General features: G+C 65.1%; 48 protein-coding genes and 1 pseudogene (1 of these 49 only partly in view). 28 read left to right on the plus strand and 21 right to left on the minus strand.

Going from position 1 to position 57,321, the window contains the following annotated elements:
• From ABQJ48_RS01510 to ABQJ48_RS01525, 4 genes are all read left to right on the plus strand, one after another.
• A protein-coding gene (locus ABQJ48_RS01510; protein ID WP_367835491.1) for an ABC transporter ATP-binding protein crosses the window boundary here: on the plus strand, nt 1-1,475 show its 3' portion. It extends 127 nt beyond the left edge of the window; 1,475 of the gene's 1,602 nt are visible here — the last part of the coding sequence; its start codon lies off the left edge, out of view; its stop codon occupies nt 1,473-1,475.
• Between the two features lie 49 nt (nt 1,476-1,524).
• A complete protein-coding gene (locus tag ABQJ48_RS01515) occupies nt 1,525-2,631 on the plus strand; it encodes an ABC transporter permease (protein ID WP_367835493.1) in 1,107 nt (368 codons plus the stop codon).
• A gap of 53 nt (nt 2,632-2,684) precedes the next feature.
• Nucleotides 2,685-3,614: an ABC transporter permease gene (locus ABQJ48_RS01520; protein WP_367835495.1), complete on the plus strand. Its 930-nt coding sequence runs from the start codon at nt 2,685-2,687 to the stop codon at nt 3,612-3,614.
• Nucleotides 3,615-3,680: 66 nt separating this feature from the next.
• Entirely contained in the window at nt 3,681-4,787 is a 1,107-nt protein-coding gene (locus ABQJ48_RS01525; RefSeq protein WP_367835496.1) for a BMP family ABC transporter substrate-binding protein, read from the plus strand.
• A 159-nt stretch (nt 4,788-4,946) separates the two neighbouring features.
• Here ABQJ48_RS01525 and ABQJ48_RS01530 read toward each other — a convergent pair whose 3' ends face one another.
• On the minus strand, nt 4,947-5,153 hold the full coding sequence (locus ABQJ48_RS01530; RefSeq protein ID WP_367835497.1) for a dodecin: 207 nt from the start codon (nt 5,151-5,153) through the stop codon (nt 4,947-4,949).
• A gap of 357 nt (nt 5,154-5,510) precedes the next feature.
• On the opposite strand from ABQJ48_RS01530, the gene ABQJ48_RS01535 reads away from it, so the two are divergent.
• On the plus strand, nt 5,511-7,103 hold the full coding sequence (locus tag ABQJ48_RS01535) for an ABC-F family ATPase (RefSeq protein WP_367835499.1): 1,593 nt from the start codon (nt 5,511-5,513) through the stop codon (nt 7,101-7,103).
• Nucleotides 7,104-7,235: 132 nt separating this feature from the next.
• Here ABQJ48_RS01535 and ABQJ48_RS01540 read toward each other — a convergent pair whose 3' ends face one another.
• Together ABQJ48_RS01540 and ABQJ48_RS01545 are read right to left on the minus strand one after the other, a co-directional pair.
• A complete protein-coding gene (locus tag ABQJ48_RS01540) occupies nt 7,236-7,439 on the minus strand; it encodes a DUF1289 domain-containing protein (protein ID WP_367835500.1) in 204 nt (67 codons plus the stop codon).
• 178 nt (nt 7,440-7,617) lie between these two features.
• On the minus strand, nt 7,618-8,922 hold the full coding sequence (locus ABQJ48_RS01545; RefSeq protein WP_367835502.1) for an Nramp family divalent metal transporter: 1,305 nt from the start codon (nt 8,920-8,922) through the stop codon (nt 7,618-7,620).
• Nucleotides 8,923-9,460: 538 nt separating this feature from the next.
• Here ABQJ48_RS01545 and ABQJ48_RS01550 point away from each other — a divergent pair.
• From ABQJ48_RS01550 to ABQJ48_RS01565, 4 genes are all read left to right on the plus strand, one after another.
• The gene (locus tag ABQJ48_RS01550) at nt 9,461-10,561 is read left to right on the plus strand and encodes a polyamine ABC transporter substrate-binding protein (RefSeq protein ID WP_367835503.1); all 1,101 of its coding nucleotides are present in this window, start codon (nt 9,461-9,463) and stop codon (nt 10,559-10,561) included.
• Nucleotides 10,562-10,651: 90 nt separating this feature from the next.
• Nucleotides 10,652-11,821, plus strand: a complete 1,170-nt coding sequence (locus ABQJ48_RS01555; protein WP_367835504.1) for an ABC transporter ATP-binding protein — start codon at nt 10,652-10,654, stop codon at nt 11,819-11,821.
• A complete protein-coding gene (locus tag ABQJ48_RS01560; protein WP_367835506.1) occupies nt 11,818-12,750 on the plus strand; it encodes an ABC transporter permease subunit in 933 nt (310 codons plus the stop codon). The genes ABQJ48_RS01555 and ABQJ48_RS01560 overlap by 4 nt, the downstream gene beginning before the upstream one ends.
• A complete protein-coding gene (locus tag ABQJ48_RS01565; RefSeq protein WP_367835508.1) occupies nt 12,747-13,565 on the plus strand; it encodes an ABC transporter permease subunit in 819 nt (272 codons plus the stop codon). Before ABQJ48_RS01560 ends, ABQJ48_RS01565 begins: the two co-directional genes overlap by 4 nt.
• A 73-nt stretch (nt 13,566-13,638) precedes the next feature.
• On the opposite strand, the pseudogene ABQJ48_RS01570 reads toward ABQJ48_RS01565, so the two are convergent.
• From ABQJ48_RS01570 to ABQJ48_RS01585, 4 genes and pseudogenes are all read right to left on the minus strand, one after another.
• Nucleotides 13,639-13,974 (minus strand): annotated as a pseudogene (locus tag ABQJ48_RS01570) (methyl-accepting chemotaxis protein); the annotation flags it as partial.
• Nucleotides 13,975-14,561: 587 nt separating this feature from the next.
• Nucleotides 14,562-15,761 carry a tetratricopeptide repeat protein gene (locus ABQJ48_RS01575; protein ID WP_367835509.1) on the minus strand — a complete coding sequence of 400 codons (1,200 nt, stop codon included), beginning with the start codon at nt 15,759-15,761 and terminating at the stop codon, nt 14,562-14,564.
• 118 nt (nt 15,762-15,879) lie between these two features.
• The gene (locus ABQJ48_RS01580) at nt 15,880-16,560 is read right to left on the minus strand and encodes a PspA/IM30 family protein (protein ID WP_367835510.1); all 681 of its coding nucleotides are present in this window, start codon (nt 16,558-16,560) and stop codon (nt 15,880-15,882) included.
• A 516-nt stretch (nt 16,561-17,076) separates the two neighbouring features.
• Entirely contained in the window at nt 17,077-17,727 is a 651-nt protein-coding gene (locus tag ABQJ48_RS01585) for a hypothetical protein (RefSeq protein ID WP_367835512.1), read from the minus strand.
• 562 nt (nt 17,728-18,289) lie between these two features.
• On the opposite strand from ABQJ48_RS01585, the gene ABQJ48_RS01590 reads away from it, so the two are divergent.
• Both ABQJ48_RS01590 and ABQJ48_RS01595 read left to right on the plus strand, forming a co-directional pair.
• Nucleotides 18,290-20,791: a penicillin-binding protein 1A gene (locus ABQJ48_RS01590; RefSeq protein WP_367835513.1), complete on the plus strand. Its 2,502-nt coding sequence runs from the start codon at nt 18,290-18,292 to the stop codon at nt 20,789-20,791.
• 371 nt (nt 20,792-21,162) lie between these two features.
• Entirely contained in the window at nt 21,163-22,041 is an 879-nt protein-coding gene (locus ABQJ48_RS01595; RefSeq protein ID WP_367835514.1) for a lipid A biosynthesis lauroyl acyltransferase, read from the plus strand.
• A gap of 376 nt (nt 22,042-22,417) precedes the next feature.
• Here ABQJ48_RS01595 and ABQJ48_RS01600 read toward each other — a convergent pair whose 3' ends face one another.
• Genes ABQJ48_RS01600 through ABQJ48_RS01610 form a run of 3 tightly spaced genes read right to left on the minus strand, consistent with a single transcriptional unit; the run spans nt 22,418 to nt 28,241 of the window.
• Nucleotides 22,418-24,025 (minus strand): efflux transporter outer membrane subunit, encoded by a 1,608-nt coding sequence (locus ABQJ48_RS01600; RefSeq protein ID WP_473094092.1) that lies wholly within the window; start codon nt 24,023-24,025, stop codon nt 22,418-22,420.
• Between the two features lie 5 nt (nt 24,026-24,030).
• Nucleotides 24,031-27,159, minus strand: a complete 3,129-nt coding sequence (locus ABQJ48_RS01605; protein WP_367835517.1) for an efflux RND transporter permease subunit — start codon at nt 27,157-27,159, stop codon at nt 24,031-24,033.
• Entirely contained in the window at nt 27,156-28,241 is a 1,086-nt protein-coding gene (locus ABQJ48_RS01610; protein ID WP_367835969.1) for an efflux RND transporter periplasmic adaptor subunit, read from the minus strand. The genes ABQJ48_RS01605 and ABQJ48_RS01610 overlap by 4 nt, the downstream gene beginning before the upstream one ends.
• 279 nt (nt 28,242-28,520) lie before the next feature.
• Here ABQJ48_RS01610 and ABQJ48_RS01615 point away from each other — a divergent pair, with 279 nt between their 5' ends.
• On the plus strand, nt 28,521-29,138 hold the full coding sequence (locus tag ABQJ48_RS01615; protein ID WP_367835519.1) for a TetR/AcrR family transcriptional regulator: 618 nt from the start codon (nt 28,521-28,523) through the stop codon (nt 29,136-29,138).
• A gap of 131 nt (nt 29,139-29,269) precedes the next feature.
• Here the strand turns inward: ABQJ48_RS01615 and ABQJ48_RS01620 are convergent, their stop codons facing one another.
• Nucleotides 29,270-29,482: a hypothetical protein gene (locus ABQJ48_RS01620; protein ID WP_367835520.1), complete on the minus strand. Its 213-nt coding sequence runs from the start codon at nt 29,480-29,482 to the stop codon at nt 29,270-29,272.
• A 254-nt stretch (nt 29,483-29,736) separates the two neighbouring features.
• Between ABQJ48_RS01620 and ABQJ48_RS01625 the strand changes: the two genes are divergently transcribed.
• Complete coding sequence (locus ABQJ48_RS01625) at nt 29,737-30,786, plus strand: LysR family transcriptional regulator (protein WP_367835522.1); 1,050 nt, start codon at nt 29,737-29,739, stop codon at nt 30,784-30,786.
• Nucleotides 30,787-31,045: 259 nt separating this feature from the next.
• On the opposite strand, the gene ABQJ48_RS01630 is transcribed toward ABQJ48_RS01625, so the two are convergent.
• The 6 genes from ABQJ48_RS01630 to ABQJ48_RS01655 all read right to left on the minus strand — a co-directional run bounded on the left by ABQJ48_RS01630 (nt 31,046) and on the right by ABQJ48_RS01655 (nt 37,303).
• Entirely contained in the window at nt 31,046-31,276 is a 231-nt protein-coding gene (locus ABQJ48_RS01630; RefSeq protein ID WP_367835524.1) for a DUF2795 domain-containing protein, read from the minus strand.
• Nucleotides 31,277-31,525: 249 nt separating this feature from the next.
• Entirely contained in the window at nt 31,526-31,780 is a 255-nt protein-coding gene (locus ABQJ48_RS01635; protein WP_367835525.1) for a hypothetical protein, read from the minus strand.
• 215 nt (nt 31,781-31,995) lie between these two features.
• Nucleotides 31,996-33,333: a C45 family autoproteolytic acyltransferase/hydrolase gene (locus ABQJ48_RS01640; protein WP_367835526.1), complete on the minus strand. Its 1,338-nt coding sequence runs from the start codon at nt 33,331-33,333 to the stop codon at nt 31,996-31,998.
• 148 nt (nt 33,334-33,481) lie between these two features.
• Nucleotides 33,482-35,215, minus strand: a complete 1,734-nt coding sequence (locus ABQJ48_RS01645; RefSeq protein ID WP_367835528.1) for a ClcB-like voltage-gated chloride channel protein — start codon at nt 35,213-35,215, stop codon at nt 33,482-33,484.
• A gap of 109 nt (nt 35,216-35,324) precedes the next feature.
• On the minus strand, nt 35,325-36,062 hold the full coding sequence (locus ABQJ48_RS01650; protein ID WP_367835530.1) for a glutathione S-transferase: 738 nt from the start codon (nt 36,060-36,062) through the stop codon (nt 35,325-35,327).
• A 152-nt stretch (nt 36,063-36,214) separates the two neighbouring features.
• Nucleotides 36,215-37,303: a YeiH family protein gene (locus tag ABQJ48_RS01655; RefSeq protein WP_367835531.1), complete on the minus strand. Its 1,089-nt coding sequence runs from the start codon at nt 37,301-37,303 to the stop codon at nt 36,215-36,217.
• 114 nt (nt 37,304-37,417) lie between these two features.
• Between ABQJ48_RS01655 and ABQJ48_RS01660 the strand changes: the two genes are divergently transcribed.
• The 8 genes from ABQJ48_RS01660 (at nt 37,418) to ABQJ48_RS01695 (ending at nt 45,501) form a co-directional block, all read left to right on the plus strand.
• Nucleotides 37,418-38,308, plus strand: a complete 891-nt coding sequence (locus tag ABQJ48_RS01660; RefSeq protein WP_367835532.1) for a LysR family transcriptional regulator — start codon at nt 37,418-37,420, stop codon at nt 38,306-38,308.
• 161 nt (nt 38,309-38,469) lie between these two features.
• A complete protein-coding gene (locus tag ABQJ48_RS01665) occupies nt 38,470-39,243 on the plus strand; it encodes a sugar phosphate isomerase/epimerase family protein (protein ID WP_367835533.1) in 774 nt (257 codons plus the stop codon).
• Between the two features lie 276 nt (nt 39,244-39,519).
• Nucleotides 39,520-40,542 carry a sugar kinase gene (locus ABQJ48_RS01670; protein ID WP_367835534.1) on the plus strand — a complete coding sequence of 341 codons (1,023 nt, stop codon included), beginning with the start codon at nt 39,520-39,522 and terminating at the stop codon, nt 40,540-40,542.
• A gap of 166 nt (nt 40,543-40,708) precedes the next feature.
• The gene (locus ABQJ48_RS01675) at nt 40,709-41,992 is read left to right on the plus strand and encodes an MFS transporter (RefSeq protein ID WP_367835535.1); all 1,284 of its coding nucleotides are present in this window, start codon (nt 40,709-40,711) and stop codon (nt 41,990-41,992) included.
• A 3-nt stretch (nt 41,993-41,995) separates the two neighbouring features.
• Nucleotides 41,996-42,961, plus strand: coding sequence for a 2-hydroxyacid dehydrogenase (locus ABQJ48_RS01680; RefSeq protein WP_367835536.1), 966 nt, complete (start codon nt 41,996-41,998; stop codon nt 42,959-42,961).
• A gap of 46 nt (nt 42,962-43,007) precedes the next feature.
• Complete coding sequence (locus ABQJ48_RS01685; protein ID WP_367835538.1) at nt 43,008-44,156, plus strand: LacI family DNA-binding transcriptional regulator; 1,149 nt, start codon at nt 43,008-43,010, stop codon at nt 44,154-44,156.
• Nucleotides 44,157-44,216: 60 nt separating this feature from the next.
• A complete protein-coding gene (locus ABQJ48_RS01690; RefSeq protein WP_367835539.1) occupies nt 44,217-45,017 on the plus strand; it encodes a YhfC family intramembrane metalloprotease in 801 nt (266 codons plus the stop codon).
• 118 nt (nt 45,018-45,135) lie between these two features.
• Nucleotides 45,136-45,501, plus strand: a complete 366-nt coding sequence (locus tag ABQJ48_RS01695; RefSeq protein WP_367835540.1) for a DUF3022 domain-containing protein — start codon at nt 45,136-45,138, stop codon at nt 45,499-45,501.
• 6 nt (nt 45,502-45,507) lie between these two features.
• Here ABQJ48_RS01695 and ABQJ48_RS01700 read toward each other — a convergent pair whose 3' ends face one another.
• Entirely contained in the window at nt 45,508-45,945 is a 438-nt protein-coding gene (locus tag ABQJ48_RS01700; RefSeq protein ID WP_367835970.1) for a PGDYG domain-containing protein, read from the minus strand.
• Nucleotides 45,946-46,223: 278 nt separating this feature from the next.
• Nucleotides 46,224-46,727, minus strand: coding sequence for a Spy/CpxP family protein refolding chaperone (locus ABQJ48_RS01705; RefSeq protein WP_367835971.1), 504 nt, complete (start codon nt 46,725-46,727; stop codon nt 46,224-46,226).
• 492 nt (nt 46,728-47,219) lie between these two features.
• Here ABQJ48_RS01705 and ABQJ48_RS01710 point away from each other — a divergent pair, with 492 nt between their 5' ends.
• Nucleotides 47,220-47,678, plus strand: coding sequence for an Lrp/AsnC family transcriptional regulator (locus ABQJ48_RS01710; protein WP_367835541.1), 459 nt, complete (start codon nt 47,220-47,222; stop codon nt 47,676-47,678).
• 264 nt (nt 47,679-47,942) lie between these two features.
• Nucleotides 47,943-49,040: a saccharopine dehydrogenase family protein gene (locus ABQJ48_RS01715; RefSeq protein WP_367835542.1), complete on the plus strand. Its 1,098-nt coding sequence runs from the start codon at nt 47,943-47,945 to the stop codon at nt 49,038-49,040.
• A 253-nt stretch (nt 49,041-49,293) separates the two neighbouring features.
• Here the strand turns inward: ABQJ48_RS01715 and ABQJ48_RS01720 are convergent, their stop codons facing one another.
• Entirely contained in the window at nt 49,294-49,914 is a 621-nt protein-coding gene (locus ABQJ48_RS01720) for a P-loop nucleotide/nucleoside kinase family protein (RefSeq protein WP_367835543.1), read from the minus strand.
• On the minus strand, nt 49,911-50,060 hold the full coding sequence (locus ABQJ48_RS01725) for a cytochrome bd oxidase small subunit, CydX/CbdX family (RefSeq protein ID WP_367835545.1): 150 nt from the start codon (nt 50,058-50,060) through the stop codon (nt 49,911-49,913). Before ABQJ48_RS01725 ends, ABQJ48_RS01720 begins: the two co-directional genes overlap by 4 nt.
• Before the next feature lie 373 nt (nt 50,061-50,433).
• Between ABQJ48_RS01725 and corA the strand changes: the two genes are divergently transcribed.
• From corA to ABQJ48_RS01750, 5 genes are all read left to right on the plus strand, one after another.
• Nucleotides 50,434-51,411, plus strand: coding sequence for a magnesium/cobalt transporter CorA (corA, locus tag ABQJ48_RS01730; RefSeq protein ID WP_367835546.1), 978 nt, complete (start codon nt 50,434-50,436; stop codon nt 51,409-51,411).
• 467 nt (nt 51,412-51,878) lie between these two features.
• Nucleotides 51,879-52,841: a sugar ABC transporter substrate-binding protein gene (locus ABQJ48_RS01735; RefSeq protein ID WP_367835547.1), complete on the plus strand. Its 963-nt coding sequence runs from the start codon at nt 51,879-51,881 to the stop codon at nt 52,839-52,841.
• Between the two features lie 396 nt (nt 52,842-53,237).
• Nucleotides 53,238-54,833 (plus strand): sugar ABC transporter ATP-binding protein, encoded by a 1,596-nt coding sequence (locus tag ABQJ48_RS01740; RefSeq protein WP_367835549.1) that lies wholly within the window; start codon nt 53,238-53,240, stop codon nt 54,831-54,833.
• The gene (locus ABQJ48_RS01745; RefSeq protein WP_367835550.1) at nt 54,830-55,921 is read left to right on the plus strand and encodes an ABC transporter permease; all 1,092 of its coding nucleotides are present in this window, start codon (nt 54,830-54,832) and stop codon (nt 55,919-55,921) included. The genes ABQJ48_RS01740 and ABQJ48_RS01745 overlap by 4 nt, the downstream gene beginning before the upstream one ends.
• A 148-nt stretch (nt 55,922-56,069) precedes the next feature.
• Nucleotides 56,070-57,110 (plus strand): LacI family DNA-binding transcriptional regulator, encoded by a 1,041-nt coding sequence (locus ABQJ48_RS01750; RefSeq protein ID WP_367835551.1) that lies wholly within the window; start codon nt 56,070-56,072, stop codon nt 57,108-57,110.
• Nucleotides 57,111-57,321: the final 211 nt, after the last annotated feature.

Here is a 57,321-nt window from a genome sequence, read left to right on the forward strand (position 1 = left end):
TCACGTTGATCGTCGCACCCGGCGAAATCCATGCGGTACTCGGCGAAAACGGCGCGGGCAAAAGCACGCTGATGAAGATCATCTACGGCGCAGTGCGGCCCGACGCCGGCGAGATCCGCTGGGAAGGCGAGGCGGTGGAAATCGCGAGCCCGGCGGCCGCGCGCAAGCTCGGCATCGGCATGGTGTTCCAGCATTTTTCGCTGTTCGAGACGCTCACGGTCGGCGAAAACATCGCGCTCGCTCTCGACGAGCCGTTCGATCTGAAGACGTTGTCCAAACGGATTCGCGTAGTGTCGGCCGACTATGGTCTGGACATCGATCCGCAACGTCACGTGCATAGCCTCACGGTGGGCGAGCGGCAGCGCGTGGAGATCGTGCGCTGCCTGTTGCAGAACCCGCGCCTGTTGATCATGGACGAGCCGACCTCGGTGCTGACGCCGCAGGCCGTGCGCAAGCTGTTCGAGACGCTGCGCCGGCTGGCGGCCGAAGGCTGCAGCATTCTCTACATCAGCCACAAGCTCGACGAAATCCAGGAGCTGTGCGATACCGCCACGGTCATGCGCGGCGGCCGCGTGACCGGTCACGTGAAGCCGAAGGCAGAGACGCAGGCCTCGCTTGCGCAGTTGATGGTCGGCCATTCGCTGCCCGATTACACGCGGCGCGAGCACAACCCGGGCGCCGTGCTGCTGGACGTGAAGCAGTTATCGGTGCAAAGCGACGATCCGTTCGGCACGTCGCTACGCGATGTGTCGTTCGGCGTGCATGCCGGCGAGATTTTCGGCATCGCGGGAGTCTCGGGCAACGGTCAGGCGGAACTGCTGTCGGCGCTGTCGGGCGAAAAACGCGGCGCGCGGGCCGACGCCGTGACGATTTGCGGCAAGCCGGCCGGGCGCCTGGGCGCGGGCGGGCGGCGCGCACTGGGCTTTGGCTTCGTGCCGGAGGAGCGCCTCGGCCGTGGCGCGGTGCCGGCGATGTCGCTGTCGGAAAACGCGCTGCTCACCGCGCACCGTCAGCAGATGGTGCGCTCGGGCTGGATCAGGGCGGGCGCCATGCGCGGCTTCGCCAGGCGCTGCATCGACGCCTTCGACGTGCGTTGCGGCGGCCCCGAAGCGCTCGCGCAGAGTCTGTCCGGCGGCAATTTGCAGAAATACATCATGGGCCGCGAGATTTTGCAGGCGCCCAAGGTGCTGGTGGTTGCGCAGCCTACTTGGGGCGTCGACGTCGGCGCATCGGCATTCATCCGCCAACAGTTGCTCGATCTGGCCGCGCGCGGCGTCGCGATTCTGGTGATCTCCGAGGAACTGGAGGAGCTCTTCGACATCTGCGACCGCATCGCGGTGCTCGCCGGCGGCCGGCTCTCACCGGTGCGCGCGACCGGGGCGACCAATGCCGAGGAAATCGGCCGCTGGATGGCGGGCCTCTTCGGCGGCCGGGAGGATGCGGCGCCTTCGGCGGAACAGCCCGCGCATGCCTGAATCGTCGCGTTGGATAACAGACACAGAACCAGACAAATCACCCGCTTCCATGATGCTTCCCTATCGACTCGAAGCACGCACGACGCCCTCGCGCACGATGCAGTTCGCCGTGCCGCTGATCGCCGCGCTGCTCACGCTCGCCATCGGCTTTCTGATTTTCGGCCTGGTGGGCCGCGACCCGCTGCAGGCGATGCACGCGTTTTTCATCGAGCCGCTGTCCAGCGTGAACGGCTGGTCGGAACTGCTGCTGAAGGCGTCGCCGTTATGCCTGATTGGCCTCGGCCTCGCGATCGGCTATCGCGCCAACGTCTGGAACATCGGCGCCGAAGGGCAGATGCTGCTCGGTGGCATCGCCGCGAGCGGCGTCGCGATCTACTTCGATCAGGCCACCGGCTGGTGGATCCTGCCGACCATGATGATTGCCGGCGTGCTCGGCGGGATGGCGTGGGCCGCGATTCCCGCGCTGCTGAAGAGCCGCTTCAACACCAACGAGATTCTCGTGAGCCTGATGCTCACCTATGTGGCCACGCAGTTGCTGATCTATCTGGTGAGCGGCCCGTGGCGCGATCCGCAAGGGATGAACTTCCCGCTCTCCGAGATGTTCAGCGGCGACGCGCTCTATCCGACGCTCTACGGCGACTGGCACTGGAAATGGCTGCGCGGCACGCGCCTGAACGCGTCGGTGTTCATCACGCTGATCGCGATTCCGCTCGTGTGGCTTTTCATGCGCAAGAGCTTCGCGGGCTACCGGATGAACGTCGGCGGACTCGCACCGCTCGCCGCCCGCTATGCCGGTTTCTCGGACAAAAAGACCATCTGGACGTCGCTGCTCATCAGCGGCGGCCTCGCGGGCCTCGCCGGCATGGGCGAGATCGCCGGGCCGATCGGTCAGTTGCAGGCGACGTGGTCGCCGGGCTACGGCTTCACCGCGATCATCGTCGTGTTCGTCGGGCGCCTGCATCCGGTCGGCATCGTGCTCGCCAGTCTGCTGATGGCGTTGCTCTATCTCGGCGGCGAAGCGGTGCAGACCTCGATGCAATTGCCGCAGGCGCTCTCAGGGGTGTTCCAGGGGCTGCTGCTGTTCTGCCTGCTGGGTGCCGACCTGTTCGTGAACTACCGGGTGCGCCGCCGAACGCTCGCCGCCGCCGGTCACTGACCGCGACCGAGCACTTCGCCGACCTTCGATTACTGATTTCCCGCCGGAGCTCCATGGACATTCAACAAGCCAGCGCGCTGACATCGAGCGCCGTCACCGCCGCGATCCCGCTCATGTTTGCGGGCGCGGGCGAACTCGTCACCGAAAAGTCGGGCGTGCTCAACCTCGGGGTCGAAGGCATGATGCTGATGGGCGCGGTGACCGGCTACGCGGTCACCGCGATCAGCGGCAGCCCGTGGCTCGGCGTGCTCGCAGCGATTGCAGCCGGCCTCGCGATGGCGCTGCTGTTCGCCTTCCTCACGTTGACGATGCTCGCCAATCAGGTCGCCACCGGCCTCTCGCTGACCATCTTCGGCATCGGTCTGTCCGCGTATGTCGGCAAGCCGTATACGTCGGCGGCAGCGCGCGCGAGCATCGACGCGTGGGCCATTCCCGGCCTCTCGAAGATCCCCGTGCTCGGGCCGGCGCTCTTCAGTCTCACGCCGCTCGACTACCTGGCGTTCGTGATGTTCGCGGTGATCGGCTGGTTCCTGTACCGCACGCGCGCGGGACTGGTGCTGCGTTCGGTCGGCGAATCGCCGCAGGTCGCGCACTCGGTGGGCTTTCCGGTGGTGGGCGTGCGCTACGGCTCGGTCGCCTTCGGCGGCGGCATGGCCGGGCTTGCCGGCGGCTATTACTCGATCGTGAATTTGCACCTGTGGCAGGAAAATCTCACGTCGGGCCGCGGCTGGATCGCGCTCGCGCTGGTCGTGTTCGCGACGTGGCGCCCGGGGCGCCTGCTGATCGGCGCGCTGCTTTTCGGTGCGGTGACCGGCCTGCAGTTTTACGCGCAGGCGATCGGCGTGCCGGTGCCCACCCAGTTCCTCGCGATGCTGCCGTACGTCGCGACGGTCGTCGTACTGGTGCTGATCTCGCATAATCCGAACACCATCCGTCTGAACGCGCCTGCCTCCTTGGGCAAGCCGTTTTTCTCGGCGGGCTAGTCGATCGACGATCGATCGCCCATCGACCCCACGTTCCCATCGTTCGCCAATAACACAGGACCCAACATGAAGAGAAGAAATCTGCTGAGCGCTTCCACGTGGGGCGCGGCTTCGCTCGCGCTCACTGCGGCGCTGACTGTGCCGCTCGGGCAAACCGCGCGGGCCGCCGACGCGCCGGGCGTCGCGTTCGTCTACCTCGGCAATCCGGGAGACGCCGGCTGGACGTTCGCGCACGACCAGGGCTCGAAGGAAGCGCAAGCGCAGTTCGGCAACAAGATCAGGATCACGCGTATTGAAAACGTGCCCGAATCGGCCGACTCGGAGCGCGTGTTCCGCGATCTGGCGAGCAAGGGCAACAAGATCATCTTTGGCACGAGCTTCGGCTACCAGGACTTCGAACTGAAGGTCGCGAAGGATTTCCCGGACACCGTGTTCCTGCACGCGACCGGCTACAAGAAGGCGCCGAATTTCGGCACCTACGACGTGCGCATGTACCAGGGCGCGTATCTGGCCGGCGTCGCAGCGGGCTATGTGACCAAGACCAACACGCTCGGCTTCGTCGCGTCCGTGCCGATTCCGGAAGTGGTGCGCAACATCAACGCCTATACGCTCGGCGCGCGCTTGGTGAATCCGAAGGTGCACACAAAGGTCATCTGGATCAACAGCTGGTTCGATCCGGGCAAGGAAAAGCAGGCGGCTGAAACGCTGATCGGCCAGGGCGCCGACGTGCTGCTGCAAAACACCGATTCCAGCGCGACGCTCGCCACCGCGTCGGAAAAGCACGTTCACGCATTCGGCTGGGATTCGGACATGAAGAAATTCGGTCCCGACGCGCATCTTGGGTCGGTGGTCGCGCATTGGGGGGTCTACTACACTGCGGTGATCCAGCAGGTGCTCGACGGCAAGTGGAAGAACGACCCGGTGTGGTGGGGCATTCCGCAGAAAGCCGTCAACCTGGAAGACCTGAACACGTCGGCGATTTCGGCTGACGCGCAGAAACAGGTCGCGGCAAAACGCGAGCTGCTGGCGAGCGGCAAGTGGGACGTGTTCGCCGGCCCGCTGAAGGACCAGTCCGGCGCGGTGAAGGTGCCGGCCGGCAAGACGCTGACCGACCCGGAACTGCAACGTCTGAACTGGTACGTGGAAGGCGTGGACGGATCGCTGCCGAAGTAAGCGTCAGTGAGGCCGACGAGCCCACCTTGAACGGTTCATGATCACGAGGCGGCGCTCTCGTGGATCGCTGCATTGACGAGCTGCGTCCATCCAGTACGGACGCAGCTTTTTTTGCGGCGAACGGGATGCTGGCATGTCGCCAGGCCCCGACACCGCCCGTCATTCGATCCGCAAGCCTACCTTGATCGTCACCTGCCAGTAGGTCACCTTGTCGTCTTCGATCTGGCCCCGCGTTTCCATGACTTCGAACCAGTGCAGGTTACGCAGCGTCTGCGAGGCTTTGGCGATCGCGGTTTTGACGGCGTCGTCGCTGGATACGGTCGACGACCCGGTCAATTCGATCTGTTTGTAGACGTGGTCTGACATGAACTTCCTCCTTTGGTCTTCGTTGAGGTTCACTGAGTATAGGCAACGGGCGACGCGGCGCCTGCCTGTTGTGCCTGCGGCGGCGGCTGGACAGCGGTGCGCGGTACGGCGTGAGCGTGACGGCGCAACTTGATCGGATTGCCGATGCAGTCAGAAATTGGCCATCCCGGCTGATGAACATGCCCCTCGTCACCTAGGCGACGACTCTCCGAGGCCGACCTGTCGGCCCTCGTCGACGTCCCGCGATCGCCGCGCGGCGCCGCTGCTGGCGCCGCGCAGGCAGCGCATGGGTCGACATCGCGATAACCTGCTAAAATATGCGGTTTTTCGCCGATATCACATTCAAAGGGACGCGCCGTGCTGTCTACCGCCAATATCACCATGCAATTCGGGCCGAAGCCTCTCTTCGAGAACATTTCGGTCAAGTTCGGGGAAGGGAACCGCTATGGCCTTATCGGTGCGAACGGCTGCGGTAAATCCACCTTCATGAAAATCCTGGGCAGCGACCTGGAGCCCAGCTCCGGCAACGTGATGCTCGAGCCGAATGTGCGCCTCGGTAAGCTGCGTCAGGATCAGTTCGCGTACGAAGACGTGCGCGTGCTCGACGTCGTGATGATGGGCCACACGGAAATGTGGGCCGCGATGACCGAGCGCGACGCGATCTACGCGAACCCCGACGCGACCGACGACGACTACATGCACGCCGCCGAACTCGAAGCGAAGTTCGCCGAGTTCGACGGCTACACGGCCGAAGCGCGCGCGGGCGAACTGCTGCTCGGCATCGGCATCGCGATCGAGGACCACAACGGCCCGATGAGCAACGTCGCGCCGGGCTGGAAGCTGCGCGTGCTGCTCGCGCAGGCGCTGTTCTCGAAGCCGGACGTGCTGCTGCTGGATGAGCCCACCAACAACCTGGACATCAACTCGATCCGTTGGCTGGAAGACGTGCTCAACCAGTACAACTCGACCATGATCATCATCTCGCACGACCGGCACTTCCTGAACCAGGTCTGCACGCACATGGCCGACATGGACTACGGCACGCTGAAGGTCTATCCGGGCAACTACGACGACTACATGCTCGCGAGCACCCAGGCGCGCGAGCGTCAGCAGAACGCGAATGCGAAGGCGAAGGAGCGTGTCGCCGACCTGCAGGACTTCGTGCGCCGCTTCTCGGCGAACAAGTCCAAGGCGCGTCAGGCCACCAGCCGTCTGAAGATGATCGACAAGATCAAGATCGAGGAATTCAAGCCGTCGTCGCGGCAGAACCCGTTCATCCGCTTCGAGTACGAGAAGAAGCTGCACAACATTGCAGTGGTGGCCGAAAAAATCACGAAGAAGTACGAGCGCACCATTTTCAACGACTTCAGCATCAGCGTGCAGCCGGGCGAGCGCATTGCGATCATCGGCGAGAACGGCGCGGGCAAGACCACGCTGCTGCGCTCGCTGCTCGGCAAGCTCGAACTCGACCACGGCACGGTGAAGTGGGCCGAAAATGCGAACGTCGGCTACATGCCGCAGGATACGTACGAAGAGTTTCCGGACGACGTCACGCTAATGGACTGGATCGACGCCTACCGCAAGGAAGGCGACGACGAGCAGATGGTGCGGGGCACGCTCGGCCGCCTGCTGTTCAATGCCGACGACATCCGCAAGTCGGTCAAGGTGCTCTCCGGTGGCGAGAAGGGCCGCATGATCTGGGGCAAGCTGATGCTCGGCCGCCACAACGTGCTGATGATGGACGAGCCGACCAACCACATGGACATGGAGTCGATCGAGTCGCTGCAGATCGCGCTCGACAAGTTCGAAGGCACGCTGATTTTCGTGTCGCACGACCGCGAGTTCGTGAGCGGCCTCGCCAATCGCATTATCGAAGTGAAGACCGACGGCACGCTGAACGACTTCGGCGGCAACTATGAAGATTTCCTGTTGAGCCAAGGGGTGCAGTAAGCACCCTCGGCGCACGCGCTGCAGCGCGTGCGCAGCCAGCACGTTCAAACCTGAAGCCCGCTTCGTCGAAGCGGGCTTTTCCATTGAGCGGAGCGTTCAAATGCGCACCGACGGCAGGCGCAGCGCGAAAACCTACAGCCTCTCGTTCTGAAAGCGCATGGCGGTGCCTTCCTGCTCGATGCGCACCCACACGGCACGCTTTTCCTCGTCGCTCAGAAATACCCAGTTGGACACTTCGACGGCGGTGCGTCCGCAGCCTTTGCACACCTCGTCGAATAGCGTGGAGCACACGCCGATGCACGGACTGTCAGGAAGATCGTGGAGATTGGATGCCATCGGAAACCTTGAAGCGCAAAAGCGAAGTCCCGCTATGTTAGCCGATGCGCGGCGCGCCCCTCGCTGTGCTCAACAGCAGGGCCGCGATTCGAGCGCGTGTCGTTCGTGGCCGCTCAGTGACGAGCAGCCGTTTCGCATGAAAGCCATGCGCTCTCAAAGCCGCGCCACGCACCCAGCGCTATGCGCCAAACGCCAGTTGCCACAGCAACGCCCCGTTCAGCGCGACGATGAACCCCGCGCACAGCCAGGCCACCGCGAGCGGCACGCCGCGCACGCACCAGCCGTGCATCAGTTCGGCGTTCGACGTGTAGCGGATCAAGGGCACCACCGCAAGCGGCAGTTGCAGGCTCAACACCACCTGGCTTGCCACCAGCAACTGGTTCGAGCCGTGCTGGCCGAATAGCGCGACTGCGAATAGCGCCGGCCCGATCGCGAGCGCGCGGGTGAGCAGCGCGCGCTTCCAGCGCGGTAGCTGGATCTGAAGAAAGCCTTCCATCACCGCCTGACCGGCCAGTGTGCCGGTGACCGTGGCGCTCAGCCCGCACGCGAGCAGCGCCGCCGCGAACAGGATGCCGGCCCAGCGGGTGCCGACGAGCGGTGCGATCAGCCGGTGGGCGTCGGCGAGATCGGTCACGTCGCGATGCCCGCTCGCGTAGAACACCGCGGCGGACACGATCAGCAGCGCGGCGTTGATCACGAACGCAAACGAAAGCGACACGAAGGTATCGATGTTGACCACCTGCAACGCAGCCTTGATCTGCGCGTCGCTGCGCTCGGGCGCGTGATGCCTGACGAGTGCCGAGTGAAGATAGAGGTTGTGCGGCATGACCGTCGCGCCGACGATGCCCGCCGCCAGCCACAGCATGCCCGCGTTACGCAGCAACTCGACGCTCGGCGCCGTGCCCGCCAGCGCGGCGTGCCAGTCGGGCCGCGCGAGCGCGAGCTGAACCACGAAGCACAGGCCGACGAAGCCGATCAGCGCCGCGATCACCGCTTCGAGCTTGCGGCCGCGTTTTTGCTGGAGCGCGAGCAGCGCGAACGTGCAGACCGCCGACATGAGCACGCCGACGGTCAGCGACACGCCGAGCAGCAATTGCAGCGCGACGGCGCTGCCGACCACCTCGGCGACGTCGCACGCGATGATCGCGACTTCGCTGGTCAGCCAGAGGAACAGCGTGCCGCGCCGGCTGGTGCGCTCACGACAGAGCTGCGCGAGATCGCGGCCGGTCACCACGCCCAGGCGTGAGGACAGCCATTGGAGCAGCATCGCCATCAGGCTCGACAGCAGCACCATGCCGAGCAGGCGGTAGCCGTAGCTCGCCCCGGCGCCGAGCGCGGTGGCCCAGTTGCCGGGGTCGATATAGCCGACCGCGATCAACGCGCCCGCGCCCACGAACGAAAACCAGTGCGCAGGGCGCGCCGGCTCGCCGTCAGGCAGACGCCGACGGCGGTTGGGTCGCAGGGCGAACGGGTTGGTGTTCATCTGGGCCTTGGTTGGGTGACCGCGTCTTGCCGCAAGCGATGTGCCCAACGGCTGCACAACCGCTGCCGCCCGGCCGGCGCGGGCGGGCCGAGCCGGGGCGGCGGCGTGTCGGCAGTCCTTGCGTGATGGCTATTGTGCACCGTCGAACGGCTGACGGCTCGTGCTCGCGCAAGTCGAGGAGGGGAGCGAGGCGGTCGGCTCCTGCAGTGAGAAGCCCACGCCGATCCGTGGGCCGGCACAAACAGGAGCACGAGCGCGGACATTCCACCGACCCCCGCAGCCGCCAGCCGTTGACAACCAGATAACGACACGAGCGCAGCCCGCGTTTTTTTCGGCTGGACACGCGCCGATAACCCGCTAAAATTGCGCCCATTTTGCAAGGGTGCGGCTTGCGCTGTACCGTTTGCGCGACAGTGCGGCGTTTTTTTTGGACCGCGCAATAATTGATGGTAGTTTTCGGGTTTTTCAGGGGAGCCGGGCGCAACGCCGCGGGCTAGTGACCACGGTCGGCGCGAGCCGGTCACGATCGGAGAACGGGATGAAAAGACGGGTAGTGGGACAAGTGGCCGCGCTGGTGCTCTGTGCGATGCCATGGTTGACGGCCGCGGCGAAAGACACGCAGCTGAACGTGTATAACTGGTCCGATTACATCGCCAAGGACACCATTCCCAACTTCACGAAGCAGACCGGCGTCCAGGTCAAATACGACAACTACGACAGCGACGACACGCTGCAAGCCAAGCTCCTCACCGGCAATTCCGGCTACGACATCGTCGTGCCGACCAGCAACTACGCCGGCAAGCAGATCGCCGCGGGCATCTTCGAGCCGCTCGACAAGTCGAAGCTGCCGAACCTGAAGTACCTCGACCCGTCGCTGATGGCGCTCGTGGCCGGCGCCGATCCGGGCAACAAATACGTGGTGCCCTGGGCTTGGGGCACGACCGGTCTTGGATACAACGTCACCAAAGTTCAGCAGATTCTGGGCAAGAATGCGCCGCTCGACAGCTGGGACATCCTCTTCAAGCCGGAAAACATTTCGAAGCTGAAAGCCTGCGGCGTGTCCGTGCTCGACGCGCCGGACCAGATGTTCGCCGCCGCGCTGCATTACATCGGCAAGGATCCGATGAGCAACAACCCGGCCGATTACCGCGCCGCGCTCGAGATGATGAAGAAGATCCGCCCGTACATCACGCAGTTCAACTCGTCGGGCTACATCAACGACCTGGTCGGCGGCGACGTGTGCTTCGCGTACGGTTGGTCGGGCGACGTCGTGATCGCCAAGCATCGCGCGGCCGAAGCGAAGAAGCCGTACAAGATCGAATACTTCATTCCGAAGGGCGGCGCGCCGGTCTGGTTCGACGTGATGGCGATTCCGAAAGACGCGAAGCACAAGCAAGCCGCGCTCGAGTGGATCAATTACATCGAAACGCCCCAGGTGCACGCCGCGATCACCAACGCCGTCTACTACCCGAGCGCGAACGTCGAAGCGCGCAAGTACGTGGACAAGGACGTGGCGAACGACCCGGCCGTGTATCCGCCGCCCGAAGTCATCAAGACCCTGTTCCTGCTCAAGCCACTGCCTCAGGAAATCCAGCGGCTGCAAACGCGGCTGTGGACTGAGTTCAAGTCCGGCCGCTGATACGCGGCAGCACAACGGGTCCGCATTATCATGAAGCCCTCGGTGTTTACCGGGGGCTTTGTTCGTCAAACGCCGGAGTGAAGCAGCATCATGACAAGTAGTGAGCAGTCGGGGGCACTGGCCGGGACGGGCGCGCCGTCCGCGGGACTTAAGGCCGTTACGGGCAATGCACAGGACCAATACGTCCAGATCGTCGACGTCGTGAAGAAGTTCGGCGAAACCGTGGCGGTCAAAGGCGTCAACCTGTCGGTGAAGAAGGGCGAGCTGTTCGCGCTGCTCGGCAGTTCGGGCTGCGGCAAGTCGACCTTGCTGCGCATGATGGCGGGGCTCGAGAGCGTGAGCTCGGGCAAGATCCTGATCGACGGCGAAGACCTGGCGCAATTGCCGCCGTATCGCCGGCCGGTGAACATGATGTTCCAGTCGTATGCATTGTTTCCGCACATGACGGCAGAGGCGAACGTCGCGTTCGGTCTGAAGCAGGAAGGCGTGCCGAAAGCCGAACTGAACGAGCGCGTGCAGACGGCGCTCGAACTCGTGCAGATGAGCCGCTTCGCGAAGCGCAAGCCGCATCAGCTCTCGGGCGGCCAGCAGCAGCGCGTGGCGCTGGCGCGCTCGCTCGTGAAGCGTCCCAAGCTGCTGCTGCTCGACGAGCCGATGTCCGCGCTCGACAAGCAGATCCGCCAGCGCACCCAGATCGAACTGGTGAACATTCTCGACAAGGTCGGCGTGACCTGCATGATGGTGACACACGACCAGGAAGAGGCGATGACGATGGCGGACCGCCTCGCCGTGATGAGCGAAGGCGAGATCGTCCAGCTGGGTACGCCGCACGAAGTGTACGAGTATCCGAACAGCCGCTTTTCGGCGGAGTTCATCGGCTCCACCAATCTGTTCGAAGGCCATACGGTCGAGGACGAACCCGACTACGTGTTCATCGAAACGCCCGACCTGCCGTGCCGCCTGTACGTGAGCCACGGCATCACCGGGCCGCTCGGCATGCCGGTGACGATTTCGGTGCGCCCCGAGCGCATCGCGCTCACGCGCAAGCCGCCCGAAGGCGCATACAACTGGGGCAAAGGCGTCGTCACGAACGTCGCTTACATGGGCGGCTATTCGCTGTATCACGTGAAGCTGGACAGCGGCAAGACGGTGATCGCGAACGTGACGAGCCTCGCGCTCACCGAGATCGATCCGCCGTCATGGGGCGACGAAGTGTACGTGCGCTGGAGCGCGTCGGCCGGTGTGGTGCTGACGTCATGAGGCGCGCGCTCAATGCCCTCGTCAGCTGGCCGGTGCGGCGTTTCAATCTGACCGGCCGCAGCGCGGTAGTGGCCGGGCCGTTCATCTGGCTGCTGCTGTTTTTTCTCGTGCCGTTCCTGCTGGTCGTGAAGATCAGTTTCGCCGATTCGCAGCTCGGCATTCCGCCCTATACCCAACTCGTGAACCTGGCGGAAGGCGCGATTCACATCACGCTGGATCTCTCGCATTACGCGTTTCTGCTCACCGACAGTCTCTATTTCGCGACCTATGTGAACTCGGTGGTGGTCGCCGCGATCTCGACCGTGCTGTGTCTGCTGATCGGTTATCCGATGGCGTATTACATCGCACGATCGAGCCCGGCCAGGCGCAACGTGCTGATGATGGCGGTGATGCTGCCGTTCTGGACGTCGTTCCTGATCCGGGTGTACGCATGGATCGGCATCCTGAAGAACAACGGCTTGCTGAACAACTTCCTGATGTCGATCGGGCTGATTCATTCGCCCATCGAGCTGTATCACACCAACACCGCGGTCTATATAGGCATGGTGTACTCGTACCTGCCGTTTCTCGTGATGCCGCTCTACGCGCATCTGGTGAAGATGGACCTGACCCTGCTCGAAGCCGCATACGACCTCGGCGCGAAACCGTGGAAGGCGTTCTGGCAAATCACGCTGCCCTTGTCGAAGAACGGCATTGTCGCCGGTTGCCTGCTGGTGTTCATCCCGGCGGTGGGCGAGTACGTGATTCCCGAGCTGCTCGGCGGCGCCAACACGCTGATGATCGGCCGCGTGATGTGGAATGAGTTCTTCGACAACGCCGACTGGCCGATGGCCTCCGCGGTGACCTGCGCGATGGTGCTGCTGCTGCTGGTGCCGATGGCCTTGTTCCAGCACGCTCAGGCGAAGGCGATGGAGGAAAGGCGCTCATGAAGCCCAACCGGATTTTGCAGTGGATTGCCCTCGGGATCGGGTTTCTTTTCCTCTACGTGCCCATCGTGAGCCTGGTGGTGTATTCGTTCAACGAATCGCAACTGGTTACCGTGTGGACCCACTTTTCCACGCGCTGGTACGCAGCGCTGCTGCGCGACGACGAGCTGATCACGGCCGCCTGGCTGTCGTTGCGCATCGGGTTGCTGACGGCGTTCGCGTCGGTGATCATCGGTACGTGGGCCGGTTTCGTGCTCGCCCGCATGGGGCGGTTTCGGGGCTTCACGCTGTACACCGGCATGATCAACGCACCGCTCGTGATTCCCGAAGTGATTCAGGGCATCTCGCTGCTGCTGCTGTTCATCGAAATGGCGAAGTGGTTGGGTTGGCCGGCGGGGCGCGGCATCTTCACGATCTGGATCGGACACGTGATGCTGTGCATTTCGTATGTTGCGATCATCGTGCAATCGCGCGTGAAGGAGTTGCATCCGTCGCTGGAAGAAGCCGCGCTCGACCTGGGCGCCACGCCGCTGCGCGTGTTCTTCTTCATCACACTGCCGCTGATTTCGCAGGCGCTCGTGTCCGGCTGGCTGCTGTCGTTCACGTTGTCGATCGACGACCTGGTGCTGTCGGCGTTCCTGTCCGGCCCCGGTTCGACGACGCTGCCGCTGGTGGTCTTTTCGCGCGTGCGCCTCGGACTCAACCCGGAAATGAATGCGCTCGCGACGCTGTTCATCGCCGTGGTGACAGTCGGCGTGGTGGCGACGAATCACTTCATGCAGCGCGCCGAGCGCAGGCGCGCGGTAATGGCAGTCTGAACCGGCGCATTTCACGCGCACTGCGCCTCGAGTGCGCCGCGCAACGCACGCGTGCGTTCACACTTTGTAGCCGATCCGCACGGCACCCCAATGCGACACGCGCATCGAGCTCGAGCGGAGGCTCCTGGATCGCCGGCAGTACGCGGTCGGTGAACGTGGTAAAGCGTGTCAGCAGTTGCGGCGGGTTGGTCCCCGCCACTGGCACGTAGTGCTGGTCGAACAGATCTTCGAGCGCGATGTCGCCGCGCGCCACTGCCGCTTCGAACAGCTTGCTCACTGCCGCGGCGGCCTGCTGCACCGCTTCGATGAAGCGCGTGTCGTCGGTCTCGACGCCGGTCGCCGCGGTCAGCTCGATCAGCGTCTCCGACACGCCGATCAGATGGCCCAGACGGTCCTTCGCCTGCACGAAGACTTGATACGGGGTATCCCGCGGTCGTTATCATGTGCGCTCGTCCCGAACCGCGGTTCGCTGCCTTTTCCTTTTTTGCCGGCAATTCATGATCGACTCCTTCGCACGCGCTTCGGGCTGGGAACAGCTCTACTACCTGTGGGAGCTGATCGTGCTGCTCTGCAAGTTTCTGTGGGGGCTGCTGCGGTTGCTGGGGGGCGGGTAAGCGGTGGGCGAGGGCGGATTCAGGAGCGGCCGATTCGCGATGGGACGGTGCGCGCGAATCATGTCATTGCCCGTTGGGGAATCGGCGTTCGTCGATGCGGACGCCGTGCGCCGCGCCGCCCGCGTCGGCCGCGTCGGCCGCGCCAGTGCGATAACGCCTAACGTCTCGTCGTTAGGCTGTTAGCTGAGTGGCCGCCTCCCATACCGCGAAGCGGAGAGGTTGGCGGCGTCGGCACGGCGTTGCTTGAAGTCTCGCAAGCTGCGATCTCATGAAGCGAGCCGGAGTCGGCAAAAAAAGGCTCCGTGAGGAGCCCGTGTTTCAGTTAACGTGCAGCTGATCTGCGCCGACTGCCGCATGCATGGCGTGGCGCAAGATCGCACCTTCAGGTATCGGTCCAGCCGCCGGAATCGTCATTGCTGCCCATATCGACGCCGCCGCCGTTATCTGTCCAGTCGTTCGAGCCCTGGCCAAAGTCGAGGCCGCCGCCATTGTCGCCATTACCACCATCGTTGCCGCGGCGGCGCGCTTCGTCGTCGACGATCACGTCGCGCTCGACCACGCGCTCACGTCCGGAATTCAGCGCTTCGCCCAGCAGCACGCCCGTGAGCAGACCACCCATGCCACCGCCGAAACCGCCGCCGCCTTGCTGCACGATCACCGGCGGCTGCTGTTGATACGGACCTTGCTGCGGATACGGCGCTTGCGGCGGATTGCCGAAACGCTCGGCTTCTTGCGCATACGGCGATTGCTGACTGCCGGCGGCAGGCGTGGCAGTCGGATCGGGCCGGCCGTCGGCGCGCGCCCGCAGGCTGCCGATGCGCTGCTCGAGTTCGTCGAGCTGATACGGCGGCAGCGGATTCTTGCCGTTCGACAAGCTCTCGACGACACCGCGCAACTGGTCTTCAACCGCTTCGGCTTCCTTTTCCAGCGTCTCATGACCAGGCGCCGTGGAGAGCTTCACGTCGAGCTTCAACGAACGTACGGCGTTGAGCATGTCGGTCGCGCGCTTCAGTTGCACCCGACGATCGTCGTCGGCGCGCGAGTCGCCTTGCGTGCGGGCGCGGCGCAGCGACCAACGCAGCACCAGCGCGATTACGCCAATCAGAATGATGATACCGATCCACATACCGACCCCCGGACCATGCCGTTGTTGCGCAGGAGAGACCATCGCCGACTGCTGCTGCACAGCAGGCGCAGTCTGCTGTACGAACGGATTCGCGGCGCGGCCCGCGTTGTTGCCGCGCGCGTCGCCGGCGCGCTGCGCATCTCTGCGCAGGCGTGCTTCGGTTTGCGCGAAACGGCCAGGATCGGTGAAACGGATTTGCGGGTCGAGCGTTTTTGCCTGTTGCAACTGGGCGAGCGCGTCGCCATAGCGGCCTTCGCGATCGAGCACCTGGCTGTACAGATAATGCGCGTGGGCATTGTTCGGATGCGCTTGCAGCACCTCGCTCAGACCGGCATCGGCTTGCTGCCAGTTGCCTTGCGACATGGCGGATTCGATCTGCTGAGCCGTCGGCACGGCGAACGCCGCCGCCGACACTAACAGCAGCGAAGCGAACCCGGTTGCGAGAAATTTTTTCATTTGCGGACCGGGCGCGGGGCGCCCGTCTCCTTCAGTCGTTTGCAGTGGGCCCGCATTCGCGTGGCCGGCATGCCGGGCTGGCGCACGCGGCCGCCCAGGATGCACTGCGGGGTCGCAATTACTGGGCCGGCGTGTTGATCTGTTTCTTCAATGCTTCCAGACGTTCTTCGACGGACGGGCCGCGATTCAGGTCCGCGAGCTTGTCGTCGAGCGCCTTGCCGCTCGCCGCGTCGGCCGAATTCAGACGCGCATCCGAGCGCGCATTCGACAGCGCGACTTTGTCTTCGAGCTTCTGGAAATCTTCCGAAAGATTCTTGCCGCCGATGCCGCCCAACGCGGTTGCCGCGACGTCTTTGGCTTGCGCGATCTGCTGTTTGGCTTGCAGGATGTTCGAACGCGAATTCAGGTCGTTGCGGCGGCTACGCATGTCTTCGATCTGGCTCTTGAGCTGCGCGACCGATGGTTCGAGCGTCGTCAGTTCCTTGGTCAGCGCATCGCGTTCGGCCTCGGCGGTGGCTTGCGCGCTGAGCGCTTCGCGGGCGAGCGCTTCGTCGCCGGACTGCAGCGCGCGCTTGGCGCCGTCTTCGTATTTCTTCGCCTTGTCTGCGGCAACATCACGCTTGCTTTGCTGGGTGGCCACCTGCGCCTGAATCTCGATCAGCGAGTTCTCGGCTTTACCGATGCTTTCGTCGAGTTCGCGCACGATCTGACGCGAGTCGCGCGACGGATCCTGGACGGAATCGGCTGCATCGTTCAGAAGACCTTTGAGCGTGCGCGAAATGCTGTCAAAAAGCGACATGAAAACCTCCAGAGAAATGATGTTGGCGCTGCATGGTTCTGCGCGCGTGGCTGCTTTGAACCGCCTTGAACCGTTTGTTTACTTTACGCCGCTGTGCGCGAAGCTGCGCAACCGTTCGGACCGGAGTTCGGGGCACGCTTGCCAATTGCAATAGCGAGCCCATAAATAGTTGCCGGAATTCAGGGGCGGTTTCAAAAAATTCAACGCGCGGGTCCGTAGCAGCTGGCGGATATTACACCACGGACCCTCTTAAAAACGGCCTGAACGATGCGGGCGCGCAATGCTCGCCCCTCAGCGCTGCAGCGCAGAAGTGAAGGAAAAACGTGAAGTGCTTTCTTGTTGCGCAACGCGAATAGCGCGCCCGAATGGCTTTATCTTGTGGGACGGGCTGCTGTTCAAGTAGTTAAGCTTGCAATATCGAAAGCTGTTTCTTTTGAATCGCTTTCGATGGAGCGAAATGCGTCACGACATGCAAGCGGTGACTCGCTTCGTGCGCGGATCGCCTCTCATCGGGCCTCACGCGAAGCGGCCCCCTTCGGTAGTGGGATCGTTGCGGATATCGCCGTCCTCGCCAGGCGTGTCGATGCGCGGGCGCTTGAGCACACGGTGCACTTGCGCGTCCGTATCCAGTTCGTGCGGCGCCGAATCCTGGTGGCTCGCCGCGTGTGCGGCTGCGACGCGCGCGACCGCTTCGGCGGTCGCGGCCGCTTCCAGATCGATTTCGACGGCAAGGGCGGCTGCCAAACCGGCGGGCAGCAAAGGAGCAGGCGGGGCGGGCGCTGCCGCGGGTGCGCGCGGCAGCGCACTGGCATCGGCTGCCGACGCGCAACCTTCGCGGGGCGTTGGAGCCGTTGACAGCGCGTCGTCCGCGGGCTCGCCAGCGGAGCCGGTGCGCGCCTGCAACGCCGGCGGCACGGCGGCACGCGCGTGCCGCGTGCCGCGTGCGACCCGCTGCAGCGCCGCGTTCAGCGCATCCGGTGCGCGCGGCGCGTGCAGCCGGTCGACGATGCTCGCCGCCTTCACCTGCTCACTGGTCGCGCCGAAGCTCAGCACGGCGCGCCGCATCAGCTCGCTCACGCTAATGCCCAGACTCGCGGCGGTGGTGGTGATCGCGCGTTTCTGCGCGGTCGTCACGAATACGACGATGCGCTCGCTCGGCTTGGTCATGATTGGCTCGCAGTCTTGTTGGCATGGGCGGGTCAGCGCCCGTTTCCCGGGTGCACGGCGCGTGCATCGGTCTGCGCACGGGGTTCGAACGCGTGCCCGAATGTTCGTCCAGTGTGCGTTCGAGTGTGCGTCGAGTGTACGTTGTTACGCGCGCCGGGACCATCATATGACGAGTTGCAATGATGCGAAACGGTCGCGACGTGAAAATCCCGCGACATCAACGGGTTGGGGCGCTTGCACGCCGTTTTTCCATAGGCCATTGCCCACCTTCAGTCGATAACCGGAGGCGAACCGCGGAGCGAACTGGCAATTGCACGAAACGACAGGCGCCCGCGGCGCGAAGGGAATTCTTACAAAAAAACTGCGTTGGGGCCGCCTTGAATTCTTTTAAAATACGCTGTTGCGTTGCGCCGGACAGGGTCCGAGGCGTGCCGTGCGGCCGGCCGGGGGCAAGCGGTGGCACGGTGCATTCCGCCTCGGGCTGCGATGCTCGATCACCATCCCTGCGTGCGCCACCTGCGCGGGCAGAACGGCGTTCAGTCATGCGCCCACTATTCCAGTCATGCCAATCATCAAACGACCGCACTCCTCCCATTCTCCAGCCGGTGGAAACCGGGACTCCTACCAACGCACTCCAGGACGCAATGCCGCTTCGCGCGAGGTCGAGGCGGGCCGCCGCTCGTTCGGCGCGACACTCGTCATCTGGTTCGTCGGGTTACTGGCGACGGTCGCGGTGGTGGGCGCGCTGATCCTCGGCTATGCGGTGGTGGTGATGGGGCCGCAACTGCCGTCGCTCGACGCGCTGACCGACTATCGTCCGAAAGTGCCGCTGCGGGTCTATACCGCTGATCACGTGCTGATCGGCGAATTCGGCGAAGAGCGGCGCAGCCTCGTGCGCTTCCAGGACATTCCCGACCAGATGAAAAAAGCGGTGCTCGCGATCGAGGACTACCGGTTCTACGAACACGGCGGCGTCGATTTCCTGGGCATTCTGCGCGCCGGTTTTGCCGACCTCGCGCACGGCGGCGCGTCGCAGGGGGCGAGCACGATCACGATGCAGGTGGCGCGCAACTTCTTTTTGTCGAGCGAAAAGACCTATACCCGCAAGATCTACGAGATGCTGCTCGCGTACAAGATCGAGCGCGCGCTGACCAAAGACCAGATTCTCGAGCTGTACATGAACCAGATCTATCTGGGCGAGCGCGCCTACGGCTTTGCCGCGGCCGCGCGCGTGTACTTCGGCCGGGACCTGAAGGACATCACGCTCGCGCAGGCGGCGATGCTGGCCGGCCTGCCGAAAGCGCCGTCCGCGTACAACCCGGTGGTCAATCCGAAACGCGCGAAGATCCGTCAGGAGTACATTCTGAAGCGCATGCTCGAGCTGAAGTACATCAGCCAGGAGCAGTACGACCAGGCGGTGAAGGAAGAGATTCACACGCGCAACCCGGGCAACGAATACAGCGTGCACGCCGAGTACATCGCCGAAATGGTCCGGCAGATGATGTACGCGCAGTACAAGGACGAAACCTATACGCGCGGTCTGAACGTCACCACCACGATCGACTCGGCCGACCAGGACGCCGCCTATCGCGCGGTTCGCAAGGGCGTGATGGACTACGAGCGGCGCCACGGCTATCGCGGGCCGGAAGGCTTCGTGCAGTTGCCGCCGCCGGGCGACGACCGCGATCAGACCATCGACGATGCGCTCACCGATCACCCGGACAACGGCGAGATCATCGCCGCGGTGGTAACGGATGCGGGTCCGAAGCAGGTGAAGGCGCAACTGGTGGACGGCAGCGAGATAACGATCAACGGCGAGGGTCTGCGTTTTGTCGCGGGCGCATTGAGTGCGCGCGCCACGGCCGCCACGAAGATCAAGCCGGGTTCGATCGTCCGCCTCGTCGCCGACGACAAGGGCAACTGGCAGATCACGCAATTGCCGCAAGTGGAAGGCGCACTCGTGTCGCTCACGCCGCAGGACGGTGCGATCCGCGCGCTGGTCGGCGGCTTCGACTTCAACAAGAACAAGTTCAATCACATCACGCAGGCATGGCGTCAGCCCGGTTCCAGCTTCAAGCCGTTCATCTATTCGGCGGCGCTCGACAAGGGCCTCGGACCGGCGACGATCATCAACGACGCGCCGCTGTACTTCCCGGCGAGCACACCGGGCGGCGACGCGTGGGTGCCGAAGGACGACGACCAGCCGGACGGTCCGATGTCGATGCGCGTCGCGTTGCAGAAGTCGAAGAACCTGGTATCGATCCGCATTCTGTCGTTCATCGGCACCAGGTACGCGCAGGACTTCGTCACCCAGCGCTTCGGTTTCGACGCTGACAAGACTCCGCCGTATCTGCCGATGGCGCTCGGTGCTGGGCTCGTCACGCCGTTGCAGTCGGCGGGCGCGTATTCGGTGTTCGCGAACGGCGGCTACCGGATCAACCCGTATCTGATCAACGAAGTGACGGACGCGCACGGCGAACCGCTGTCCAAAGCGCAGCCGCTTACGGCCGGGCGCGACGCGCCGCGCACGCTGGAGCCGCGTAACGCGTACGTGATGAACAGCCTACTGCATTCGGTCGCGACGTCCGGCACGGGGGCGGGGACCAACGTGTTGCATCGCTCGGATCTGCAAGGCAAGACCGGCACGACCAACGATGCGAAGGACGGCTGGTTCGCCGGCTATCAACAGTCGCTGGTGGCGGTCGCGTGGATGGGTTACGACCAGCCGAAGAGCCTCGGCAGCCGTGAATTCGGCGCGCAGCTCGCGTTGCCGATCTGGGTCGAGTACATGCAGCGCGCGCTGCGCGGCGTGCCGCAGGCCGAGCCGCAGCAGCCGGACGGCGTGACACTCGTGGACGGCGAACTGTTCTATACCGACATGACGCCCGGCAACGGCTTCGTCGCCAGCATCGGTCTCGATTCGTCGAACCCGGTGGCCGGCACCGGCGAGGCGATGGGCGGTGTGGGGCCGGCAGGCATGACGCCGCCAGCGGTGCCGCCGCCGAGCGTGTCGTCCAATGAGCGCAAGCAGATCATCGATCTGTTCGAGTCGAACAAGCCTTAACGATCACGGGGCTCATGCGCGCCGTGCGGCCGCACCCGCCAGGCGGCCCTTGAGGGTTCGGGGAACCGAGGGCCGGCAACGCTTTGCCGGCGCGTTCGGGCATTGGACGCGGCAGATTTTGTGCCCCGTACCAGCGGTGTGCTTTAATCACGCCTGCGGTGCTTTTTCGCTCCGGTCAGGCACGGCCGTCCGATTCCCAAAACGATTTCGGCCGCCAGCACCGCAGCGTTTCGCCCCAAGGCGAAACGCTGCGCTTCACAACGCTCCGCGCGAGACCCGGTTTGACGCGCGCGCATGTCACTTCGATCGTTGCCAACCCCGGTTGCGGCGGCCGGTGTGTTCGTCATCCTCCATCCACCGGGTCCCGCCTCGTGAAAAGTAGAATTCTCATTTGTCTGACGACGGCCCTGCTGCGCGCGTTCGCCTTGCTGCCCTACGGGTTGATCGCGCGCATCGGCACCGGCATCGGGGCGTTGCTGTACCGCATTCCCAGCACGCGCCGGCGCGTCGTGCATACCAATCTGAAACTGTGCTTCCCGGACATGAGCGACGACGCGCGCGAACGTCTCGCGCGCGCGCACTTCTGTCATGTGATCCGCAGCTATGTCGAACGCGGGCCGCAATGGTTCGGCACTGCGCAGGCGATTGCGCGCCTCGTACAAGTGGAGAGCGCAATCGATCTCGCCGACGTCCAGTCGCAGCCGACTATTTTCGTCGGCTTCCATTTCGTCGGCATCGAGGCAGGCTGCATGATGTATTCGACTCGCCACCCGGTCGCGTCGCTTTATACGCCGATGTCGAACCTGCTGCTCGACGCGATGGCCAGACGCCAGCGCGGCCGCTTCGGTACCGAGATGATTCCGCGCAGCGACAGCGTGCGCCGCGCGTTGCGCGTGTTGCGCGAGGGCAAACCGGTGATGCTTGCCGCCGACATGGATTTCGGCCTTCGCGATTCGGTATTCGTGCCGTTTTTCGGCGTGCCGGCGTGTACGCTGACATCGGTATCGCGGATGGCGCGTGCGGGCAACGCGCGGGTCGTGCCGTTCGTGACCGAGGTGCTGCCCGACTACCGGGGCTACAAGCTGACCATTTTCGACGCGCTAAGCGATTTTCCCTCCGACGATGTTGCTGTCGACGCGCGTCGCATCACCGAATTCCTCGAAACGCAGGTACGAAGGATTCCTGATCAATACTATTGGGTTCACAAACGGTTCAAGAATCGGCCGGCCGGCGAAGCGGGGGTTTATTGAGCGCGCGGTTGCGGCCGTGGGCCACAGATAACCGGCAGTGCGGTCATTGAGTCGCGTCGTCCGCTGAGTATTCAGACGCCGCTGCATCGTTCAGCACCGCCCTCGACAATCCCAATGCCTTCAAGTACATAAGCGCGCAACCCCGAGGTTATCAACAGCCCTCTCCACACAAACTGGGGATAAGGTTGCGTGAGGGAAGGGTTGAATCGACGTAAGCGCCGCTTGTCGGCCGTCTGCTGACTCATTCCGCGCCGCCCGAATAAACCGAGCGCATTCAATGGGCTAGCCAGCTTGTCAGACAGTTTTCAACAGGCTCGTCAACATAATCTGTGGACAAGTCAGTGAGCGTCGCTATCGTATCGCTGGCTCAGCCGGTTCAGTTCCACAAGCCCGCGTTCGCCGTTGACGTCGCAGACACTGCAGCGGCACTCGTCGCCGCTTCGACCGGCGGATTGCCCATCGCGTGAAGCAGCGCCGCGGTGTCCGTCAACCGCGCGCTGGCGTAGCGAATCTCGTCGAGCTGCGCGTTGCGGAACTGTTGCTCGCTCGAACGCGTCGAGGCGACTGGCAGCGCGCCGAGCCGGTAGCGTCCCGAAGTCTCCTCGAACACGCCCTGCGCCGAGCGCGCGGCGCGCTCCGCCGAATCCAGCGCCCGCGCGTCGTGCTCCAGCGCCGCAAGCGTATCTGCGACGTTCTGAAACGCGGCCAGCACGGTCTGCTTGTACTGCGAGATCGTCGCGTCGTAGGTGTCCTGCGCGGCGCGGCGTTGCGCGCGCAGTGCGCCGCCATGAAACAGCGGTTGCGACAGCGACGCGCCAATGCTCCAGATCGCCCCTGCACCGGACAACGCGACTGGCCAGCTAAAACCGCCTTGTCCCATCGATGCGGCGAGCGACAGGCTCGGGAACATCTGCGCGGTCGCGACCCCGACATCGGCCGCCGCGGCCTTGACGGCGGCATCGGCGGCCTGGATGTCGGGCCTCGAGCGCAGCAGCTCCGAGGGCACCACTACCGGCAACTGTTCAGGCATGTGCAGCTGCGCGAGGTCGAGGTCGTCCGGCGCGGTGTCCGGCGTGCGGCCGAGCAGCACCGCCAGCGCGTGACGCGTGGTCGTCCATTGCTGCTGGAGACCCGGCAAGCTCGCGGACAGACTTGCCGCAGTTTGCTGCGCGCTCAACAGCTCGGCATGCGGCACCGCGCCCAACGCATAGCGGCGCTCTGTGTCGCGCGCCTGATCGTTGGCAATCGTCACCAGACGCTCGGTGGTCTCGATCTGCGCGTGCAGCGCGGCACTCGTGATCGCCGCTGTCACGATATTGGCCGCCAGCGCGCGACGGGCCGCATCCCACTGATACACCTGCACGTTCACGCGGGCGGCGAGTTCTTCGTTGGCGAGGCGCGCCGCGCCGAACAGGTCGAACGTGTAGTGCGCCTGCAATTGACCGACAAAGACGTTGTACAGAAATGTGTTGGGACCGATCTCCGGGATCGCCAGCGCGCGATTGCGCGTCGCCTGGCCGCCCGCGTCGATGGTCGGCAGCAGTGAACTGCCGACCTGCGCGCGCAACTGCTCGCGCGCGGCGGCGAGCGATTTATCGGTGGCGGCGAGGGTCGGACTGTTGCGCAAGCCTTCGTCGACCAGCGCGTCCAATGGGTCCGACTGATACAGCGTCCACCATTGCGGCACCGGCTTCGCACCGACCACGAACTGCTGGGCGACGCCTTGCGCGGCCACTGTCCGCGTGGGCTGCGCTTGAGTGCCGTAGTGAGCCGGTTGCGGCATGGCGGGCGGCTCGCCGTTGGGCCCGAACGAACATGCGGCGAGCGCGCAGCCAGCGACGGCCAATGCGCCCGGCCGCGCGTATCCGCAGAGTTGGCGGGCAAACGCGGGCGACAACGCACGGCAACGCGAACGCCAAAGCAGGCGGAACCACGCGCGGCCAGGAGCCAGCCGAAGCACTCGGGAGAAGCTGGAAGTCGTCATCATGCTCAATTCCCCGTATGCGTCGCGCCGGATGCGGACAGCGACGGAGGCTCGCGTTCGTCGCCGCGCACTCTGAACGACGCGGCGTACAACGCGGGCAGATAGAACAGTGTCAGGATGGTCGCGCTCGTGATGCCGCCCATTAGCGCGGTCGCCATCGGACCGAAGAAATTCGAGCGCAGCAGCGGAATCAGCGCGAGCACGGCGGCCGCCGCAGTCAGCGTGATTGGCCGGAAACGCCGCACCGTCGCGCCGACGATCGCGTCGAAGCGCTTCTGCCCCGACGCGATGTCCTGCTCGATCTGATCGACGAGAATCACCGAATTGCGCATGATGATGCCGAACATCGCGATCACGCCGAGCATTGCGACGAAGCCGAACGGCTGGCCGAACAGCAGCAGGGTGACGACCACGCCGATCAGCCCGAGCGGAGCGGTCAGCACGACCATCAGCACGCGAGGGAAGCTTTGAAGCTGGATCATCAGCAAGGTCAGCACGGCGATCACCATGATCGGAATCTGTGCGTTGATCGACGCCTGGCCCTTCGCGCTTTCCTCGACGGAGCCGCCGACCTGGATCCGGTAGCCCACCGGCAGTGTCGCGCGAATCTGGCTGAGCGCGCGATCCACTGCGTGCGTGACGTCGATGCCTTGCGCGCCGCGCGCAACGTCGGACTGCACGGTGATGGTCGGCTGACGGTCGCGCTCCCAGATCACGCCGTACTCGAGATCGTTGCGCAGATGGCCGAGCGTACCGAGCGGCACCGCGCCGTTCGGCGTGGGCATCGCCAGCGACACGAGTTGCGACGGGTCGACACGCTCGGCACGCGGTGCGCGCAGATCGACGCTGATCAGCTTGTCGCGTTCCCGATACTGCGTCACCGTATAGCCGGAGAGCGTCATCGCGAGGAAGCTCGAAATGTCTTGCGAGCTGACGCCGAGTTCGCGCGCGCGTTTCTGATCCACTTCGAAGCGCACCGAGCGCTCGGCGGGTTCGTCCCAGTCGAACTGGACATTGCTGGTCCGGCGGTCGGCGCGCATCGTCGCGGCGACGCGCTCGGCGATCGAGCGCACCGTTGCGATGTCGTCGCCGCTCACGCGGAACTGCACGGGATAGCCGACGGGCGGTCCGTTTTCGAGGCGCGACAGGCGCGTGCGAATCGCCGGAAAGTTGTTGCGCAGTTCGGGTTCCAGCCACTGCGCGAGCTTCTCGCGATCCTTCACCGACTTCGCGGTGACGACGAACTGCGCGAAGTTCGGTTGCGGCAACTGCTGGTCGAGCGGCAAATAGAAGCGCGGCGCGCCGGTGCCGACGAAGTTCACCGTATGATCGATCTCCGGGCGGCCCGCCAGCAGCTTTTCGAGCCGCTGCGCCTGATGCAACGTGGCTTCGAACGACGCACCCTCGGGCAGGCGCACGTCGACCAGCAATTCCGGACGGTCCGAGCTTGGGAAGAACTGCTGCGGCACTAGCGTGAAGCCCGCCATCGCCAACACGAACAGCGCGACGGTGATCGCCAGAACGACGAAGCGCCGCTCGATGCACCAGCCGATCCAGCCACGCAGACGCTTGTAGAAGCGGGTGTCGTAAATGTCGTGCTCGTGGTCGTCGGCCTCGTGCGCCTGACGCTTGCGCTCGGGCAGCAGGTGATAGCCGAGCAGCGGAATCAGCACGACAGCCGCGAGCCACGATGCAATCAGCGCGATTGCCGACACTTCGAAGATCGAGCGCGTGTATTCGCCGGTACTCGATTTGGCGAGCGCGATCGGCAGAAAGCCGGCGACGGTCACGAGCGTGCCCGTCAGCATCGGAAATGCGGTGCTGGTGTACGCGAAGGCCGCCGCGCGCGTGCGGTTCCAGCCCTGCTCGAGCTTCACCGACATCATCTCGACGGCGATGATCGCGTCGTCGACCAGCAGCCCCAGCGCCAGCACCAGGGTGCCGAGCGACACCTTGTGCAGACCGATGTCGAACACGTACATGCACAGCGCGGTGACCGCGAGCACCACCGGGATCGAGATCACGACCACCATGCCGGTGCGCACGCCGAGCGATACGAGGCTCACCACCAGCACGATCGCGACGGCTTCTGCGACGGCTTCCAGGAAGTCGTCCACCGAGCGGGCGACCGCGTTCGGCATGCTCGACACTTCAACCAGTTTCAAGCCGGCGGGCAACGCCTCGCGCAACTGCGCCATTTGCTGGTCGAGCGCTTTGCCGAGGCGAATCACGTCGCCGCCGGGCTGCATGGTCACGCCGATGCCCAGCACCGCCTTGCCGCCGAAGCGCATCTGCGTGACGACCGGATCGTCGTAGCCGCGCCGGATCGTCGCGATGTCGCCGAGACGGAAGCTGCGGTTGTTGATGCGGATCAGCGTGTCGGCGAGCGCAGCGACGTCCTGGAACTGGCCGGTGGGGCGCACGAACACGCGGTCGTCGGCCGTGGTCAACGTGCCCGCCGGCGACACGCCGTTCTGTCCGTTGATCGCCTGACCGATTTGCTGCGGCGAGATGCCCAAGCGCGTGAGTTGGGTGTTGGCGATCTCGATGTAGATGTGCTGTTCGGGGTCGCCGAAGTAATCGACCTTGCCGACGCCCGGCACGCGCAGCAGCATGGTGCGCAACTGGTCCGCGTAATCGTGCAGTTGCGCGGCGGAAAAGCCGTCGCCCTCGAGCGTGAAGATGTTGGTGTAGACGTCGCCGAATTCGTCGTTGAAGTACGGCCCCTGAATGCCAGGTGGCAGCGTCGCCGCGATATCGCCGACTTTCTTGCGCACCTGGTACCAGGTCTCGGGCACGTCGCTGACCGGTGCCGAGTCCTTCATCGTAAAGAACATCAGCGACTCGCCAGGGCGCGAGTAGCTGCGCACGAAATCGACGGCGGGCGTCTCCTGCAGCTTGCGGCCGATGCGGTCGGTCACCTGCTCCTGCACCTGCCGCGCAGTCGCGCCGGGCCAGAAGGTGCGGATCACCATCACGCGAAACGTGAAAGGCGGGTCTTCCGATTGCGCGAGCCGCGTGTAGGCGAGGATACCGAAGGCGGTCGCGAGCGCGATCAGGAACACGACTAGCGCCTGATGACGCAGCGCCCATGCGGACAGGTTGAAGCGTCCTTCTTCGTGAGCCGCGCTCATGAAGCGAAGTCCTCGGGATGCAGCGGCGCGATCGCGTTGACTTTCTCGCCGGCGCTCACCGTATGCACGCCTTGCAACACGACACGTTCGCCGTCCTTGAGTCCGCCGGTAATCACGATGGTGCGCTCGTTGTAACGCATGACCGTGACGCGGCGCAGCTCCAGCGTGTTGTCGGCGGCGCGCACGACCCACACCGCCGGCTGACGGCCTTCGTGAAAGAGCGCGGTGACGGGTAGCGTAAAGGAGACGTTCGCCTGTCCGCCTGATTGCGAGGGCGTGAGCAGAGCGGCCGGGGTGACATCGGCGGTCATGCCCAGGCGCACGTCGGGACCTGGGTCGTTGAGCGTGAGCCGCGCGCGATACGTGCGGCTTTGCGGGTCGGCGGCGGGCGACAATTCGCGCACCCGCGCGGTGAACTTGCGCCCCGGCAGCGCGGCGAGGCTGACGCTCGCCTCCTGTGCGGGCGCGAACGCGGCGAGCGCGCTTTCCGGCACGTCGCACAGCACGTCGACGTCGCCGCTCCACGCAAGGTTGTACACGGCCTGGCCCGCGGACACGTTCTGCCCGGTGTCGGCCTGCTCCGCCGTGATCACGCCCGCGTGAGCGGCGACGAGCGTGGTGTATTGCAACTGGTTTTTCGAGAGCGCCGCCTGTTGCGCGGCCTGATCGCGCTGTGCAAGCGTGGACGCGTAGGTATTCGTGGACTGTTCGAGCTGCGCCGGCGCGATCAGGTTTTCTTTCGCCTGCGCCTGGTCGCGCTCGAGCTGCTGCTTCGCGAACACGAGCCCGTGCTGCGCCGCCTCGAGTTGCGCCTGCGCGCTGGCTGCGGACTTTTGCGCATCTGCTGGATCGAGCTGGGCGACGATTTGCCCGCTCTTCACGACATCGCCGAGGCGCACCCGCCGCTCGATGATCTTGCCGCCGACGCGAAACGACAGCGGCGTCGAATACCGCGCCTCGACTTCGCCGGGCAGCGACGCGGCTTGCATCGCATGGCCGTCCGCATGCACTCCGACGGCGACTACCGGACGCGGCGCGGGCGCGGCCGCTTCTTTCTTCGAGCAGGCGGCTAGCGCCAGCATGCCGGCGAGGGCGACGGCCCACCCCGAGCGGCGCATCTGCCGATGGGACTGCTGGCGCAGCCTGAGTGATGCGGGAGAACCGGGACGCTTCACGAATACCCCAACTGGACACGGCTAACGAACAGGGCAAGCCGGAGCGGCCCGCCAGCGAAGACCCGCAGACCGGTTCATGCAATCGGCATACGCATCTGACTTTGAATGATGAGGTGCATTCTAATACATACCTGTATTTGAATGTCGAGATGAATTGGGATTCTTATCGGTGCTAGACTTGCGCGCATGAAACGGCAACGATTGACCCGGGAGCAAAGCAAGGACCAGACGCGCGAGCGTCTGCTCGACGCTGCGCAAACCATCTTTATGAAGAAGGGATTCGTCGCGGCGAGCGTGGAAGACATCGCGGCGGCGGCAGGCTATACGCGCGGCGCGTTCTATTCGAACTTCCGCAGCAAGAGCGAACTTCTTATCGAGCTACTGCGGCGCGACCACGAAGCGATGCAGGCGGGCATGCAGGCAATTGTCGAGAACGCGGCCTCGCGCGAACAGATGGAGGCGGGCATCCTGCGTTACTACAGCAGCCTGCCTCGTGAGAACACATGTTTTTTGCTGTGGGCGGAGGCGAAGCTGCTCGCCGTGCGCGACGCTCGCTTCCGGCTGCGCTTTAACGCGTTCATGCACGAGAAGCTGGATCAGACCGGCGCATATATCCGCGAATTCTCGGCACGGGTGGGCACGCCGATGCTGATGGAGCCTGAGCGGCTCGCCATCGGATTGATGGGCTTGTGCGACGGCGTGCAGTTTTTCCACACGGCCGATCCGCAAAACGTGCCGGTGGAACTGGCTGAAGCCGTGCTGGCGAGCTTTTTCTCGCGCGTGGTGTTCGGGCGCGACGCGTGAGCCGTGCGCGGTGACGCGCTAGCGTGGGCGCGGGCCGTCGGCGCGAGCCGAACAGCCGCGCGGCCCGCGGCCGTAGATCAGGACGCGCGCGGCGGGGCGATTGCAAACGCGGAGTCTGCGGACCCGGTAAATCAGTCGTTCGGCATCGGCGCGCACAGGTCGGCGGCCGGCGACGTGCAGCCGAGTGAATATTCGCCGCTGTAGCGCAAGACTGCGGTACCTGCGTGGAGCGCCACCTTGATGTCCGGGCAGCGCTCATACGCGATGAAAGCCGAGCAGGACGCGGCGAACCAGCACACGAGCGAAAACGCGATTTTTTCCAGAAGCTGAAAACGATGTGTCATAGCGGTAATTTCCTTTCGGCCGCTATGTTACCAGCTTATAAGGGTTTATACCTAGCAGACATGGCTGCGCACCTCGCAATGGCGTGCGGCGCGTGCGTCGCCAATCTGACTGGAATGTCACCGTGGGGTCAGGGTTGGGACATGGTCGGGTCGATAGAATCGGCTGGTCGGGCAACCCGCGCGCCGTGACGCGCGGGCCTTCAAAGGCGGCGAGGCTCGCGCCGGCCCGGCATTACCGAGGCAGGAGTCGTCCCATGAATCAACTGCAGTCGATGCGCGTGTTCGTCAAGGTGGCGGAACTCGGCAGCTTCGTTGGCGCGGCCGGCGCGCTGGATCTTTCTGCGGCGGTGGTCACGCGGCATGTGGCCGATCTCGAAGCGCGCCTCTCTACACGGCTACTCAATCGGACGACGCGCCGTCTGTCGCTGACAGAGTCCGGCAGCACCTATCTGGAGCGGGTGCGGCACATTCTGGACGACCTCGAAGGCGTGGAGCAGATGGTGGTGGCGCGCAACCACGAACCGGTCGGCACCTTGCGCATCGTCGCACCGGTCGTGTTCGGACTGCATAGCCTTGCGCCGGTGGTGCAGTCGTACGCGGCGCGCTATCCGGACGTGGTGCCGGATGTCACGCTGGCCGACCGTCACGCCGACCTGGTCGAGGAAGGCTTCGACGTCGGCATTCTGCTCGCGCGGCACATGCGTAGTGCCAGCATTGTCACGCGACGTCTAACCACCGCCTGCATGACCGTATGCGCGACGCCCGCGTATCTGGCGCAGCACGGCACGCCGGCGCATCCCGAAGATTTGTTGCGGCATCCTTGTCTGAGCCGCCCGTCCGAGCAGGGCGGTGACGAACGCGTGTTCACCGGACCCGGCGGCGGCCAACTGCGCGTGCGGCCGGTCAACGCGATCGCCGCGAACAATACGGAAATGCTCCGGCAGTTCGCGCTGCTGGGCATGGGCGTGGCGATTCTGCCGAGTTATCTGATCGCCAGGGACCTGGCGTCCGGGCGGCTCGTGCCCTTGCTCGGCGACTACCGCTTGCCGCCGATCGACATCTCCATCGCGTATCCCAGCCGTCTTCATCTTCCGGCGAAGGTGCGGACTTTTATCGACCACCTCGTCGAGCACTTCCAGTCGGGTGGCGAGCGGCTGCGCGCTCCGCGGATCGTGGCGCCGGAGCACCCGGCTGTTGCTTCCTTGACTGAGACGGACGGCAACGCCAGGCTCGACCTCACGCGGGGTCTGCCGAGGACGGCCAATGCGAGCAGAAGGCGAGCCGCGCAGTCGTCGCCGGCTTGACTGCGATTTCGGGAGGGGGCGGCCGCCGACGCGCGATCGGCACCCAACGGGCCGTATGGGGATTTCGGGGAAGGCGGCTGCGGATCGGCGCGGACTGGGCGGCGACGGCCGGTAAGCGGTACCGATGCGCATGCTTCACCGGCGCGGGGAACGGAACGGGCGCTCCAACACTGTACGAGCAGCAGGCAGACGCCCGCATCCGTCTTCGGCCCTCCGACCTAAGCGACTCGCGATGCGGCGACGAAACGCACCCGGCTACCTACGCGCCCAGACCCGGCCCGTAATTTCCGCTGATCAGCCGCGTGACCGACTCGATGTCAACGTAATCCTGTTCCGGCATGCCGTCGAGCATCGACAGCACTTCGTTGCTCGCGCCGGCTTCGCGCGCCGCATCAACAAGCGCGTCCTTGTTGGTCGGGAACTGGACTTCGCTGAGGACATCGGTGATCTGCAGATCGATCGATTCGCCGGGTATAGCCGAGGCACTCATGCGATTGCTCCAGTTGGTGCGCGATTGAAATAAGTTGCGGCTGCGAGCGTGCAGACACAGGGCCAGAAGGACAGCGAGCACCCGGCTGCCCGATTCAGCTACGGAGCATCTGCAATGCAGCCACATCCGCCCGCTCGCCCTGGCGGGCCATCATTGCACACATCGCAAGCCACGCTGCGCAAGGCTTCGGTTCGAACTCGTGGCCGCGAGCACAGCCGTGGCGATGAGTCGCCGTCGTACCCGCCGCCATCAGGTCTGCAGATGCTCGTGCTGCCCCGTGAACCTGCGTTGGAGATGGCGCGACTTCGGCAGCGCAATGTGCTGCCATTGTTGCGGCCGGATGTCGCCCGCGGCGGGGACATCCGGCGCCGGCGGCGCGACGGGTGCGGCATCGGCGCGTTCAGCGAGGCTGCTCGCGTTCGTGCCGTCCGACGCCGTATGAACCGGTGCGGCGAAGCACGAGGCGGACAGCGTCACCATGGTCAACAGTGTCGAGGTTTTCATCGCCCGACCTCCTAAGCTCATGCGGCGCAAAGAGTTGAGCAAACGCTGTGCCGTCCCCGCGTCGAAAGGACGGTGCAGGCTTCAGGCGGCATGGCCATGCGCGGCCCGCTTGTAATGACCATGTTAGATGGCAAATCCTGCAACAGCCGCACATTTGCCGCAAGACAGTATGGCGCATTGTCGGATCTTGCCACCGCTCGAACCGACGCGCCGCACTATCGCAGCACGTCAAACCGCGTCCACGGCCACGAAGGCCTGTCGCGCATGTAACCGTTCAGCCAGTTCCACTGCGGATGGCGCTTCATGAATGCCTGGGCGTCGAAAGGCCGGCCGCAGGGATGACCCCAGCGTGCGGTGAACGACATCTCACGCGCCATTTCGCTGTCGACCACTTTGCCGTCGTTGGCCCCCCACGGATTGAACGGCCCGTGATCGGTGCCCCCGAAGCGCGCGTCGTCCAGTTCCAGATGACCGCAGATGGTCCGCGAGCACGGGTTGTCGTTGCGATCGAGATAAACGTCGTGATGATCCGCGATCATCTGCTTGGCGAGTTCCACGTCGATCTTGCCGCGATGTATTTCCTCGAGCTGCATGAAGCGCAGTCGCCGCGCGCCGTTCTTGCGCACGTCCGTATAGTCTTCGCCTTCGCCGATGCATTCCTGGTTGCGGATCTTCAGATCGGTCGCAGTGTTATAGCCGCTGTAAAAGCCGTCACGCGTGGTCTCGAAGCCGGAATAGTGCAGACCCAGTTCGTAGCGCGCGATGTCGCCGGTCTTCGCATCGCCGAGCAGCCAGCTATTCGCATAGCCGCCGTTGTTGGCGAGCGCGAACATTTCGCACCATTCGCCGATGCTGTCGGCGTATTGCGACGCGCGCCGCGAACGGTAGAATTCCGGCGCGCCGGCAGGGTCATAGCCGGCGAAGTTGGAGATGGTGGTTTCGGTGACCATCAGCCCCGCCGCCGTCACCCAGAAATCGGTGAGGCTAGAGATGCAGCCCGGCAGGCCCTGCATCAGGATGCGATTGCCGCGGTCCGGCACGATGTCGAACACGACGTTGAACGCGTCGCCCGCGGCGTAGCGATCCCAGGAGTTGTGCGCCATCACGATGCGGCCGTCGCGCGTGGCGCTGCCGGTGGCGATGAACGCGCTGCAATGATGTCCGCGCCGCCCGCGCCACGGTTTCACGCCCAGCTGCGGCCGCCGCTGCGCCGCGTGCATCGGCCACCAGCTTTGCAGCAGGTCCATGTAGCCGTTCCAGGCCAGCACTTCAGCGAACGGCAGTTTCGCGCCGTCGGCGATGCCCTGGATTTCGTCGGCGAATTCCGTGTCGAGCTTGTTGGCGAACTGGGCGACCGCGGCGTCGACGAAGGTATCGAACTCTTCGCCGGTGTCCCACTTGGCGAGATACCGGGCGGTGCGAATGGCGTTCTGGATTTCGCTGGCGAGCAACTGTCCATGCTGCTCGCCGCGATCGTAGGGTTCGCCTTCGACGTGCAGAAAAATCCAGCCTGCATGGTCGCGGCGCACGGCATCGAGGGACGGTTCGCTCATCTTCGCTCCGATGGAACGGCGGGCTTCCCGGTGCGCCCGTCATGGCGTATTCGCTTTGCCGACGCCTTATGCTTGCGCCGCAACGGTCTCCCCATTGTAGAAAATCTGCGGCGCTTTGCACGGCGCCGCGAGGCTCGCGGACTGGCGTCTAGTGCGTCGGATTCATGCGGAAATAGGCATCGAGCAGCGAGGTCTTGTAGACCACGCCCGCCAGCTTCGGATGCGCGGCGCTTTCCACTACCGGCAGACGCTCCCCCTGAAACGCGAGGAAATGCTGCAGCGCGACGCCGAGCGACATGTCAGGGGTGAGCACGTCGAAATGCGGCTGCAAGTAATCCGCCGCCGTTTTCGCTACCGTGTCGCGTCCGTCAAGCAGATCGGACGTGATGTCCTTGAGCGCGACCACGCCGAGAAACGCGCCGGAATGGTTGGCCACATACAAATACTTCACCGGATATTCGAGGAACACGCGCGTCATGTCCCGCACGCTCGCGTTGGGCAGCACGACGGTCTCGGCCGGACGGATCAGCTCACGCATCTGCGTGGCGCGCAGCCGCATGCGTTCCTGCTGCTCGCGATTGCGCCGCAGCGTGATTTCGTACATCGAAGTCTTCGCGATGGCGCGCGAGATGAAATAGGCAACCACGCACGACAGCATTAGCGGCAGCACGACCTGGTAGCTGAGCGTCATCTCGAAGATCATCAGGATGGCCATCAGCGGCGCCTGGGTTGCGCCGGCGAGAAATGCCCCCATGCCGACCATCGCATACGCGTAGGGCGCCGAGGTCGCATGTGGCCACAGCGCGTGCATGCCCTGGCCGAACAGCGAGCCGACCGCCGCGCCGACGAACAGGGTCGGCGTGAACACCCCGCCGACCGCGCCCGAACCCGCCGTGGCCGCGGTCGCCGCGAGCTTGCACACCAGCACGACGACGAGCGCGGTCCAGGTCCACGGCGAATGCAGGATCGAGTTCACGACGCTATAGCCGTTGCCCCACACCTCGGGGGTCCAGATGGAGATGATGCCGACCACGAAGCCGCCGAGCGCGAGCCGCAAGGGCAGCGGCACCGGCAGCTTGCGAAAGGCCGCCTTCGACGCGTCGAGCAGCCGCAGAAACTGCGGCGCCGCCGCGCCGCACAGCGCGCCGAGCGCAACGAACAGCAGCACCTCGACCCCGGTCACCGCGGGAAACACCGGCATCTCGTACGGCGGCTTGTAGCCGCCGAATTCGCGCATCGTGATATTGGCGACCACCGCCGCGACCACCACCGGCCCGAAGCTTTCCATCACGATCGAGCCCAGCACGATCTCCGTCACGAAGAACGCGCCGGCGATCGGCGCGCTGTACGCGGACGTGATCCCGGCCGCCGCGCCGCAGGCCACGAGCAGACGCAGCCGCGACGGGTCGAAGTGCACCCAGCGCCCGATCAGCGACGCACCCAGCGCGGCCAGCTGCACCATCGGCCCTTCGCGGCCGATGGAGCCGCCGCTCGCAATCGTGAACAGCGACGATATGCTGCGCCACAAACTCAGCCACACCGGCACGACGCCGTCGCCGATCGCCACCGCTTCCATGTAGTCGACGTGATTGTGCTTGTCGGCGTGGCGCCGCGCGACCAGCAGCAGGAAGCCGGCGATCAGGCCGCCGGCCGCGGGCAGCCAGATGCGCACCGTCCACGGCAAGCTGCGCGCCATCTCGACGAAGCTGCCGGACTTGCCCACCACCGCCAGTTGCAGCAGCGCGATCGCCTCGCGAAACCCGATGGTCGCGAGCGCACCGGCAATGCCGACCACCACCGACCAGACCAGCATCGTATGGGCTTCCGAGAGTCGGAACAGGTGTTGGGCGCGCGTGCGCAGCTTGAGCAGGAATGAAAGCACGTCGGTGGGGCTGGGCGTGAAAGAAGGTTAAAAGACGCTCACCACAGCAGCGCGCCCGCTACGGATGGCGGGCGCGCTGCTGCGGGTGAGCGATGGCCGACGGCGCGGCTCACGTCGCCGCCTTGTCGAGTTCAGGGTAGTGCCGGAAGACGCAGGCCTCATTATGTTCAATGCGCCGCTCGGACTGCAGATAAGCGGCGATATTCGGCCGTTCCATCACGGCGTCGTGCAATGCGGCGAGCCGCGGATAGTGCTCGCCGAAGCGCGCGAGCGCGCGGGGGAAAGCGTACAGCAGGCCGTCGACCAGCTGGAACATCGACAGGTCAACGTACGTGAGCGCGTCGCCGACCATGAAGCGGTCGCCGGCCGGGTTCTGCTTGAGCACGCGCTCGAAGTACGACATGAACTTCGGAATCCGGTGGTCGATGAAGTCGTGCGCGCGGACCTTCGCGGCGTCTTTCTGGTCTTCGTAGTAAAGACCGCTGGCAAGCGGATGATGCGTGTCGTGCGCTTCGGTCACCACGTCGGCGATGGTCAGCTGCAGGCCGTTGGCGACGTAGCGCAGACTGTCGACCGACGGCGCGAGGTTCAGCCGCGGCCCCAGGTACAACAGGATGTTGGCGGTCTGGGAGATCACCAGATCGCCGTCCTTCAGAAACGGCGGTGCGAACGGCGGATAGGGTTCGTCGCGGCTTCCCATCACGGCCATCATTGCATCGGTGCCGAGGCCTTGCGACGGCTTGCCGCGTGCCACTTCCACATAGTCGGCGCCGGCTTCCTCCAGCGCGAGCCGCACGAATTCGCCGCGGCCCTGAAGGCCATCCCAGTAGTAAAGTTCCAGGCTCATCGTTCGATCCTCCTTGCTCGCCCGCGCGCGTCGCGTGAGCGGGTTGCAGTAACAGGTGACGCCTGCAGCAGTATGCCGTGCGAGCGCGTGCGATGGCTCCCCGAATGTGCAAAACCCCGCGCGCGGCGGGGTGGGTTCGAAAGCGGGAGGGCTTAGCCGAGCACGTGCTGGACAGCCCACGTGATGCCCAGTCCACCTGCCACCAGCCACACGTACAGGATCAGGCCGGTGCTCAGCGCACGCGGGCCGGCCTGGCGAATCTGCGAAATGCGCGTTTCGATGCCGAGGGCGGTCATGGCCATGGTCAGCGCGAAGGTGTCGAGCGTGTTGAGCGTGCCGGTCGCGGTTTCGGGCAGCACGTGCAGCGAGTTGATCGCCACGAACGCGAGGAAGCCGACGGCGAACCAGGGAACCGCCAGCTTGCGCGGGGCGCCGCCGTGCTGCGCGCCCGTTGCGGCCGAACGGCGCGCGGAGCGGTTCACCCACATGCCGACCACCAGCAAGACCGGCACCAGCAGCATCACGCGCGTCATTTTGACGATGGTGGCGATGTGCGTCGCTTCGGGGCTCACGTTGCTGGCAGCGCCGACCACCTGCGCCACTTCATGAATCGTGCCGCCGAAGAACAGGCCTGCGCCGACCGTGTCGAGACGCAACCAACCCGCGTTGAACAGCACCGGGTACAGGAACATCGACAGCGTGCCGAACAGCACCACGCTGCCCACGGCCATCGCGCTCTTGTGCGGCTTGGACTGCAGCGTGGACTCGAACGCGAGCACTGCCGCCGCGCCGCAGATGGCGCTGCCGGCCGCGGTCAGCAAAGCCGTGTCGCGGTCGAGCTTCAGGATCTTCATGCCGGCCCAGGTGCCGATGACAAGCGTGCTGACCACGACCAGCACCGATTCCGCGAGGCCCGGCAGGCCGACCTGAGCGATTTCCTGCAGGCTCACGCGCAAGCCGAAGAAGGCGACGGCGATGCGCAGCAGCTTGCGCGCCGAGAAATTCACGCCCGCCGCCCAGCTCGCGGGCATGCCGTCACGCAGTGCGTTGCCGTAGATGGCACCGGCGACGATGCCGACGATCAGCGGGCTCAAGCCCAGTCCTGCGATCGCCGGGAGGGAGGCAATGCGGGTCACGGCTGCGGCCAGCAGCGCGACGAAAAGAATGCCGTTCAGTTGCCCGCGCGCGGAAGAGGAGGCGGGTGAGGCGGCGGCGGTAAGCGGGAGGGGTGGAGTGGACATCTTCAAGCACCTGGTTCATCTGTATTCGATGGCCTAATGCTAAATTAGATATAACGATATGAAAAATCATGGTTTAGAATGTGATCTATCGGATCAACTGATATTTACGCCGGCATGACCCCTGACCAACTTATAACGTTTGCGGCCGTCGCGGAGAATCGCAATATCAGCCGCGCGGCGCTCGCGCTGCATCTATCGCAGCCGGCGGTGTCCGGGCAACTGCGCCAGCTACAGGACGAGTTCGGCGAGCCGCTATATCAGCGCGACGGCCGCGGCGTGCGTCTGACGCCGGCCGGCGAACAACTGGCGAGCTACGCAACGCGGCTGCGCGACACGTGGCGCCAGGCCCATGCGTATCGCGACGCGCTGCGAGGGCTCAAGCAGGGCACCTTGCGCATCGGCGCGAGCACCACGCCGGCGAGCTACCTGCTGCCGTATCTGATCGCCGATTTTCATCGCCGCTATCCCAACGTGACCGTACATACCGCCAATGGCAACACCAGCGAGATCGTCGAGGCGCTGGGTTCGGTGGACATCGCAATGATCGAAGGGCCGATCGGCGCCGACCTGCCGCCGGATACCGCCGTGCACGCCTGGCGCGAAGACGAGATCGTGGCGATCGTGCCGCGCGCGCATCCGTTGGCGCAGGCGAGCGAGGGCGGCCGCGCGGAACTGGCGGCGTTCGGTGCCCATCCGCTGGTGGTGCGCGAGGCGGGCTCGGCGGTGCGGCAGATCGTCGAGCGCGCGTTTGCCCGGGCGGGCGTGCCGATGCGCGTGGCGCTGGAGATTGCCGGCGTGGAGGGGGTGAAGGAAGCGGTACGGGCCGGCATGGGCATTGGCTTCGTGTCCGGCATGTCGATGCGTCACGAAGACGGCGCGCTATCCCTGCTGTCGCTGGATCCGGAGCCGCTCACACGCCGTCTGTCGATTCTCGTCCCGTACTCGAGTGCGCCGTCGCGCGTGGTCGAGCAGTTTCTCGCGCTGTGTCTTGCCGATGAGGCTTGATTAACGCCGCCGTGCCCGCCGCGCCTGGGGATTGTCTCTATGGTGCGTGAGGCGGCTTTCAGCGCACTATCAGGTATCGGAAGCGCGTCGGCGCTTTTTTTAAATGCGGGGTTGGAACCGGTTCCAAACCCCATCGCGGACCGAAAGTGAGCAGATTCGACATGACAGACGTAATCGAGATCGTGATCGTCGCCAGCGCATTCAGCACGGCTGCGATCCGCGCGCAGGGTCATCTGCGATACGCGCAGGCGAGCCGGCGGGCGGGCGCGGCCGGCTTCGAGGTGCGCCGCGAACTGTTCGCCGACGAGGCCGACGCCGCGCCCGAGCGCCTCCGTGCGCTCGGCGGCGCGATTGCCGAACTGGGCATGTGGTCGGTGTTTTCCACGCCCGCGTCGCTGTACGCAGCCGACGGACGGCTCGACGCGGCCGCGCTCAGTGGCGCGCTCGATGAAGCGAGCGCGCTCGGTGCGCGCTTCGTCAAGCTACAACTGGGCGGGTTCGGGCGCGATGCGGCCGGCGCGGCGATTGCTGAGCAAATGCAGGGCGCGAATGTGCGGCTTGTCGTGGAAAACGGCCAGCTGGCGCAAGGCGGCTCGCTCGATCAGTTCGTCGGGCTGTTCGATGCGCTGGCGCGCGAACAGCTCGCGGATGTGCTCGGCATGACGTTCGACATCGGTAACTGGGCGTGGCGCGGCATTGCGCCGCTCGACGCCGCCGCCGAACTCGCGCCACACGTCGAATACATCCATTGCAAGACGACGGTGGGCGAAGGCGCGCGGCGCTTTCCCGCCGCGCCCGCTGCCGACGATGCGCGCTTCATCGCCGTGCTCGAGCGCTTGCCGCGTAATGTGCCGCGCGGTATCGAGTTCCCGTTCGATACGGGCCGTGTGGAGGCGGACGCGGCGCACTACGTTCAATGGCTTGCCGGACTGTGACGGGCGGCCGGAACCTGAGAGAAAGAGCTGGGCGTGGAACGGAACGGCGGGCAGCCCAGGGCTCGCGGCTCGCCGATGGCGGCAAACAGGACCCATCGCCACGCTCCGCATAACCCTGGCGAAAGGAGCCGTAAAGACGCACGGCAAACCCCCGGCAACGCAGCCGCGGGACAACGATCAACGCACCGCGACCGCACGGCCACCACTCGGAAGCCGGGGCCTTGAACCCGCGGAAAAACGCACAACCCGCAGCAAAAGCAACCCGCAGGAGCAAGCATGAACACCCCAGCCGCAGCACTCGATGTCATCACCTACGGCGAAGCGATGGCCATGTTCGTCGCCGCCGAAACCGGCCCGCTCGCTGGCGTCGGGCAATTCGCGAAGCGCATTGCCGGCGCGGACCTGAACGTGGCGATCGGTTTGTCGCGGCTCGGCTTCAAGGTGGGCTGGATGAGCCGCGTCGGCCACGATTCGTTTGGTCAATTTGTGCGCGACACGTTGACGAAAGAGGGCATCGATCAGCGCTGCGTCACCACCGACGATCGCTATCCCACCGGCTTCCAGCTCAAGTCGAAAAACGACGACGGCAGCGACCCGGCGGTCGAATATTTCCGCAGCGGTTCGGCGGCGAGCCATTTGTCGCTCGCGGACTACGCGGCGGACTACGTGCTGCCCGCGCGGCACCTGCATCTGACCGGCGTCGCGCCGGCGATCTCGGCAAGCTCGCGAGAACTCGCGTTCCACCTCGCGCGGGAAATGCGCGCGGCCGGCAAGACGATTTCCTTCGATCCGAACCTGCGCCCGACGCTATGGCCGTCGCGCGCCGCGATGGTCGAGGGCCTGAACGCACTGGCCGCGCTGGCCGACTGGGTGCTGCCCGGCATCGGCGAGGGCGAGATCCTGACGGGCCACACCGAGCCGCAGGACATCGCCGCTTTCTACCTGGCGCGCGGCGCGCGCGGCGTGATCGTCAAGCTCGGCGCGCAGGGCGCCTACTTCCGCACCGCCGATGCCTCGGGCGTGATCGCGGCCAAGCCGGTCGCGAACGTAGTGGACACCGTCGGCGCGGGAGACGGCTTCGCGGTCGGCGTGATCAGCGCGCTGCTCGAAGGCAAGCCGTTGCCGCAGGCGGTGGCGCGCGGCAACCGCATCGGCGCGCTGGCGATCCAGGTGATCGGCGATTCCGAAGGTCTGCCGCAGCGCGCCGAACTGGACGCGCTGGAGCTGGCCGATATCGACGCCGCTGCACAACAGGTCAGCGGCAGCAACGCCGCTGTACCCAGCGCATGCCCGGCGTGAACGCACACCGCAGTCCGCTTTCACCGGGGCCGCCTTAGATAACAGCAAGAGCGCAACCGAGCGCCCGTTAGCATCCGTCATTGTTTTGCGAAGCCGTCAGCAACTATCTTGCATACAACCAGAGTAGACGCCAACGCGCGAACGCTGGTAGACAAAGGAGACACTCATGACCTCAACACTTGCGACTCGCCGTTGGTGGACGATCATGCCGATCGTATTCATCACCTACAGCCTCGCTTATCTCGACCGTGCGAACTTCGGCTTCGCGTCGGCCGCCGGCATCAACCAGGATCTGGGCATCAGCAAGGGGCTGGCGTCGCTGATCGGCGCGCTGTTCTTCCTCGGCTATTTCTTCTTCCAGATTCCCGGCGCGATTTACGCGGAACGCCGCAGCGTAAAGAAGCTCGTATTCTGGAGCCTCGTCCTGTGGGGCGGCTGCGCGGCGCTCACGGGCATGGTCAGCAATATCCCGTCGCTGATCGCGATCCGCTTCCTGCTCGGCGTCGTCGAAGCCGCGGTGATGCCCGCCATGCTGATCTTCATCAGCAACTGGTTCACGAAGAGCGAGCGCTCGCGCGCCAACACTTTTCTGATTCTCGGCAATCCGGTGACGGTGCTGTGGATGTCGGTGGTGTCGGGCTATCTGGTGCATTCGTTCGGCTGGAGGCAAATGTTCATCGCCGAGGGTGCGCCCGCGATCATCTGGGCGCTTTGCTGGTGGTTCATCGTGCAGGACAAGCCGCAGCAGGTGTCCTGGCTCACCCAACAGCAAAAGGACGATCTCGCCGAAACGCTGCGCGCCGAGCAGGCCGCGATCAGGCCGGTGCGCAATTACAGCGAAGCATTCCGCACGCCGGCGGTGATGAAGCTGTGCGCGCAGTATTTCTGCTGGAGCATCGGCGTGTACGGTTTCGTGCTGTGGCTGCCGTCGATTCTCAAGAACGGCTCGACCCTCGGCATGGTCGCAACCGGCTGGCTGTCGGCGCTGCCGTACCTGGCCGCCACCATCGCGATGCTTGCAGCTTCGTGGGCATCGGATAAACTCAATCGCCGTAAAGTGTTCGTGTGGCCGTTCCTGCTGGTGGGCGCGGTGGCGTTCGCGGCGTCGTTTGCGCTCGGCTCGACGCATTTCTGGCTCTCGTATGTGCTGCTGGTGATCGCGGGCGCCGCGATGTACGCGCCTTATGGGCCGTTCTTCGCGATCGTGCCGGAACTGCTGCCGAGAAACGTCGCAGGCGGCGCGATGGCGCTGATCAACAGCATGGGCGCGCTGGGCTCGTTCGTCGGCTCCTATGTGGTCGGCTACCTGAACGGCGCGACCGGCTCGCCGCTGGCGTCGTATGCGTTCATGAGCGTGGCGCTGATCGCCGCGGTGATCTTCACGCTGATCGTCAAGCCGCAGCCGGTTGCCCAGGCGCGCACGCTCGCCACCCCGTTGCAAGGAAAATAGCTGATGAAGAAGATCGTCGCCTGGAAGCCGCTGCCCGAAGACGTGCTCGCGTATCTGCAACAGCATGTGCAAGTGGTGCAGGTCGATCCCGAGCGGCACGACGCGTTCGTCGCCGCGTTGCACGATGCCGACGGCGGCATCGGCGCGAGCGCGAAGATCACGCCGGCCATGCTCGAAGGTGCGAGCCGCCTGAAGGTCTTGTCGACCATCTCGGTGGGCTTCGACCAGTTCGATGTCGCGGATCTCACGCGCCGCGGCATCGTACTCGCACACACCCCGGACGTGCTGACCGAATCGACCGCCGACACGGTCTTTGCGCTGATCCTCGCGACGGCGCGCCGGGTCGTCGAACTCGCCGACTGGGTCAAGGCGGGGCATTGGCGCGCGAGCATCGGAGCGGCCCAGTTCGGCGTCGACGTGCAGGGCAAAACGCTCGGCATCGTCGGGCTCGGGCGAATCGGCGGGGCGGTCGCGCGGCGCGCGGCGCTCGGCTTCAACATGCAGGTGCTGTACACCAACCGCAGCGCGAATCCCCACGCGGAGCAGGCCTATGGCGCGCGGCGCGTCGAGTTGCCGGAATTGCTTGCGAGCGCCGACTTCGTCTGTCTGCAGGTGCCGCTCACGGCCGAGACGAAGCATCTGATCGGCGCGGCGCAGCTGAGATCGATGAAGAAAAGCGCGATCCTGATCAATGCCTCGCGCGGCGCGACCGTCGACGAACAGGCGCTGATCGAGGCGCTGCAAAACGGCACGATTCACGGCGCGGGGCTCGACGTGTTCGACACCGAACCGTTGCCGCCCGACTCGCCGCTGCTCAAGCTCGCGAACGTGGTCGCCCTGCCGCACATCGGCTCGGCGACCCACGAGACGCGTCATGCAATGGCGCGCAATGCGGCGGAGAATCTGGTCGCCGCGCTCGACGGCAAGTTGACGACGAACATCGTCAATCGCGAGGTGCTCGCGAAGTGAACCGGTATGAACGAGTCGCGCTGGCGCCCCCGCGCGTCGACGGCCAATGACCACGCCACCGCAAACCACGCCGCGCCGCGCGACGATCACCGACGTCGCGCGCGAAGCCGGCACCGGCAAGACCAGCATCTCGCGTTATCTGAACGGCGAGATGAGTGTGCTGTCGCCGGAATTGCGCGCGCGTATCGAAGGCGCGATCGCCCGGCTCGACTATCAGCCCAACCAGATGGCGCGCGGCCTCAAGCGCGGCCGCAACCGGCTGATCGGCATGCTGCTCGCGGATCTGACGAACCCGTACACGGTCGAAGTGTTACAAGGCGTGGAAGCGGCGTGTCACGCACTCGGGCTCATGCCGCTGATCTGCCATGCGGCCAACGAAGTGGAAATGGAGCGGCGCTATTTGCAACTGCTGACCACGTATCGCGTGGAAGGCGTGATCGTCAACGCGCTCGGCGTGCGCGAGGAAACGCTGCGGCCGGTCGGCGAGGGCGGAATTCCGGCGGTGCTGGTCGACCGTCTGGTGGACGGCCTGTCTGCCGACATGGTCGGCCTCGACAATCGCGCCGCCGCCGAACTCGGCACGCGTCATTTGCTGGAGCAGGGTTTCGACGATATCTGGTTCGTCGTGCAGCCGTTCGAGCAGGTCAGTTCGCGGCATTTGCGCGAACGGGCATTTCGTGACGCGATGCGCGCGCAGGACGGCGCGCGTGCGCATACGCTGGTGCTGGATCTCGCCGATCCCGCAGCGCTCGAGGGTAGTCTCGCGGAACTGGACCGCGCGATCGAGGCGAACGCTGGCGAGCGTTGCGCGGGCACGTCAGGCAATGCAGGCAGCGCAGGCAGTACAAACAATGCAGCCGATGCAGGCGCCGCAGGCACCGCAGGCGCCGCACCCACCGCAGGCACCCCATCGCGCGTCGCTTTGTTCGCGGCCAACGCCCCGGTCGCGCTGCGTCTCGCGCTACACCTCAAAGCGCGTTACGGCGCCGGCTGGCAGACGCGCGTCGCGCTGCTTTCCATCGACGACCCCGACTGGGCCGAGCTGGCCGGCATCACGACGATCCGTCAGCCGACCTACGAGATCGGCTATCGCGCAGTCGAGTTCCTGCACGAGCGCATCGAAGGCCTGAAAAGCACCGCACGCGACTGTCTGTTGCCGGGCGATCTGATCGTTCGCGCGTCAACTTCGCGCTGATCTGCGATCATTCGGGCTGCGGCGCGCAGCCAGTGTGCGCCGTTCATCGCAAGGAAACTCATGGTCGTTGCACCGCTTACCCTTTCGAGCCTCGCGCTCGCCACGCTGTTCGTCGCCGCGTTACCGTTTGTGATTTACCGCCGTCTGCGCCGGCCGCTCGCACTGCGGCCGCGCGACGCAATCGCCGGCATCGCCGTGTTCGCGCTGTTCGCGATGGTGATCGAGCGTGCGCTGAACGACTACATGCTGCATGGAAACGAGGCGAGCGCCGCGTTTCTGTCCAATCCGCTGGCGTTCGTCGTGTACGGGGCGCTGGCCGCGGGCGTGTGCGAGGAAGTGGGACGCTTCATCGGCATACGGCTGCTGCTCAAGCGCGCCGCGGCGAAGTCCGCGCCTACCGATGACGGCACCGCGCTGACCTACGGCCTCGGCCACGGCGGAGCGGAAGCGTGGCTGGTCGGCGTGCTGGTGCAGGTGCAATGGCTCTTGTTCGCGGTGTTCGAAAACCGCGGACAGCTCGACGGCTACCTGAGCAATCTGCCACCTGACTCGCTGATGCGCATTCACCTGATCCTCGCGAGCCTGAGTCCCCAGACGGCCGGCATTTTCGCGCTGGAACGGGTGGCCGCGCTGGTGTTTCAGATCGGCCTGTCGGTGTTGATGTGGCGCGGCGTGCGAGCGGGCTGGCGCGGCATCCTGCCGGTCGCGATCGGCTTGCATGCGCTCGTCGACGTGCCCGCTGCGATGTTCCAGGCACGGCTCGTGCCGCTCGGCGCGGTGGATGCGGTGTATGCGCTGGGCGCGGTGGTCGTCGCGGGCCTGCTGATGCGGACCTTCCGGCGTCGTGCGGCAGCCGTGTGATGCGGCGCCTTACCCGACTGCGCAGTCTCCGTAGAGTCCGTGGGGTCGCTAAAACCTCGGTCCTTGCCTAAAATCCGCCTGCTTTCCGGCCCACCTTCAGTATGTTCCGGCAGACCCCATGGAAGCCTACCAATACGACTGCGCCAATCCCGAGTTCGAGGAGCTGGCGCGCGTGATCAGCGATCTGTTTCCCGAGCAGACACAATTCATCCAGCGCGCGGCCGAGGACGGCACGCCTACGTTGGCGATTCACTGGGTGGCGATGCGTTTCGGCGCGACCGCGCGTCGCATCGTGATGACTGTTGCAATCGCACCGGCCGCGCTGGCGCGTTACCGTGCGATGCCGGCACGCCTGCGAGGGCGCAGTTTTGCGGTCTTGCGCGCGTACGTGGAAGCGAGCCTCGGCTCGCTCGAAGAGCAGTACGCGAACGGTGAGCCGGTGCCCCGTGAGGTCACCGTGGAACTGGGCGACGAGTTCGCCTGAGGTGACTCAGTCCGCGCGCCGGTAGACCTTTGCAAAGCGCGCGGCCTGGACCACGCCGTAGTCGCCGGGTGCGTACTGCATGATCCAGTCGCCCGCGGCGCCGCGCAACACGTCGCCGCCGTTGGCGGAGCGCGCGAGCGAGAAGGCTTCGTTCATCTGCATGGCGAGCACGACAGCGGGGCGGTTGCGATACGCGCCAGGTTCGCCGTGCGCGAGCGCGATGTCGGCGGGAACGTACTTCGCGTCGAAGCGCTCGCGCGACACGACCCAGCGCTCACCCGTGGAGCCGGTGATCAGCGCATCGCCGACCCTATAGCGGTTCGGGCCTTCGAGGCTTATCAATTCGCCCTCGACGGCGGCAAATGCGACGCGTACCGTTTCGTCCTTGACGACGCGTTGCGCATGGGCGTGCTGGCGCAGATCGATGTTTTTGAGTTCGGTCATAAGGCGGGAGGAGAGGCCGGCGAGCATGGAAAGATGGACCGCGGCGCTTGCGTCCGGTCTGGCGCCCGACATGGCGTTCGATATGCGCCAGGTGTCATGGCCGTGTTGTGAACCGGGTACGCTGACGCCGCTTACCCGCATCATGCCAGATGCGCCTGGCGGCCGGTCTCTTCTGGTTTCTTTCAGGCGCTTTCGCAATAGGCGGCACGAGTCGCCCATCACAAAAAACCCGCCTGCGCGCCGCGCCAAACGCCGCTGCGCGCAGGGCAATGCGCTATTTACGGCTTCGCCGTCGCGTCGCTGGCGGACTCGGCATTACCCGCCTTGCCCTTGCGATGGTGATCATGGCCGCCGCCGTGCTGATGGAATGTCACGTCGGCCAGCTTCTTCTGCTCCGGCGACATGCTGTTGTACAGCGGCTCGAATGCGTCGACGAGTTTTTTCATGCCGTCCGCATGCGCTTGCGCGATCGTCGCGTACTGCTTCATGTCGTCGAGCGCGCTCACGTTGGTGGCAGCCTTGCGTTGCTCGAACAGCTTGCCCATCGTTTCGCCGTTGCCGCGCATCACGTCGGCGAACGTCTTCCATTGCGATTCCTGCGCCGGGGTGATTTTTAGCTGCGCGTGCAGATAGGCGATGCGGTCTTCGACGTTGCGCTCATGACCGGCCTTGCCGACCGGCGCGGAAGCCGCACCTGCGGGTGCCGAGGCCGGCGCGGAAGTTTGTGCGAACGCGCCGCTCATGGAAATGGCGGTGGCCAGCATTACCAGTGCTTTTTTCATCGAAACTCCTGATGTCTGTTCGAATTGGGATAGGGCGGGTGGCGAGCGGCCCGCTACGCGTCGACCGTTGGCAACGCACGGCGGCCGGCTGCCCCCGTTTCCGTCGGCAGTATTAGTAACACGATCTCCTTGCAATGCGGCTGTTATGCGACAAACGCTTACAACAGAAACGATGGGGAAATAGCTGGCGCTTCCAGTTTGCTTTCGTTGGCGTTCGTCGCTGCCAACGAGCCTAGGGCTCAAGAGCGACAGCGGCTGCTGCGATGTTTCGGCGGCCACGGCATCAAAGATGTCCTCGCATGTGTGTTCAAGATGCCTGAGCGTCTCGTGCACTCGGAAACTCGCAGCGGCCCGAGTGTTTGGCAAGCATGCGGTTTTGCGCGTGAACTTTAGGGCTGGTTTTGCGCATGAACTTTACGTCGGCGCCATCGACATCCCGCGCCCCGGACGCGCGATAATCCGCTGCACCCCGACCCACTTCTTTCTTCCACGATGAGACCTCCGCGCCTCGACCAGCTCGACGACCTCGACCGCAACCTCGTTGCGCTGCTGCAAGCCAACGCGCGCGAAAGCGTCGCGAGTCTGGCTCGCGAACTGGGCGTGGCACGCACCACCGTCATCTCGCGAATCGCGCGGCTCGAACGCAGCAACGTGATCGCCGGCTATAGCGTGCGGCTCGGCCAGGACGTGCTGGACTCGAGCATCGTCGCGTACGTCGGCATCATCATCGGGCCGAAGCACGGGCCTGCCGTGCAGAAGCGCCTGGGCAAGATGCCAGAAGTGCAGTTGCTGTGCGCGGTGAGCGGCGAATTCGATTACGTCGCATGGCTGCGCGCCGACTCGCCTGACCGGCTGAACGATCTGCTCGATCAGATTGGCGGCATGGAAGGCGTGGAGCGGACCACGACGTCGATCATCCTCGCGCGCAAGATCGACCGCGGGATGATGTGAGCGCGCATGCGAGGCCGATGGTTGCCGCGCACTGCCGATCTTGGCCCAGCGGCATCCACGCTATTTCGAGCCTGTCTCGTCATATTGGCTGATTGATTCGTCGAAACGTCGAAGTTGCTCGTCATATCGCAGCAATTTGTGCCTATGAAGTGCTTTTGCTTGTCCTTAGACTGTGACTCAAGGGTTCAGCCCGCCGTGCGCCGCGCGTGAATCGCAGCGCACGTCCCAAGCTGGAGACAGCACACGGATAACAAGGAGAAGCGCATGAAAGTAGCCATTGTGGGTGCCGGTTTGATCGGACATACGATCGCGCAGATGTTGCGTGAAACCGGCGACTACGAAGTCGTCGCGTTCGACCGCGAGCAAGCCGCGCTCGACAAGCTCGCCGCCCAGGGCATTCCGACGCGGCGTGTCGATTCCGCCGACGCAGCCGCGCTGCGCGCAGCAATTTACGGCTTCGACGCGCTCGTCAACGCGTTGCCGTACTACCTCGCGGTGAGCGTGGCGGCGGCCGCCAAGGGCGCGGGCGTGCATTACTTCGACCTGACCGAGGACGTGCGCGCCACGCACGCGATCCGCGCGATCGCCGCCGACGCCGAGCATGCGTTCATGCCGCAGTGCGGTCTCGCGCCGGGCTTCATAGGCCTTGCCGCGCACGAGCTGGCAAACCGCTTCAGCGAAATCCGCGACGTGAAGATGCGCGTCGGCGCGCTCCCGGAGTTTCCGACCAATGCGCTGAAGTACAACCTGACGTGGAGCGTCGACGGCCTGATCAATGAGTACTGCCAGCCTTGTGAAGCGATTCGCGAGAGCCGTACGCAATGGGTGCAGCCGCTGGAAGGCCTCGAACATTTTTCGCTCGACGGCACCGAGTACGAAGCCTTCAACACGTCGGGCGGCCTCGGCACGCTGTGCGAGACGCTGGCGGGCCGCGTCGAATCGCTCGACTACAAGTCGGTGCGCTATCCGGGCCACCGCACGCTGATGCAGTTCCTGCTCGAAGATCTGCGTCTTTCGAGCGACCGTGACACGCTCAAGACGATCATGCGCCGCGCCGTGCCGGCGACCGCGCAGGACGTCGTGCTGGTGTTCATCACGGTGAGCGGCATGCGCGAAGGTCAACTGGTGCAGGAAGTGTTCACCCGCAAGATCTTCGCGAAGACCGTGTGCGGCGTGCCGATGAGCGCGATCCAGATCACCACGGCCGGCGCGATGTGCGCGGTGCTCGATCTGTTCCGCGAACAAAAGCTGCCGCAAAAGGGCTTCGTGCGCCAGGAGCAGGTGTCGTTGCGCGACTTTCTTGCCAACCGTTTCGGCCAGTTGTACGAAGGGAAATCGCTGGACGCAATGGCGACGGTGTAGCTCGACCATCGTTGCGATGTGCGCGAGGCGAGGGCCGTCGGACGACGCGGCGGTGATTCCTGCTGTCGCGCTGGACCGCGAAAGCCCGCGTGGAGGACCGTGCGAGCGAGCCCTGTGGAAGGACTGTAGAGAGCGGCCGGCCGTAGATCAAGCCGCACAGAAGAGCCGTATGTCCCCGCACGGATAACACCGGAAATGCCCCGCCACGCGGGGCATGCGTGTTTCAGCGACGTTTCAGCGACGCCGCCGCAAGCTAGACCGGCACCGGCGGCATCATCCCGGCCGCCGCCCGCGGTTCGCCTATGATGCGCGCGAGCAAGGCCTCATAGTCCTGGGGCGTTGGCGCCGTGTTGTCGAACATCAACAGATCGTCGCACATCGCGCCGCTGGGCACGAAGCGGCGCTGCCGGTACTCCTCCCAGTGCGCGAGCTTGTATGCGTCGTTCGAATTCGCACGTTCGACGATCCGCTGCCGTGCCATCTCTTCCGACGTATGAACCCACACCACGCGTAGCCTGACATGCGCGCCGATGCCGAGCCACGCGCGATCGAACAGCCGCCGCTCGCGCACCTCGCGCGACAGCGGCCCCACCACCAGCGCGCTGACGCCGAGTTCAACGTTCTCGCGAGCGGTGTCGATCAGCCCGCGGTATTCGGGGTCCCGCAAATGCTGGAGGAAAAGCGGGCTGTCGCGGTCGTTCGGGTCGCCGGTCACCAACGCCATCGCGGCCGCGCTATAACCGCCGAACAGCGTGTCCTTGTCGAGCAGACAGAAGGGCGCGCGGGTCACCCGCATCAGCGGGCCGATCAGCTTCCTCGCGAGCGTGCTCTTGCCAGTGCCCGCGTGACCACAAAAGAAGACCAGATGCGTCATGAACGGATGTCCCCGGCGGTGGTGGACGGCGCCGCGGCGGCCCGCGGATCGCGCGAGAACTTGCCGTTGGCCCGCAGCCAGATCGCGTGGACGATGCCCAGGCCCAATGCCACGCCGATTCCGGGCATCCACGTGAAATACCCCATAGCGGTCTCCTTGCTTGCTGTTGCGCCGACGCGCGCGGCACGGTCGTTTAGCCTGTGGGCGCGCTAAGCGTGCGCCGAGCCGCCACGCGAAGCGCACCCGGCGCGGTCCATTTGCAGCGATCATGAAGAACAACGCGACGCCATGCAAGAGCGGCGCAGACAGGCGATTCGGCGCGGCGGGCGGAACGCTCGCGGGTGGCTGTCATGCGTCGCATGGACGAGCGCGGCAGGCAGGATAACAATTGGATACGCGTTGTTGTCCCGGCGCCGCTTAACATGGCGGCTAACGCTCATTCGTCAACGCAGACCTGGCGTGGGGCTTCGGCACAGGGCGGGGCCCGCCGGTCTGCTTCGTTTTTGAAGGTAATTCAACATGCTGATCAATTGCGCCGTCTATCAGGACGGCCGGAAGCTCGCTGACATCGACGTCGACAGCATCAGCGACTACGTGGCTCAGCCCGAGTGCTTCGTCTGGGTCGCGCTGAAGGACCCCGCGCCGGGCGAACTCGCCGTGATGAAAGCGGAGTTCGGCCTGCACGAACTCGCGATCGAGGACGCGCAACACGGCCACCAGCGTCCGAAAATCGAGGAGTACGGCGAGTCGCTGTTCGCCGTGATGCATACCGTCGAGGTCGACGAAGAGGGCGAGCTGGTGCTCGGCGAAGTCGACGTTTTCGTGGCGCGCAACTACGTGCTGTCCGTGCGCCGCGGCACGCGCGTTGGCTTCCAGAACGTGCGCGCCCGCTGCGAGCGCGAGCCGCGCCTGCTCAAGGAAGGCCCGGCCTTCGTGCTGTACGCGCTGCTCGACGATGTGGTCGATCGATACTTCCCGATCGTCGAAGCGATGAACACTGAGATCGAACTGCTGGAAGACCGCATTTTCGAGCGCAACGATTCGGCCGCGGCGCGCGCGGTCATTCAGGACCTGTACTCGTTAAAGCGCCGCCTCGTGATTCTGCAGCACCATATTTCGCCGCTGCTCGAAGCGGTCAGCAAGCTGACGGGCGGGCGCATTCCGAGCGTCTGCGAGGGCATGCAGGCGTACTTCCGCGACGTGTACGATCACCTCGAGCGGATCGTGCGCACTATCGACGGCCGGCGCGAGATGGTCGTCACCGCGGTGCAGATCAATCTCGGCATGATCTCGCTCACCGAGAGCGAGGTGACCAAGCGGCTCGGCTCGTTCGCGGCGCTGTTCGCGGTGCCCACCATGATCGCCGGCATCTACGGGATGAACTTCCAGAACATTCCGGAGCTGCACTTCCGGTTCGGCTATCCGCTGTGTCTGAGCATCATGCTGCTGGTCGACCTGATACTGTTCCGGCGCTTTCGCAAAGCAGGCTGGCTGTAGCCGGCTCGCTTGACGGGGCCCGGTAGCGGAGGGCGCGGGTGGCCATGCGCGGGTCAATGATTGGGGCTTCACGCCGCGGCCGCGAAGCTGCCCGCGGCTGCTCGTGCGGCTCGCGCAAGCGTCGGTGGCCTCGTGTTGCCGGGGGCTTGCACCGCGCGAAATAAAAGGCCAGCATAGGCGGCCCGCCGGCTGTCTTCCATTGGTGGCCGGGGGCAAAACCGCTACGCCCCGACCGAGCGAGGTACCTTGCCACACGCTGCCGCAGGCGCGCTCATTGAGCGCGCCGGCCTGAATCGATCGAGCGCCGCCCATCGTTACACATCGCCGCAGTACGCTGCGCGACGATGTACCACGCTGCGGCCGGTCGTTGACATTCCGAAAGGTCTGTGCTGACAATAGCCATCGCAAACGTTTGCGCGCCATGAAAAATATGGCTCGACCCGAGCCCGAAAAACCAGGAGATACACATGAGCCATCGCATTCGCCGTCGCATTCTCGCTGCCGCCGTTCTCGCCACCGCCACTGCCGCGCTGCCATTTTCCTCCGCCTACGCGCAAAACGCCCCGGCCCATAAGCCGAAGATCGCGCTCGTCATGAAGTCGCTCGCCAACGAGTTCTTCCTGACCATGGAGACCGGCGCGAAGGACTACCAGAAACACAATCCCGGCCAGTTCGACCTGATCACCAACGGCATCAAGGACGAGACCGATACGGCCAACCAGATCCGCATCGTCGAACAGATGATCGTCTCCAAGGTCGACGCGATCGTGCTCGCGCCGGCCGACTCCAAGGCGCTCGTGCCGGTGGTCAAGAAGGCGGTCGACGCGGGCATCATCGTCGTGAATATCGACAACCGGCTCGATCCGGACGTACTCAAGTCCAAAGACCTGAACGTGCCGTTCGTCGGCCCCGATAACCGCAAGGGCGCGGAGATGGTCGGCGACTATCTGGCCAAGCGGCTGAAGGCGGGCGACGAGGTGGGCATCATCGAAGGCGTGTCGACCACCACCAACGCGCAGCAGCGCACGGCGGGCTTCAAGGACGCAATGCAGAAGGTCGGCGCGAAGGTGGTGTCGGTGCAATCCGGTGAGTGGGAAATCGACAAGGGCAACGCGGTGGCCTCCGCCATGCTCAACGAGTATCCGAACCTGAAGGCGCTCCTCGCCGGCAACGACAACATGGCGATCGGCGCCGTCTCGGCGGTGCGCGCGGCGGGCAAGCAGGGCAAGGTGCTGGTGGTCGGCTACGACAACATCAACGCGATCAAGCCGATGCTCAAGGACGGCCGCGTGCTCGCCACCGCTGATCAATACGCAGCGAAGCAGGCGGTGTTCGGCATCGACACCGCGCTGAAGGCGCTCAGCGAACACAAGAATCAGTCGCAGCTATCCGGCGTGGTGGAAACGCCGGTTACCCTCGTGACCAAATAAGCGCCGTTCGCCCTGCGCCGAAGTCGGCGTCGCAGTCGGCGCCGAAGTCCGCGCCGAAGTCCGCGCCGAAGTCCGCGCCGAAATCCGCGCCATATCGCAGATTCATGGGTTAGCGGGCGTGTCGTGGCGTGCGGCGCAGCGCCCGGTGAAGCGTGCGAGCGTCCGATACCGGACCCGCGAATCCGCCACTATTCAACAAACGCTCAAGAATCCGTGCGCGCCGCCGTTAAGTTCAGAGGTAAGCGTCATGACGGCGGCTGCGCGGCGGGAGGACAAGCGGCCGTTAGCGCTTGCGCATTCCGCGCATTGGGCCGACATGACTCGTGACGGCCGTCGACGGCTTCATGCGGGCAGATCGCACGAAGCCGCGAGGGCCGCCATGGAACCAGGATCGCGATGGATTCAACCGACCACGAAGTCTTGCCTGTCGTCCTGTCCGTCAGCGGCATCGGCAAGCGCTATGCCGAGCCGGTGCTCGCCGACGTCTCGCTGGCGCTGCGCGCCGGCGAGGTGTTGGCCTTGACCGGCGAGAACGGCGCTGGCAAGAGTACGCTGTCCAAAATAATCGGTGGGCTGGTCGAGCCGACCACCGGCACGATGCGCCTGGGCGGCGAGCCCTACGCGCCGGCGAGCCGCGCCGCGGCCGAAGCGCTCGGCGTGCGCATGGTGATGCAGGAGCTGAATCTGCTGCCGACCTTGTCGGTAGCGGAGAACCTGTTCCTGAACCGCCTGCCGCGCGTGGGCGCGTTCAGCTTCGGCTGGATCGACCGCCGCAAGCTGCGCGACGACGCGCGTCGCGCGATGGCGCAAGTCGGGCTCGACGCCATCGATCCCGACACGCTGGTCGGCGAACTCGGCATCGGGCATCAGCAGATGGTGGAGATTGCGCGCAACCTGATCGACGACTGCCGCGTGCTGATCCTCGACGAGCCGACCGCGATGCTGACCGCGCGCGAAGTCGACCTGCTGTTCGAGCAGATCGGACGGTTGCGCTCGCGCGGTGTCGCGCTCGTCTATATCTCGCACCGGCTCGAGGAACTGGCGCGGGTGGCCGGGCGGGTCGCTGTGCTGCGCGACGGCCGGCTCGTGCATGTCGACGCGATGGCCCGGCTGACGAGCGAGCAGATCGTTACGTGGATGGTCGGGCGCGAACTTGGCGAGCGGATCGATCTGGGGGTGCGCAACATCGGCGCGCCGCTGTTGAAGGTCGACCGGCTCGCGCGTGGCAACGTGGTGCGCGACGTGTCCTTCGACGTGCGCGCGGGCGAGATCTTCGGCATCAGCGGGCTGATCGGCGCGGGCCGCACCGAGCTGATGCGGCTGATTTATGGTGCCGACCACAAAGACAGCGGCACGGTGCTGCTCGCCGCCACGCCGGGCGCCAAGCCCACGCCGGTGCGGATCGAGTCGCCGTCGGACGCGGTGCGCGCGGGCATCGCGCTCATCACCGAGGACCGCAAAGGCGAAGGCCTGCTGCTGCCGCAGCCGATCGCGGCCAACGTGTCGCTGGGCAACATCGGCGGCGTGGCGCGGTACGGCATCGTCGATGCCGGGCGCGAAAACGCCCTGGCGCAAAAGCAGATCGACGCGATGCGGATTCGCAGCTCCGGTCCGGGGCAGATCGTCGGCGAGCTGTCGGGCGGCAACCAGCAGAAGGTCGTGATCGGCCGCTGGCTGGCACGCGAAAGCCGCGTATTGTTATTCGACGAACCTACGCGCGGCATCGACGTCGGCGCGAAGTTCGATATTTATGGCTTGATGGGCGCGCTGGCTCGCGAAGGCCGCGCGCTCGTCGTGGTGTCGAGCGACCTGCGCGAGCTGATGCTGATCTGCGACCGGATCGGGGTGATGTCCGCAGGCCGCATGACAGGCATATTCGAGCGCGATAGCTGGTCGCAGGATGCGCTGCTGGCGGCCGCTTTCGCCGGCTACCGCGGCCGCGAAGCGCTGCTGCACGCCCCCGACACCAACCAGGCAGGGAGTCTGTCATGACCGATCAATCGTGGCGCGAAGCGTCGGGCGGCAAGCACCGCGGGGCCAATGCACAGGCGGACGCGCACCCGAACGCCGACGCCGACGTGAATGCGAACGTCGCGCCGCCGGCCGATCCGTCGGCGCCGCTGGCGAGCGGCAAGCCGGCCGGTACGCGGCTCGGCTTTTCGAACTACCTGGGTCTCGCCGGCGCGCTGCTGGGGATGATCGTGCTGTTCTCGGTGCTGAGTTCGCACTTCCTGACCTACGACACCTTCAGCACGATCGCCAATCAGATTCCGGACCTCGTGGTGATGTCGGTGGGGATGACCTTCGTGCTGATCATCGCGGGGATCGACCTGTCGGTGGGATCGGTGCTGGCCCTGGGGGCGTCTGTGGTCAGCGTGGCCGCGCTGAAATGGGGCTGGGGGCCGTTGCCCTCGGCGCTGCTCGGCGTCGCCGCGGCGGCGCTGACCGGCACCATTACGGGCGCCGTGACGGTGGGCTGGCGCATCCCGTCGTTCATCGTGTCGCTCGGCGTGCTCGAAGCGGCGCGCGGCCTCGCGTACCAGATGACCAATTCGCGCACCGCCTACATCGGCGACGCGTTCGACTTCCTGTCGAACCCGATCGCGCTGGGCATTTCGCCGGCCTTCCTGCTCGCGGTTGCGGTCATGGTGATCGCGCAACTCGTGCTCACGCGCACGGTATTCGGCCGCTATCTGGTCGGCATCGGCACCAACGAGGAAGCCGTGCGGCTCGCGGGCGTCAATCCGCGCCCCTACAAGGTCGTCGTGTTCGCGCTGATGGGCGCGCTGTCGGGGCTTGCCGCGCTGTTCCAGATTTCGCGCCTGGAAGCGGCCGACCCGAACGCGGGCGTCGGCCTCGAGTTGCAGGTGATCGCCGCGGTCGTGATCGGCGGCACCAGTTTGATGGGCGGGCGCGGCTCGGTGATCAGCACGTTCTTCGGCGTATTGATCATATCGGTGCTGGCGGCGGGGCTCGCGCAGATCGGCGCGAACGAGCCGACCAAACGCATGATCACGGGCGCGGTAATCGTGGTGGCCGTGGTGCTCGACACTTATCGGAGCCGGCGCAAGCGCGCCTGAGCCGGTTCGTCGAAGCAGCACGATGGCAAGAGGATGAGCGGCGACGCATAGGCATTCATCGATCGGGTCTGCCTTCGAGGAAGACGTCCGGTGGGTCGCTGGTTTTCGGCGCGGCCAGCGGGAACAACAGGCAGGAGAGCAACAGGTTATGGCGACGATCAAGGATGTGGCAGCCGTGGCTGGCGTGTCGTTCACGACGGTATCGCACGTGGTGAACAACTCGCGGCCGGTATCGGCCGACGTGCGCGCGAAGGTCGAGCAAGCGATCCGTCAACTGCACTATGTGCCGTCGGCGGTGGCGCGCTCGCTCAAGGGGCGCGCCACCGCGACGATCGGCCTCGTAGTGCCCAACAGCACCAACCCCTATTTCGCGGAGCTCGCGCGCGGCATCGAGGATGGCTGCGCCCGCAACGGTTACTGCGTGTTCTTCTGCAATTCCGACGACGACCCCGCCAAGCAGCGCAACTACCTGCGGGTGTTGCAGGAAAAGCGCATCGACGGGCTGATCGTCGCGTCGGCCGGCGATGACGCGGTGCTCGCGCAAACGCTCGCCAACTCGCACGAACCGCTGGTGATCCTGGACCGCAACATCGAAGGCCTGAACGCGGACCTGGTGCAGATCGACCACGAAAAGGGTGCTTATCTCGCGACCCGTCATCTGCTGGAACTGGGGCACGTGCGCATCGGCTGCATTACCGGGCCGGTGCAGACGGCGGTTAGCGCGATGCGGGTGCATGGCTTCATCCGCGCGATGGCCGAGCGCGGCATCGACATCGCGCCCGACGCGATCGTCGAAAGCGATTTCTCGGGAACGGGCGGCCATCGCGCGGCCGGCCAACTGTTCGATACGGTCAAGCCGTCGGCGATTTTCGCCGGCAACGACATGATGGGCATCGGCGCGCTGCGCGCGGCGGCCGAACGCGGCATCAGCGTGCCGCAGCAATGTTCGATCATCGGCTTTGACGACATCGAGCTGGGCCGCTTGACGTACCCGGCGCTGTCGACGGTCGGGCAATCGGTGCGCGCGCTCGGCGACATGGCCGCGCAGACGCTGATCGAGCGGATCGCGGGAAGCGTGTCGGGCAGCGTTCGCGGGGCCGGCCGCCGGCGCGTGGTGTCGCCGCGCCTGATCCTGCGCGAATCGACCGCAACATGGCCGGGCGCGGGGCAGCACGGCCTGGCCGCGTGAGCGCGGCGGCTGCGTGAACCGCGCTGCGTGAACCGCGCCCCATGGAACCGCGCCGCATGGAATCGCGCAGCATGCAACCGCGCTGTATGCAACCGCGCTGCATGGAGAACCGCGCCGCATGCAACCGCGCTGCATGGAGAACCGCGCCGCATGCAACCGCGCTGCATGGAGAACCGCGCCGCATGCAACCGCGCTGCATGGAACCGCGCTG

It is taken from the genome of Paraburkholderia suaedae, from assembly GCF_040812055.1.
Taxonomy (GTDB): domain Bacteria; phylum Pseudomonadota; class Gammaproteobacteria; order Burkholderiales; family Burkholderiaceae; genus Paraburkholderia.

Bases quoted from the DNA above. Each gene is read 5' to 3' on its own strand.
- ABQJ48_RS01515 (WP_367835493.1), top strand. From the start codon at position 1,525: ATGATGCTTCCCTATCGACTCGAAGCACGCACGACGCCCTCGCGCACG.
- ABQJ48_RS01520 (WP_367835495.1), top strand. From the start codon at position 2,685: ATGGACATTCAACAAGCCAGCGCGCTGACATCGAGCGCCGTCACCGCC.
- ABQJ48_RS01525 (WP_367835496.1), top strand. From the start codon at position 3,681: ATGAAGAGAAGAAATCTGCTGAGCGCTTCCACGTGGGGCGCGGCTTCG.
- ABQJ48_RS01530 (WP_367835497.1), bottom strand. From the start codon at position 5,153: ATGTCAGACCACGTCTACAAACAGATCGAATTGACCGGGTCGTCGACC.
- ABQJ48_RS01540 (WP_367835500.1), bottom strand. From the start codon at position 7,439: ATGGCATCCAATCTCCACGATCTTCCTGACAGTCCGTGCATCGGCGTG.
- ABQJ48_RS01545 (WP_367835502.1), bottom strand. From the start codon at position 8,922: ATGAACACCAACCCGTTCGCCCTGCGACCCAACCGCCGTCGGCGTCTG.
- ABQJ48_RS01550 (WP_367835503.1), top strand. From the start codon at position 9,461: ATGAAAAGACGGGTAGTGGGACAAGTGGCCGCGCTGGTGCTCTGTGCG.
- ABQJ48_RS01555 (WP_367835504.1), top strand. From the start codon at position 10,652: ATGACAAGTAGTGAGCAGTCGGGGGCACTGGCCGGGACGGGCGCGCCG.
- ABQJ48_RS01560 (WP_367835506.1), top strand. From the start codon at position 11,818: ATGAGGCGCGCGCTCAATGCCCTCGTCAGCTGGCCGGTGCGGCGTTTC.
- ABQJ48_RS01565 (WP_367835508.1), top strand. From the start codon at position 12,747: ATGAAGCCCAACCGGATTTTGCAGTGGATTGCCCTCGGGATCGGGTTT.
- ABQJ48_RS01575 (WP_367835509.1), bottom strand. From the start codon at position 15,761: ATGAAAAAATTTCTCGCAACCGGGTTCGCTTCGCTGCTGTTAGTGTCG.
- ABQJ48_RS01580 (WP_367835510.1), bottom strand. From the start codon at position 16,560: ATGTCGCTTTTTGACAGCATTTCGCGCACGCTCAAAGGTCTTCTGAAC.
- ABQJ48_RS01585 (WP_367835512.1), bottom strand. From the start codon at position 17,727: ATGACCAAGCCGAGCGAGCGCATCGTCGTATTCGTGACGACCGCGCAG.
- ABQJ48_RS01590 (WP_367835513.1), top strand. From the start codon at position 18,290: ATGCCAATCATCAAACGACCGCACTCCTCCCATTCTCCAGCCGGTGGA.
- ABQJ48_RS01600 (WP_473094092.1), bottom strand. From the start codon at position 24,025: ATGACGACTTCCAGCTTCTCCCGAGTGCTTCGGCTGGCTCCTGGCCGC.
- ABQJ48_RS01605 (WP_367835517.1), bottom strand. From the start codon at position 27,159: ATGAGCGCGGCTCACGAAGAAGGACGCTTCAACCTGTCCGCATGGGCG.
- ABQJ48_RS01610 (WP_367835969.1), bottom strand. From the start codon at position 28,241: ATGCTGGCGCTAGCCGCCTGCTCGAAGAAAGAAGCGGCCGCGCCCGCG.
- ABQJ48_RS01615 (WP_367835519.1), top strand. From the start codon at position 28,521: ATGAAACGGCAACGATTGACCCGGGAGCAAAGCAAGGACCAGACGCGC.
- ABQJ48_RS01620 (WP_367835520.1), bottom strand. From the start codon at position 29,482: ATGACACATCGTTTTCAGCTTCTGGAAAAAATCGCGTTTTCGCTCGTG.
- ABQJ48_RS01625 (WP_367835522.1), top strand. From the start codon at position 29,737: ATGAATCAACTGCAGTCGATGCGCGTGTTCGTCAAGGTGGCGGAACTC.
- ABQJ48_RS01630 (WP_367835524.1), bottom strand. From the start codon at position 31,276: ATGAGTGCCTCGGCTATACCCGGCGAATCGATCGATCTGCAGATCACC.
- ABQJ48_RS01635 (WP_367835525.1), bottom strand. From the start codon at position 31,780: ATGAAAACCTCGACACTGTTGACCATGGTGACGCTGTCCGCCTCGTGC.
- ABQJ48_RS01640 (WP_367835526.1), bottom strand. From the start codon at position 33,333: ATGAGCGAACCGTCCCTCGATGCCGTGCGCCGCGACCATGCAGGCTGG.
- ABQJ48_RS01650 (WP_367835530.1), bottom strand. From the start codon at position 36,062: ATGAGCCTGGAACTTTACTACTGGGATGGCCTTCAGGGCCGCGGCGAA.
- ABQJ48_RS01655 (WP_367835531.1), bottom strand. From the start codon at position 37,303: ATGTCCACTCCACCCCTCCCGCTTACCGCCGCCGCCTCACCCGCCTCC.
- ABQJ48_RS01660 (WP_367835532.1), top strand. From the start codon at position 37,418: ATGACCCCTGACCAACTTATAACGTTTGCGGCCGTCGCGGAGAATCGC.
- ABQJ48_RS01665 (WP_367835533.1), top strand. From the start codon at position 38,470: ATGACAGACGTAATCGAGATCGTGATCGTCGCCAGCGCATTCAGCACG.
- ABQJ48_RS01670 (WP_367835534.1), top strand. From the start codon at position 39,520: ATGAACACCCCAGCCGCAGCACTCGATGTCATCACCTACGGCGAAGCG.
- ABQJ48_RS01675 (WP_367835535.1), top strand. From the start codon at position 40,709: ATGACCTCAACACTTGCGACTCGCCGTTGGTGGACGATCATGCCGATC.
- ABQJ48_RS01680 (WP_367835536.1), top strand. From the start codon at position 41,996: ATGAAGAAGATCGTCGCCTGGAAGCCGCTGCCCGAAGACGTGCTCGCG.
- ABQJ48_RS01685 (WP_367835538.1), top strand. From the start codon at position 43,008: ATGACCACGCCACCGCAAACCACGCCGCGCCGCGCGACGATCACCGAC.
- ABQJ48_RS01690 (WP_367835539.1), top strand. From the start codon at position 44,217: ATGGTCGTTGCACCGCTTACCCTTTCGAGCCTCGCGCTCGCCACGCTG.
- ABQJ48_RS01695 (WP_367835540.1), top strand. From the start codon at position 45,136: ATGGAAGCCTACCAATACGACTGCGCCAATCCCGAGTTCGAGGAGCTG.
- ABQJ48_RS01700 (WP_367835970.1), bottom strand. From the start codon at position 45,945: ATGACCGAACTCAAAAACATCGATCTGCGCCAGCACGCCCATGCGCAA.
- ABQJ48_RS01705 (WP_367835971.1), bottom strand. From the start codon at position 46,727: ATGAAAAAAGCACTGGTAATGCTGGCCACCGCCATTTCCATGAGCGGC.
- ABQJ48_RS01710 (WP_367835541.1), top strand. From the start codon at position 47,220: ATGAGACCTCCGCGCCTCGACCAGCTCGACGACCTCGACCGCAACCTC.
- ABQJ48_RS01715 (WP_367835542.1), top strand. From the start codon at position 47,943: ATGAAAGTAGCCATTGTGGGTGCCGGTTTGATCGGACATACGATCGCG.
- ABQJ48_RS01720 (WP_367835543.1), bottom strand. From the start codon at position 49,914: ATGACGCATCTGGTCTTCTTTTGTGGTCACGCGGGCACTGGCAAGAGC.
- ABQJ48_RS01725 (WP_367835545.1), bottom strand. From the start codon at position 50,060: ATGGGGTATTTCACGTGGATGCCCGGAATCGGCGTGGCATTGGGCCTG.
- corA (WP_367835546.1), top strand. From the start codon at position 50,434: ATGCTGATCAATTGCGCCGTCTATCAGGACGGCCGGAAGCTCGCTGAC.
- ABQJ48_RS01735 (WP_367835547.1), top strand. From the start codon at position 51,879: ATGAGCCATCGCATTCGCCGTCGCATTCTCGCTGCCGCCGTTCTCGCC.
- ABQJ48_RS01740 (WP_367835549.1), top strand. From the start codon at position 53,238: ATGGATTCAACCGACCACGAAGTCTTGCCTGTCGTCCTGTCCGTCAGC.
- ABQJ48_RS01745 (WP_367835550.1), top strand. From the start codon at position 54,830: ATGACCGATCAATCGTGGCGCGAAGCGTCGGGCGGCAAGCACCGCGGG.
- ABQJ48_RS01750 (WP_367835551.1), top strand. From the start codon at position 56,070: ATGGCGACGATCAAGGATGTGGCAGCCGTGGCTGGCGTGTCGTTCACG.